The 53,682-nt window shown below is 63.7% G+C and carries 57 protein-coding genes, 2 tRNA genes and 2 riboswitches (2 of these 61 cut by a window edge); of the genes, 28 read left to right on the top strand and 31 right to left on the bottom strand.

The genetic code is table 11. From position 1 onward, the window contains the following. Positions 1 to 303: the 5' portion of a cupin domain-containing protein gene (locus ACTRWG_RS02100; protein WP_027235820.1), read on the bottom strand. The gene continues 141 nt to the left of window position 1, outside the view; 303 of the gene's 444 nt are visible here — the first part of the coding sequence; its start codon is at positions 301 to 303; the stop codon falls past the left edge of the window. A 125-nt stretch (positions 304 to 428) separates the two neighbouring features. On the opposite strand from ACTRWG_RS02100, the gene ACTRWG_RS02095 reads away from it, so the two are divergent. After that, positions 429 to 1,514: an AraC-like ligand-binding domain-containing protein gene (locus tag ACTRWG_RS02095; protein ID WP_167332322.1), complete on the top strand. Its 1,086-nt coding sequence runs from the start codon at positions 429 to 431 to the stop codon at positions 1,512 to 1,514. 140 nt (positions 1,515 to 1,654) lie between these two features. On the opposite strand, the gene ACTRWG_RS02090 is transcribed toward ACTRWG_RS02095, so the two are convergent. Continuing rightward, positions 1,655 to 1,731 (bottom strand) — tRNA-Arg (locus tag ACTRWG_RS02090). A gap of 146 nt (positions 1,732 to 1,877) precedes the next feature. Between ACTRWG_RS02090 and ACTRWG_RS02085 the strand changes: the two genes are divergently transcribed. Both ACTRWG_RS02085 and ACTRWG_RS02080 read left to right on the top strand, forming a co-directional pair. Continuing rightward, positions 1,878 to 2,903: a LacI family DNA-binding transcriptional regulator gene (locus ACTRWG_RS02085; protein WP_027235821.1), complete on the top strand. Its 1,026-nt coding sequence runs from the start codon at positions 1,878 to 1,880 to the stop codon at positions 2,901 to 2,903. Beyond that, on the top strand, positions 2,903 to 4,105 hold the full coding sequence (locus ACTRWG_RS02080) for a winged helix-turn-helix domain-containing protein (RefSeq protein ID WP_027235822.1): 1,203 nt from the start codon (positions 2,903 to 2,905) through the stop codon (positions 4,103 to 4,105). Before ACTRWG_RS02085 ends, ACTRWG_RS02080 begins: the two co-directional genes overlap by 1 nt. Positions 4,106 to 4,111: 6 nt before the next feature. Here ACTRWG_RS02080 and ACTRWG_RS02075 read toward each other — a convergent pair whose 3' ends face one another. The 6 genes from ACTRWG_RS02075 to ACTRWG_RS02050 form a co-directional block, all read right to left on the bottom strand. Further along, positions 4,112 to 4,540, bottom strand: a complete 429-nt coding sequence (locus ACTRWG_RS02075; protein WP_027235823.1) for an acyl-CoA thioesterase — start codon at positions 4,538 to 4,540, stop codon at positions 4,112 to 4,114. A gap of 167 nt (positions 4,541 to 4,707) precedes the next feature. Beyond that, positions 4,708 to 6,213 carry a TRAP transporter large permease gene (locus ACTRWG_RS02070; RefSeq protein WP_027235824.1) on the bottom strand — a complete coding sequence of 502 codons (1,506 nt, stop codon included), beginning with the start codon at positions 6,211 to 6,213 and terminating at the stop codon, positions 4,708 to 4,710. After that, entirely contained in the window at positions 6,210 to 6,791 is a 582-nt protein-coding gene (locus ACTRWG_RS02065) for a TRAP transporter small permease (RefSeq protein ID WP_027235825.1), read from the bottom strand. Before ACTRWG_RS02065 ends, ACTRWG_RS02070 begins: the two co-directional genes overlap by 4 nt. An 81-nt stretch (positions 6,792 to 6,872) precedes the next feature. Beyond that, positions 6,873 to 7,916, bottom strand: coding sequence for a TRAP transporter substrate-binding protein (locus tag ACTRWG_RS02060; protein ID WP_027235826.1), 1,044 nt, complete (start codon positions 7,914 to 7,916; stop codon positions 6,873 to 6,875). A 322-nt stretch (positions 7,917 to 8,238) separates the two neighbouring features. Further along, positions 8,239 to 8,937, bottom strand: coding sequence for a fumarylacetoacetate hydrolase family protein (locus ACTRWG_RS02055; RefSeq protein WP_462828884.1), 699 nt, complete (start codon positions 8,935 to 8,937; stop codon positions 8,239 to 8,241). 319 nt (positions 8,938 to 9,256) lie between these two features. Continuing rightward, a tRNA-Lys gene (locus ACTRWG_RS02050) sits at positions 9,257 to 9,332 on the bottom strand. Between the two features lie 187 nt (positions 9,333 to 9,519). Between ACTRWG_RS02050 and dapF the strand changes: the two genes are divergently transcribed. The 3 genes from dapF to ACTRWG_RS02035 all read left to right on the top strand — a co-directional run bounded on the left by dapF (position 9,520) and on the right by ACTRWG_RS02035 (position 12,248). Further along, positions 9,520 to 10,362 carry a diaminopimelate epimerase gene (dapF, locus tag ACTRWG_RS02045; RefSeq protein WP_462828883.1) on the top strand — a complete coding sequence of 281 codons (843 nt, stop codon included), beginning with the start codon at positions 9,520 to 9,522 and terminating at the stop codon, positions 10,360 to 10,362. Further along, on the top strand, positions 10,359 to 11,621 hold the full coding sequence (mtaB, locus tag ACTRWG_RS02040; protein ID WP_462828881.1) for a tRNA (N(6)-L-threonylcarbamoyladenosine(37)-C(2))-methylthiotransferase MtaB: 1,263 nt from the start codon (positions 10,359 to 10,361) through the stop codon (positions 11,619 to 11,621). Before dapF ends, mtaB begins: the two co-directional genes overlap by 4 nt. A 189-nt stretch (positions 11,622 to 11,810) precedes the next feature. Next, positions 11,811 to 12,248 carry a glyoxalase superfamily protein gene (locus ACTRWG_RS02035; RefSeq protein WP_462828880.1) on the top strand — a complete coding sequence of 146 codons (438 nt, stop codon included), beginning with the start codon at positions 11,811 to 11,813 and terminating at the stop codon, positions 12,246 to 12,248. A 90-nt stretch (positions 12,249 to 12,338) separates the two neighbouring features. On the opposite strand, the gene ACTRWG_RS02030 is transcribed toward ACTRWG_RS02035, so the two are convergent. From ACTRWG_RS02030 to ACTRWG_RS02015, 4 genes are all read right to left on the bottom strand, one after another. Continuing rightward, complete coding sequence (locus ACTRWG_RS02030; protein ID WP_027235831.1) at positions 12,339 to 13,127, bottom strand: cytochrome c1; 789 nt, start codon at positions 13,125 to 13,127, stop codon at positions 12,339 to 12,341. Positions 13,128 to 13,146: 19 nt separating this feature from the next. Further along, positions 13,147 to 14,481, bottom strand: a complete 1,335-nt coding sequence (gene petB, locus ACTRWG_RS02025) for a cytochrome b (protein WP_027235832.1) — start codon at positions 14,479 to 14,481, stop codon at positions 13,147 to 13,149. Positions 14,482 to 14,493: 12 nt separating this feature from the next. Then, positions 14,494 to 15,054: a ubiquinol-cytochrome c reductase iron-sulfur subunit gene (gene petA, locus ACTRWG_RS02020; protein ID WP_027235833.1), complete on the bottom strand. Its 561-nt coding sequence runs from the start codon at positions 15,052 to 15,054 to the stop codon at positions 14,494 to 14,496. A 212-nt stretch (positions 15,055 to 15,266) separates the two neighbouring features. Continuing rightward, on the bottom strand, positions 15,267 to 15,869 hold the full coding sequence (locus ACTRWG_RS02015) for a glutathione S-transferase (protein WP_027235834.1): 603 nt from the start codon (positions 15,867 to 15,869) through the stop codon (positions 15,267 to 15,269). 112 nt (positions 15,870 to 15,981) lie between these two features. On the opposite strand from ACTRWG_RS02015, the gene ACTRWG_RS02010 reads away from it, so the two are divergent. Together ACTRWG_RS02010 and ACTRWG_RS02005 are read left to right on the top strand one after the other, a co-directional pair. Next, positions 15,982 to 16,278 carry an antibiotic biosynthesis monooxygenase family protein gene (locus tag ACTRWG_RS02010; protein WP_027235835.1) on the top strand — a complete coding sequence of 99 codons (297 nt, stop codon included), beginning with the start codon at positions 15,982 to 15,984 and terminating at the stop codon, positions 16,276 to 16,278. Positions 16,279 to 16,329: 51 nt separating this feature from the next. Beyond that, positions 16,330 to 16,527: riboswitch (FMN riboswitch) on the top strand. Between the two features lie 90 nt (positions 16,528 to 16,617). After that, complete coding sequence (locus tag ACTRWG_RS02005; RefSeq protein WP_027235836.1) at positions 16,618 to 17,055, top strand: 6,7-dimethyl-8-ribityllumazine synthase; 438 nt, start codon at positions 16,618 to 16,620, stop codon at positions 17,053 to 17,055. Between the two features lie 45 nt (positions 17,056 to 17,100). Here the strand turns inward: ACTRWG_RS02005 and ACTRWG_RS02000 are convergent, their stop codons facing one another. The 3 genes from ACTRWG_RS02000 to thiB are packed head-to-tail and all read right to left on the bottom strand — an operon-like array spanning position 17,101 to position 20,289. Further along, on the bottom strand, positions 17,101 to 17,793 hold the full coding sequence (locus ACTRWG_RS02000) for a thiamine ABC transporter ATP-binding protein (protein WP_027235837.1): 693 nt from the start codon (positions 17,791 to 17,793) through the stop codon (positions 17,101 to 17,103). Continuing rightward, positions 17,780 to 19,336 carry a thiamine/thiamine pyrophosphate ABC transporter permease ThiP gene (locus ACTRWG_RS01995; protein WP_027235838.1) on the bottom strand — a complete coding sequence of 519 codons (1,557 nt, stop codon included), beginning with the start codon at positions 19,334 to 19,336 and terminating at the stop codon, positions 17,780 to 17,782. The genes ACTRWG_RS02000 and ACTRWG_RS01995 overlap by 14 nt, the downstream gene beginning before the upstream one ends. Beyond that, positions 19,312 to 20,289: a thiamine ABC transporter substrate binding subunit gene (gene thiB, locus ACTRWG_RS01990; RefSeq protein ID WP_027235839.1), complete on the bottom strand. Its 978-nt coding sequence runs from the start codon at positions 20,287 to 20,289 to the stop codon at positions 19,312 to 19,314. Before thiB ends, ACTRWG_RS01995 begins: the two co-directional genes overlap by 25 nt. Before the next feature lie 32 nt (positions 20,290 to 20,321). Then, positions 20,322 to 20,413, bottom strand: a riboswitch (TPP riboswitch). Positions 20,414 to 20,645: 232 nt separating this feature from the next. On the opposite strand from thiB, the gene aroC reads away from it, so the two are divergent. Continuing rightward, the gene (gene aroC / locus ACTRWG_RS01985) at positions 20,646 to 21,746 is read left to right on the top strand and encodes a chorismate synthase (RefSeq protein ID WP_027235840.1); all 1,101 of its coding nucleotides are present in this window, start codon (positions 20,646 to 20,648) and stop codon (positions 21,744 to 21,746) included. Positions 21,747 to 21,824: 78 nt separating this feature from the next. Here the strand turns inward: aroC and ACTRWG_RS01980 are convergent, their stop codons facing one another. After that, the gene (locus tag ACTRWG_RS01980; protein ID WP_027235841.1) at positions 21,825 to 22,241 is read right to left on the bottom strand and encodes a MerR family transcriptional regulator; all 417 of its coding nucleotides are present in this window, start codon (positions 22,239 to 22,241) and stop codon (positions 21,825 to 21,827) included. Between the two features lie 73 nt (positions 22,242 to 22,314). On the opposite strand from ACTRWG_RS01980, the gene ACTRWG_RS01975 reads away from it, so the two are divergent. Further along, positions 22,315 to 22,953, top strand: a complete 639-nt coding sequence (locus ACTRWG_RS01975) for a cation efflux transmembrane domain-containing protein (RefSeq protein ID WP_027235842.1) — start codon at positions 22,315 to 22,317, stop codon at positions 22,951 to 22,953. Positions 22,954 to 23,041: 88 nt separating this feature from the next. Here ACTRWG_RS01975 and ACTRWG_RS01970 read toward each other — a convergent pair whose 3' ends face one another. Continuing rightward, positions 23,042 to 24,544, bottom strand: a complete 1,503-nt coding sequence (locus ACTRWG_RS01970; protein WP_027235843.1) for a malonate--CoA ligase — start codon at positions 24,542 to 24,544, stop codon at positions 23,042 to 23,044. A gap of 95 nt (positions 24,545 to 24,639) precedes the next feature. Between ACTRWG_RS01970 and ACTRWG_RS01965 the strand changes: the two genes are divergently transcribed. After that, positions 24,640 to 25,575, top strand: coding sequence for a DMT family transporter (locus ACTRWG_RS01965; RefSeq protein WP_462828879.1), 936 nt, complete (start codon positions 24,640 to 24,642; stop codon positions 25,573 to 25,575). 6 nt (positions 25,576 to 25,581) lie between these two features. Here the strand turns inward: ACTRWG_RS01965 and ACTRWG_RS01960 are convergent, their stop codons facing one another. Continuing rightward, complete coding sequence (locus ACTRWG_RS01960; RefSeq protein ID WP_462828878.1) at positions 25,582 to 25,836, bottom strand: DUF6552 family protein; 255 nt, start codon at positions 25,834 to 25,836, stop codon at positions 25,582 to 25,584. Then, positions 25,826 to 26,530, bottom strand: coding sequence for an SDR family oxidoreductase (locus ACTRWG_RS01955; protein ID WP_462828877.1), 705 nt, complete (start codon positions 26,528 to 26,530; stop codon positions 25,826 to 25,828). The genes ACTRWG_RS01960 and ACTRWG_RS01955 overlap by 11 nt, the downstream gene beginning before the upstream one ends. Here ACTRWG_RS01955 and ACTRWG_RS01950 point away from each other — a divergent pair. After that, positions 26,456 to 27,463, top strand: a complete 1,008-nt coding sequence (locus ACTRWG_RS01950; protein WP_462828876.1) for a LysR substrate-binding domain-containing protein — start codon at positions 26,456 to 26,458, stop codon at positions 27,461 to 27,463. The two genes, ACTRWG_RS01955 and ACTRWG_RS01950, sit on opposite strands and share 75 nt — an antisense overlap. Positions 27,464 to 27,466: 3 nt before the next feature. On the opposite strand, the gene ACTRWG_RS01945 is transcribed toward ACTRWG_RS01950, so the two are convergent. The 4 genes from ACTRWG_RS01945 to ACTRWG_RS01930 form a co-directional block, all read right to left on the bottom strand. After that, the gene (locus ACTRWG_RS01945) at positions 27,467 to 27,838 is read right to left on the bottom strand and encodes an SPW repeat domain-containing protein (RefSeq protein WP_462828875.1); all 372 of its coding nucleotides are present in this window, start codon (positions 27,836 to 27,838) and stop codon (positions 27,467 to 27,469) included. 133 nt (positions 27,839 to 27,971) lie between these two features. After that, complete coding sequence (locus tag ACTRWG_RS01940) at positions 27,972 to 28,940, bottom strand: AraC family transcriptional regulator (RefSeq protein WP_260002498.1); 969 nt, start codon at positions 28,938 to 28,940, stop codon at positions 27,972 to 27,974. Positions 28,941 to 29,056: 116 nt separating this feature from the next. Further along, positions 29,057 to 29,527: an MgtC/SapB family protein gene (locus tag ACTRWG_RS01935; protein WP_027235849.1), complete on the bottom strand. Its 471-nt coding sequence runs from the start codon at positions 29,525 to 29,527 to the stop codon at positions 29,057 to 29,059. A gap of 207 nt (positions 29,528 to 29,734) precedes the next feature. Then, entirely contained in the window at positions 29,735 to 30,601 is an 867-nt protein-coding gene (locus ACTRWG_RS01930; RefSeq protein ID WP_027235850.1) for a branched-chain amino acid aminotransferase, read from the bottom strand. A 163-nt stretch (positions 30,602 to 30,764) separates the two neighbouring features. Between ACTRWG_RS01930 and ACTRWG_RS01925 the strand changes: the two genes are divergently transcribed. From ACTRWG_RS01925 to dxs, 6 genes are all read left to right on the top strand, one after another. Further along, a complete protein-coding gene (locus ACTRWG_RS01925; RefSeq protein ID WP_008554519.1) occupies positions 30,765 to 31,277 on the top strand; it encodes a MarR family winged helix-turn-helix transcriptional regulator in 513 nt (170 codons plus the stop codon). Beyond that, on the top strand, positions 31,274 to 31,975 hold the full coding sequence (locus ACTRWG_RS01920; protein ID WP_027235851.1) for a response regulator: 702 nt from the start codon (positions 31,274 to 31,276) through the stop codon (positions 31,973 to 31,975). The genes ACTRWG_RS01925 and ACTRWG_RS01920 overlap by 4 nt, the downstream gene beginning before the upstream one ends. Positions 31,976 to 32,105: 130 nt before the next feature. Next, positions 32,106 to 33,032 (top strand): histone deacetylase family protein, encoded by a 927-nt coding sequence (locus ACTRWG_RS01915; protein ID WP_435661537.1) that lies wholly within the window; start codon positions 32,106 to 32,108, stop codon positions 33,030 to 33,032. Beyond that, entirely contained in the window at positions 33,029 to 33,271 is a 243-nt protein-coding gene (locus ACTRWG_RS01910; protein WP_027235853.1) for an exodeoxyribonuclease VII small subunit, read from the top strand. The genes ACTRWG_RS01915 and ACTRWG_RS01910 overlap by 4 nt, the downstream gene beginning before the upstream one ends. Before the next feature lie 3 nt (positions 33,272 to 33,274). Then, entirely contained in the window at positions 33,275 to 34,159 is an 885-nt protein-coding gene (locus ACTRWG_RS01905) for a polyprenyl synthetase family protein (protein ID WP_027235854.1), read from the top strand. A 49-nt stretch (positions 34,160 to 34,208) separates the two neighbouring features. After that, complete coding sequence (gene dxs, locus ACTRWG_RS01900) at positions 34,209 to 36,137, top strand: 1-deoxy-D-xylulose-5-phosphate synthase (protein ID WP_462828874.1); 1,929 nt, start codon at positions 34,209 to 34,211, stop codon at positions 36,135 to 36,137. Positions 36,138 to 36,169: 32 nt separating this feature from the next. Here the strand turns inward: dxs and ACTRWG_RS01895 are convergent, their stop codons facing one another. Continuing rightward, complete coding sequence (locus ACTRWG_RS01895) at positions 36,170 to 37,039, bottom strand: SDR family oxidoreductase (protein ID WP_462828873.1); 870 nt, start codon at positions 37,037 to 37,039, stop codon at positions 36,170 to 36,172. A 73-nt stretch (positions 37,040 to 37,112) separates the two neighbouring features. Here ACTRWG_RS01895 and ACTRWG_RS01890 point away from each other — a divergent pair, with 73 nt between their 5' ends. Continuing rightward, positions 37,113 to 37,748: a class I SAM-dependent DNA methyltransferase gene (locus ACTRWG_RS01890; RefSeq protein ID WP_027235857.1), complete on the top strand. Its 636-nt coding sequence runs from the start codon at positions 37,113 to 37,115 to the stop codon at positions 37,746 to 37,748. Positions 37,749 to 37,977: 229 nt separating this feature from the next. Here ACTRWG_RS01890 and ACTRWG_RS01885 read toward each other — a convergent pair whose 3' ends face one another. From ACTRWG_RS01885 to ACTRWG_RS01870, 4 genes are read right to left on the bottom strand one after another with little or no spacing between them, the layout of a single operon-like run. Further along, positions 37,978 to 38,775 (bottom strand): carnitinyl-CoA dehydratase, encoded by a 798-nt coding sequence (locus ACTRWG_RS01885; protein ID WP_027235858.1) that lies wholly within the window; start codon positions 38,773 to 38,775, stop codon positions 37,978 to 37,980. Positions 38,776 to 38,825: 50 nt separating this feature from the next. Further along, positions 38,826 to 40,853 (bottom strand): acetate--CoA ligase family protein, encoded by a 2,028-nt coding sequence (locus tag ACTRWG_RS01880; RefSeq protein ID WP_027235859.1) that lies wholly within the window; start codon positions 40,851 to 40,853, stop codon positions 38,826 to 38,828. Between the two features lie 6 nt (positions 40,854 to 40,859). Then, on the bottom strand, positions 40,860 to 41,162 hold the full coding sequence (locus ACTRWG_RS01875) for an Rdx family protein (protein ID WP_027235860.1): 303 nt from the start codon (positions 41,160 to 41,162) through the stop codon (positions 40,860 to 40,862). 3 nt (positions 41,163 to 41,165) lie between these two features. Beyond that, positions 41,166 to 42,329 carry an acyl-CoA dehydrogenase family protein gene (locus tag ACTRWG_RS01870; RefSeq protein WP_027235861.1) on the bottom strand — a complete coding sequence of 388 codons (1,164 nt, stop codon included), beginning with the start codon at positions 42,327 to 42,329 and terminating at the stop codon, positions 41,166 to 41,168. 79 nt (positions 42,330 to 42,408) lie between these two features. Between ACTRWG_RS01870 and ACTRWG_RS01865 the strand changes: the two genes are divergently transcribed. Continuing rightward, positions 42,409 to 43,350, top strand: coding sequence for a GlxA family transcriptional regulator (locus ACTRWG_RS01865; RefSeq protein WP_027235862.1), 942 nt, complete (start codon positions 42,409 to 42,411; stop codon positions 43,348 to 43,350). On the opposite strand, the gene ACTRWG_RS01860 is transcribed toward ACTRWG_RS01865, so the two are convergent. Continuing rightward, positions 43,347 to 44,537, bottom strand: a complete 1,191-nt coding sequence (locus tag ACTRWG_RS01860; RefSeq protein ID WP_027235863.1) for a hypothetical protein — start codon at positions 44,535 to 44,537, stop codon at positions 43,347 to 43,349. The genes ACTRWG_RS01865 and ACTRWG_RS01860 overlap by 4 nt on opposite strands. Before the next feature lie 83 nt (positions 44,538 to 44,620). Further along, entirely contained in the window at positions 44,621 to 45,043 is a 423-nt protein-coding gene (locus ACTRWG_RS01855) for a glyoxalase (protein ID WP_027235864.1), read from the bottom strand. Positions 45,044 to 45,185: 142 nt separating this feature from the next. On the opposite strand from ACTRWG_RS01855, the gene ade reads away from it, so the two are divergent. The 8 genes from ade (at position 45,186) to msrA (ending at position 52,408) form a co-directional block, all read left to right on the top strand. Continuing rightward, complete coding sequence (gene ade / locus ACTRWG_RS01850) at positions 45,186 to 46,988, top strand: adenine deaminase (RefSeq protein ID WP_027235865.1); 1,803 nt, start codon at positions 45,186 to 45,188, stop codon at positions 46,986 to 46,988. Continuing rightward, positions 46,985 to 48,451 carry an AMP nucleosidase gene (locus tag ACTRWG_RS01845; protein WP_027235866.1) on the top strand — a complete coding sequence of 489 codons (1,467 nt, stop codon included), beginning with the start codon at positions 46,985 to 46,987 and terminating at the stop codon, positions 48,449 to 48,451. The genes ade and ACTRWG_RS01845 overlap by 4 nt, the downstream gene beginning before the upstream one ends. A gap of 140 nt (positions 48,452 to 48,591) precedes the next feature. Then, the gene (locus ACTRWG_RS01840) at positions 48,592 to 48,879 is read left to right on the top strand and encodes an HU family DNA-binding protein (RefSeq protein ID WP_008553440.1); all 288 of its coding nucleotides are present in this window, start codon (positions 48,592 to 48,594) and stop codon (positions 48,877 to 48,879) included. Between the two features lie 165 nt (positions 48,880 to 49,044). Beyond that, entirely contained in the window at positions 49,045 to 49,668 is a 624-nt protein-coding gene (locus tag ACTRWG_RS01835; RefSeq protein ID WP_462828872.1) for a LysE family translocator, read from the top strand. A 71-nt stretch (positions 49,669 to 49,739) separates the two neighbouring features. Beyond that, a complete protein-coding gene (locus ACTRWG_RS01830; protein WP_027235868.1) occupies positions 49,740 to 50,645 on the top strand; it encodes a DMT family transporter in 906 nt (301 codons plus the stop codon). Between the two features lie 110 nt (positions 50,646 to 50,755). After that, a complete protein-coding gene (locus ACTRWG_RS01825; RefSeq protein WP_027235869.1) occupies positions 50,756 to 51,319 on the top strand; it encodes a DUF4202 domain-containing protein in 564 nt (187 codons plus the stop codon). A 127-nt stretch (positions 51,320 to 51,446) separates the two neighbouring features. Further along, the gene (gene msrB / locus ACTRWG_RS01820; RefSeq protein WP_027235870.1) at positions 51,447 to 51,896 is read left to right on the top strand and encodes a peptide-methionine (R)-S-oxide reductase MsrB; all 450 of its coding nucleotides are present in this window, start codon (positions 51,447 to 51,449) and stop codon (positions 51,894 to 51,896) included. Next, positions 51,893 to 52,408: a peptide-methionine (S)-S-oxide reductase MsrA gene (gene msrA / locus ACTRWG_RS01815; RefSeq protein ID WP_027235871.1), complete on the top strand. Its 516-nt coding sequence runs from the start codon at positions 51,893 to 51,895 to the stop codon at positions 52,406 to 52,408. Before msrB ends, msrA begins: the two co-directional genes overlap by 4 nt. Before the next feature lie 148 nt (positions 52,409 to 52,556). On the opposite strand, the gene ACTRWG_RS01810 is transcribed toward msrA, so the two are convergent. Further along, positions 52,557 to 53,682, bottom strand: the 3' portion of a protein-coding gene (locus ACTRWG_RS01810) for a hydantoinase/oxoprolinase N-terminal domain-containing protein (protein ID WP_462828871.1). It continues 881 nt past the right edge of the window; 1,126 of the gene's 2,007 nt are visible here — the last part of the coding sequence; the start codon falls outside the window, past its right edge; the stop codon is at positions 52,557 to 52,559.

Below are 53,682 nucleotides of genomic sequence, written 5' to 3'. Positions count from 1 at the left end.
CTCAGCACCGGAGCGGTTGAAGATACCGTGCGCCACTCCCATCGGCATCCGCACCGTATCGCCCGGCCCGGCCTGATAAACGTCGCCGCCGAATTCCACCTCCAGCGTGCCCTCCAGCATGGTGATCCACTCATCCTGGGTGGGGTGCACGTGCGGCGGCACAAAGGTGCCGTCCGGAATGACCGCGTGCCATATGAAAGCGTTTTCGCTGTGCAGCTTGGGCGTATAGGTGTGCCCCACGACATTCCAGGACAAGCCCTCCAGCCCGTCCGTCACCTTGGTGATTCCCTGATCCAGAGCCATAGTTTCCTCCCTTATCGCTCAATCAAGAAGCCTAGGGGCAGCGGTGGAAAAGGATTATCCAGAATGCGCAAAATAGCGCAGACCCGCGCGATTGCCTGAGTAGGGAACCGTGCTAGGCTGCACGGATGACCAGGCAGCAGGCAGAATACAAGCGCGAGCCCTTGCGCGCGTGGCGGCAATTTCACAGCCGCGACATCGACGAGGCCCGCACCCTGGTCGCCCAGAAGTTCTGCGACCACCGCTTGCAGCCCGCCGGCAAAAGCTGCGGTTTCGGCACCCGCCACAACCATGTGCCCGGGCACAGCTTGTCCCTCAACTACCTGAGCTACGGCTCTGCCGTGCAGATAGACCCCGGCGAGCTGAATGATTTCTATCTCGTGCAGATGCCGCTGAACGGCACCGCCAAGGTCGCCAACGGTGCTGCAGCGGTGGACTCGGATACCCGCCACGCCACCGTGCTCAACCCGACACGGGCAACCCAGATGACCTGGCACGCCGACTGCCAGATGCTGCTTCTGCAAATCGACCGGGATGCACTGCACGGGTTTGCCGAGCGCGCCGCCGGGCTGCCGCTGTCCGAGCCGGTGGTCTTTGACACCGCGGCACCGGTCGGCACCGGGCCTCTGCAGGGCTGGGCAAGGCAATTTATCGCCTGTGCCCGCGCCACCGACGCCCGGGCCGGTTTCGGCCACTGGAGCGCAATGCAGCAGCAGCTGATTGAGGAGCAGCTGATACTTGGCCTGCTGACCCTCCAGCAAAGCAATATCCGCCATCTTCTGACCCCGCGCACGCCTCAAGGCAGCAGCCTGCAGATCCGCCGAGCACAGGACTATATCCATGCAAACGCCGCTGAGCCGCTGACCGTCTCAGCCATCGCCGCCGAGGCCGGCTGCAGCATCCGCACCCTGCAAGCAGGCTTTCGCCAGCATTTCGGCCTGACACCGGTGGAATACCTGCGCGATCTGCGGTTGGACTTGGCCCGGTACCTGCTGCTGTCCCGTCCCGCGGAAACACCGGTCAGCTCTATTGCTTATGACAGCGGCTTTTCCCACTTGGGCCGTTTTTCCCAGCTCTACCGCGCCCGCTTTGGCGAGCTGCCCAGCGCCACCCGCGCAGCCTCGGGCTATCCGGAACAATCTGACTGCCCCCTTCTTCCCCGGAACATCATGAATAATCAGGAAGCCGGATCCAGTTTCCGGTATGGGTCTTAGACGGAGTCAGAGCCATACAACTGCTACGAATTGCTGGCGGTTAAAGCCGGCGCAGGCATCGGCCCGAAAAACCGAGCATAACACTTGCTCCAGATATCAATGGCCTATCTGTACCAATCCATTGATAATGGGTGATATTTTGGCGACCCCGGCAGGATTCGAACCTGCAACCTGCCCCTTAGGAGGGGGCTGCTCTATCCAGTTGAGCCACGGGGCCGCGTATGTTTACGCGATAGCAAATCCGTCCTGCGATCACAATGGGATGGGCGGGGCCAGCAGCTGATTTGCCGCGCGCAGTTTCCATTGTGCAGCAGCAGATGTCTGCGCTAACCTGAATGCAGCAGTAATAAGAGGCTCAATAACGTGACAACGGACAGCAAGCGCCCGCTCACCCTTCGCGATGTATCAGAGGCGACCGGTGTTTCCGAAATGACTGTGAGCCGCGTGCTGCGCAACCGCGGGGATGTGTCGGAGAAGACGCGCACCAAAGTGCTGAGCGCCGCCAAGGAACTGGGCTATGTGCCCAACAAAATCGCGGGTGCGCTGGCCTCGAACCGGGTGAACCTGGTTGCGGTGATCATCCCGTCGCTGTCCAACATGGTGTTCCCCGAGGTGCTGACTGGCGTCAACAAGGTGCTGGAAAATACCGAGCTGCAGCCGGTTGTCGGCGTCACAGACTATCAGCCGGAAAAGGAGGAAAAGGTGCTGTACGAGATGCTCTCGTGGCGCCCCTCCGGCGTGATCATCGCGGGGCTTGAACATACCGAAGCCGCCCGTGCCATGCTGAACAGCGCCGGCATCCCAGTTGTTGAGATCATGGACACTGATGGCAAACCAGTGGACGCGATGGTCGGCATCTCCCACCGTCGTGCCGGCCGCGAAATGGCCAAGGCGATCCTCAAGGCAGGCTACCGCCATATCGGCTTCATGGGCACCAAGATGCCGCTCGACCACCGCGCGCGGAAGCGGTTTGAAGGCTTTACCGAAGCGTTGGCGAAAGAGGGCGTGGAGATCGAAGACCGCGAGTTTTATTCCGGCGGCTCGGCCTTGGCCAAGGGGCGCGAGATGACCCAGGCCATGCTGGAGCGCTCGCCGGAACTGGATTTTCTCTATTACTCCAACGACATGATCGGTGCAGGCGGCTTGCTGTACTTGCTGGATCAAGGCATCGACGTGCCGGGCCAGATCGGCCTCGCCGGTTTCAACGGCGTGGAGCTGTTGCAGGGCCTGCCGCGCAAGCTGGCCACCATGGATGCCTGCCGATTGGAAATCGGGCGCAAAGCGGCTGAGATTATCGCCGCACAGTTGGAAGACCCGGACGCAGAGATTGAATCCCACGTCACGCTGACCCCGACCATTTCTTATGGCGATACGCTGAAACGGCGCTGATGGCGCTTCAGCGGCTCAGCAACCACAGCGCGCGGCGGCTGTTCCTGGACCGCCACGCGCTGCTGGAGCAACCCGCTGGCCCGGCAAAAGGTTCGGATCTGCTGGAGCTGATTCAGCGGCTTGGTTTCGTGCAGCTCGACAGCATCAATACAGTGGCGCGCGCCCATGACGTGATCCTTTATTCACGTCGGCCGGGCTACAGGTCAATGAACCTCAAACGGCTATACGAACAGGACCGCGGGTTGTTTGAGCATTGGACCCATGACGCCGCGATGATCCCGATGGCGTTTTACCCGCACTGGCATCTGAGGTTTCAGCGCGACACTGAGCTCTTGCGCAAACGCTGGCGCAATTGGCGGCGCGACGGGTTTGAGGCGCAGTTTGAAACCGTGCTGAACCACGTCCGCGACTACGGGCCGGTCAGTTCTTCCGACCTCGGCAAGGACGAGAAAAAGGGCTCTGGCGGCTGGTGGGACTGGCACCCGTCCAAAACCGCGCTGGAATACCTCTGGCGCTCCGGCGCGCTGACAGTTGTGGGGCGCGACGGGTTTCAGAAACGCTATGACCTGACGGAGCGCGTGATCGAGGAGTCTCTGCGCCCCGGAGCCCGCTGCGATGAAGCGGCAACAGTCAACTGGCTCTGCTCCGCTGCATTGGACCGGCTGGGCTTTGCCACATCGGGAGAGCTCGCCGCCTTTTGGGACACTGCCTCCCCGGCGGAAGCCAAGGCCTGGTGCGCGGAGCAGCTGCGCCGTGGTGAGCTGGAGGAGATCGAAGTCGCGCAGGCGGATGGCAGGTTGCGCAAGGTGTTCACCCGACCTGGCACGGTGGAGGAATCTGCGGAGCTGGGGCCGGCGCCGGGCCGGATGCGCGTGCTCAGCCCCTTTGATCCGGCCCTGCGCGACCGCAAGCGGGCCGAGCGGCTGTTCGGGTTCCACTACCGGATCGAGGTCTTCACCCCCGCTCCCAAACGGCAATACGGCTACTATGTCTTCCCGCTGCTGGAGGGCGAACGCCTTGCGGGCCGCATCGACATGAAAGCGGACCGCGACGCAGACTGCCTGCGTGTGACCGCCGTCTGGCCGGAGAAGGGTGTGAAATGGGGTACGGCCCGCATCAGGCGGCTGGAGGCGGAGCTGGACCGCGTGGCGCGGTTTGCAGGTGTCAGCGCAGTGGCGTTCTCTGATGGCTGGCTGCGCTGACTGGCCTTACTCCGGCCGCAGCTGCGCTTCGATCACCTCCCGGTAGTCCTCGGGTGCGGCTTTGGCCGTGAATGTCTCAGGGGCGATGAAGACGCAGACGAATTTGCCTTCAAAGCACAGCACCCCGTCCTGCCGCGCATTGACCCGGAAGGTTACCGACTTGCTGCCCAAGGCAGCCGGCCAGACCTCGCACATCAGACGGTGCCGCGGCGTCACAGGGGACCGGAAGTCGATGCTCATATGCACAAATGGCGTTCCAGTGCCCCGGTCCAGTTCCATCTGATACCAGCCGTCACCGTCCAGGTGATGCTCCCACCAGGCGTCGATCGCTTCCAAGGCAAAGGCGGGCAGCCGCCCGGTATAGGCAATCCGCGCCGGGTCGCAATCGCCCCAGCCCACGCGGATTTCATGAGTGAATGTGTCTTGCCCTGCCATTTCCTGCCGCCCCGCGTAATTCCTCATTTGGATCCTACCGGCGCGAGTCCGCGGTATCAAACGGCACGGGCCGTCAGTACCGCTGCGTCACGAACCGGAGCGTTCGCGGCACAGGATCACATCCGGCAGCAAGCCCTCCCCCGCGCGAGGCGGGAGAGGGCGACGCATCACTGCATCAGCATCAGCGGCAGCAGCGTGATGATCGGGAAGGCCACCAGGATGACCACCCGGATCAGGTCAGAAGCCACAAAGAACATGACGGCCTTGTAGGTGTCGATCATCCGGGTCTTGCGGTCCATCGCATTGATGATGAACAGGTTCATGCCGACCGGAGGGGTGATCAGGCCAACCTCAACCACGATCAGCACCAGCACGCCGAACCAGATAGCGACATATTCCGCCTCGATCCGGTTCACACGGCCTTCGGTCACCCGGATGCCCAGTTCCTTCATCTGCTCACGGGTCAGTTCGGCACCTGTGGCAATGGCATCCTGTATCGAGGCAAGCATCTCTGCCCCCATCCCCTCAGGGATCCCGGCCTTCAGCACCTCCATTGCCGCATCCGCCTGCATCGCGGGCAGCGACAACAGGCCAAAGTCCATGGCAGAGATTACCGGGAAGAAGATCGGGATGGTCAGCAGGATCATCGACAGCGAATCCATCAGGCAGCCGAACACCAGATAGAAGGCGAGGATCAACGCCAGGACCATCCACGGGCTCAAACCCTGGCTCACGACGAAATCGGCCAGCTCCTGCGGCACCTTGGTCAACGCCAGAAAGCCGTTGTAAAAGCCCGCGCCCAGCACAATGAAGAAGATCATCGCAGTGGACCGCGCCGTTACCAAGAAGCTGTCCGCCAGTGTTTCACGGTTCAGCCCGCCATTGGTCCAGGCAATGAAGCCAGTGCCAAACGCCCCGACGGCCGCGCCCTCGGTCGGGGTAAACCAGCCCAGGTAAATGCCGCCGACAACCAGACCAAACACCAGCAGCACAGGCCAAACATTTAAAAGCGCTGCAAAACGGTCGCGCATCGGAACCGGCGGGCGGGTGCCCGCGCTTTCCGGGAACAGGCGCACATAGATGGAAATCGCAATCACATAGCCCAGTGCCGCCAGCAGGCCGGGAATGAAGGCCGACAGAAACAGCTTGGCGATATTCTGCTCGGTCAAAATGGCATAGATCACCAGCACCACCGAGGGCGGGATCAGGATGCCCAGCGTGCCGCCTGCCGCCAGTGTCGCGGTCGAGAACCCGCCGGCATAGCCGTATTGCTTCAACTCCGGCAGCGCGACCCGGCCCATGGTAGCCGCCGTCGCCAAGGAAGAGCCGCAGATCGCGCCAAAACCGGCGCAGGCGCCAATGGCCGCCATCGCAACTCCGCCCTTGCGGTGGCCCAGGAACCCTTCGGCCGCCTTGAACAGCGCGGTGGACATGCCGCCCAGCGTCGCAAAATGCCCCATCAGCAGGAACATCGGCACGATGGTCAGCGAATAGGAGGAGAAGGTGGTGTAGGTCTCGCTTTTCAGCCGCCCGAACGCGACCTGCGTGCCATCCGTCACCCAGATCAGCCCGCCAAGGCCGACCAGAAACATCGAAAGCCCAATCGGAACCCGCAGAAAGATCAGCAGCATCAGAACCGGGAAGGAGGCGATGCCAATTTCAAGAGCCGTCACTGTTCACCCTCCACGCCGTCCCAGATCAGGATCCGGCCGGTAAAAAATTCGATGGTGCGGATTGCACCCATGTAGATGCCCACGATGGCCGCCACGACCGCCGCCACCATGCTGATGGCGTAGGCCCACCAGATGGGAAACTCGAGCAGGAAGGAGGTCTCGCCATTGGAGTACTTACCTGCAAGCCCTGCCCCCAGCCGCCAGGCGATCAAAACCAGCACCGCGGCAAAAACAACTTCGGTAACCATTCGCAGAAACCGTTTCACGCTGCGCGGAAACGCATTGGCCACCACATCGACCGAGGCATGGCCCGCGGTGATCTGGCACAATGGCAGGAAGGCAAAGATGGCAAAGGCCACCCCTGCCTCGACCAGTTCAAAGTCGCCGTTGACCGGCCCGACCCAGCCCGTCATCCATTTTGAAAACCCCGGCGCAATCCGCTCCATCAAATCGCCATGGAAGAAACCGTTGAGCAGGCGCCCAGCGATCGAAACACATGTCAGAATGATCAGAAGAGTGAGGACCGCACCGCCCAGGTAGGCCATTGATTTGGCCAGCCGCATCATGAGCTTGTGCATGGTTCAGTTGCCTTGTTCCGGTATGCAAAGGGCCGCAGTGCCAATGCCGCGCGGCCCTTCACCTTTATCAATCAAACCGCTTTACTGGTACTGCGGCGTGTATTTCTCGATCAGCGCGCTGGCTTCTTCGATCAGGGCGGCGCCATCAATGCCCTTTTCCTTCATGTCAGCAATCCACTGGTCATAGATCGGCTGCGCGCGCTCGCGCCAGATTGCGGTCTGCTCTTCATCCAGGGTGATGACGTTGTTGCCCAGATCAAGCGCCATCTCGCGCGAGGGGCCGTCAGAGTCCGCCTGGGTGCCGCCGGCAAAGACTGAGAACTCCAGGCCGGAGTTGTCGTCGATGGCCTTTTTCAGGTCATCCGGCAGGCTCTCATACTTCTCTTTGTTCATCGCCAGAACAAAGGTGAGGGTATAAAGCGCCTTGCCGGTGAACTCGGTGTGGTTTTCCACCAGTTCCGGAACCTTCAGCGCCGCGGTCACTTCCCACGGAATGGTGGTGCCGTCGATCACACCCTTGGACAGGCCTTCCGGAATCGCCGGAACCGGCATCCCGACCGGAGTCGCGCCCAGCTCGGTCAGCAGCGCGTTGACCGAACGGCCGCCGCCGCGGATCTTCATGCCTTCCAGATCTTCCGGCGTTTCCACCGGATCGGCGGTGTGGATCATGCCCGGCCCATGCACCCAGGTGCCCAGGATCTTCACATCCTTGAACTCGGTGTCCTTCATGTGCTTGTCGAACATTTCCCAATAGGCATGCGACACGGCGCGTGCATTGGTCATCATGAACGGCAGCTCAAACACCTCGGTCGAGGGGTAGCGGCCCGGGGTGTAACCCACCACGGTCCAGACGATATCCGCAACGCCGTCGATGGCCTGGTCCATCAGTTCCGGCGGCTTGCCGCCCAGCTGCATAGACGGGAAGCGATCGACTTTGATGCGCCCGCCCGAGGATTCCTCGACGTTGTCCGCCCAGACGTCCAAAATCAGTTTCGGCACGTTCGCTTGCGCCGGCAGGAATTGGTGAAGCTTCAGCGTCACCTCCTGCGCAAATGCCGGTGCCGCGCAGAATGCTGCGACAGCTGCCGCGCCGACGGCGCCCAGTAGCTTTCTCCGAGTGGTCATATCGTCCTCCCTTTGACCTCATCCCTTTCTGGATGCCCGCCTTTGCAACTTTGCTGCGGAATCCAGCGATTATCTTTCCGTTTCTGCCGTCAGAGCCCCGTTAAAGGTTCGTTTAACGAACCGGCTGCACCCCTGCTATTAGGTGCGTTTGTAACCATCAACAGCAGATTATGCATTTTCCACTCATGAAATCCGTCTGATGACCGCTGCCCCAGGCGGATTTGCAGTCTGATATGTTACGAAGCCCCCACAATCACATTCAAATTGATACATATTGAACCCGGCGTAAGGCAACAACAATCAACCGCTCCCCCGCCTTGCGTCATTCGGCTGCAGTCAAGGACAGCTCCACCGGCGCCAGCCCGTCAATCCCGCCGCGCATCCGGCCGCCGCTCTGCACCGGTCCGACCCCGGCCGGCGTTCCGGTCAGAATCAGGTCCCCGGGCCGCAAGTGGTAAAACCCTGACAGGTGGCAGATGATCTCCTCCACAGACCAGATCATGTCATACAGGGTAGCATCCTGCCGGGTCTCCCCGTTCACCTCCAGCCAGATCCGCTGCTTTTCCGGGCCGCCCCAGTCCGCCGCCCGCGCCAGCGGCGCCAGGACCGTGCCGTTCTCCAGATCCTTGCCCAAATCCCAGGGCCGCTGTTTCTGCCGTTCGCGGATCTGCAGATCACGCCGGGTCATGTCCAGCGCACAGCCGTAACCAAAGACAGCCTCCCGGGCTTCCTCCGGTGACGCCCGGAACACCGGCGCCCCGATGGCCACGGCCAGTTCCATCTCATAATGGAAGTTCTCCGTGCCCGGCGGATAGGGCACCTCCGCACCTGACAGCACCGCATTGGCCGCCGCCTTGGTGAAATAAAACGGGGTCTCCCGGTCCACTTCGTTGCCCATCTCAGCAGCATGGGCCGCATAGTTGCGCCCGACGCAAAACACCCGCCCAACAGGATAACCCGCGGCCTCCCCGGCAACCGGAATCACCGGTGTTTCCGGCAGTGCAAACAGAACCTCACCCATCTGAGAATCCTTTTAGAATGGACGTCCACCTAGTCAGACCTCCAAACAACAGGCCTGTAAAGCCTGCATTCTTCTTCTAATGGATTGAAATACCTTATCCATGCGTCCCTCAGCGGCGCACGTACTGCGTCTCCACATGATGCCCAGGAACCTTACAGCAGGCCGGTCCCCAAAGAAGGAAGGACATGGCTGTATTCAACGCAGGATTACCGAAACTGGCCCCGGAGCCAGAACACGCCCAACCGCTCACCACAACGGTCGCGAGAATCCCCAAAGGGGATCAACATCTTAATTGTTTCAGCGGTATTTTTGGAGGAAGTGGTGAGCCGTGCAGGATTCGAACCTGCGACCCACTGATTAAAAGTCAGTTGCTCTACCAACTGAGCTAACGGCCCACTTCTTCGTCGCGGTCTAAGTGTTTTTCCCAGAAGGTTCAAGCACTTATTTCGCTTCGGAACTGCTTGGCAGCGTGTGTCTTGCTGTCCCGATAGGCGGCGTATCTAGGGGGAGTAGCGCGGACGGTCAACCCCTTTTTTCAACTTTTCTCACCGGAGGCTGGATTCATCTTTGCGCGGGGTCTATATGCCCGCCATGAGCACCTCCGCAGATACCGCACTCCCCTTCATCAAGATGCACGGGCTGGGCAACGACTTTGTCGTTGTCGACGCGCGCGCGAGTGACATTGCCATTACCCCAGCAATGGCCAAGGGAATCGCCCACCGCCAGTTCGGTGTCGGGTTCGACCAGCTGACCGTTATTTCGAACGGTCCGGGGGATGCGCATTTGACCTTCTACAATGCCGATGGCTCCACCTCCGGCGCCTGCGGCAATGCCACCCGCTGCATCGCCCGCCATTTGATCCTGGAAAGCGGCAAACCAGAGCTGCACCTGACCACGGACCGCGGCGACCTCTATGCCCGCGATGCCGGCAACGGGCTCACCTCCGTCAACATGGGCGCGCCGCAGCTGGACTGGCGGGACATTCCGCTTGCCGAGGAAGCCGACACGCTGGAACTGCCCATCGAGGGCGGCCCAACCGCCACCGGCATGGGCAACCCGCATTGCACCTTTTTCGTCGAAGACGCAGAGGTGATTCCGCTGGAGGAATTCGGCCCCCGCTATGAGCACCACCCGCTTTACCCGCAGCGCACCAATGTGCAGGTCGCCCAGGTGACCGGCCCCGACCGCATCCGCATGCGCGTGTGGGAGCGCGGTGTGGGCGTGACGCTGGCCTCGGGCTCTTCCTCCTGCGCCACCGCTGTTGCCGCCGCCCGCCGCGGGCTGACTGGCCGCAAGGTGCAGATCGACCTCGACGGCGGCACCCTGTGGATTGACTGGGCCGAGGACGGCGTCTGGATGACCGGCCCGACCATGCATGTGTTCGACGGCACCTTCACCCGCGAATTCCTGGAGTCGCTGGTATGAGCGTGCCCAAGTTCACCACCCTTGGCTGCCGTCTCAACGCCTATGAGACAGAGGCGATGAAGGAGCTGAGCCAGCAGGCAGGGCTGGAAAACGCCGTCGTGGTGAACACCTGCGCGGTGACCGCTGAGGCCGTGCGCAAGGCACGGCAGGAAATCCGCAAGCTGCGAAGGGAAAACCCGGAGGCGCCGATTATCGTGACAGGCTGCGCCGCCCAGACAGAGCCGGAGACCTTCGCCGCCATGGAAGAGGTCACCCGAGTCATCGGCAATACTGAGAAGATGCAACCGGAAACCTGGCAGCAGATCGCCAAGGGGCCGGATTTTATCGGCAACACGGAAAAGGTCCAGGTCGACGACATCATGTCGGTGACCGAGACGGCGGGCCATCTGATTGATGGCTTCGGCACCCGGTCGCGCGCTTATGTGCAGGTCCAGAACGGCTGCGATCACCGCTGCACCTTCTGCATCATCCCATACGGCCGTGGCAACTCCCGCTCCGTCCCTGCCGGTGTGGTGATCGACCAGATCAAGCGGCTGGTGGACAGGGGCTATAACGAGGTGGTCCTGACCGGTGTGGATCTCACCTCTTGGGGCGCCGACCTGCCCGCGCAGCCCCGTCTGGGCGACCTAGTGATGCGGATCCTCAAGCTGGTGCCGGACCTGCCGCGGCTGCGCATCTCCTCCATCGATTCGATCGAAGCGGACGAGAACCTGATGCAGGCGATCGCCACTGAGCCGCGGCTGATGCCGCATCTGCACCTGTCGCTGCAGCACGGGGACGACCTGATCCTCAAGCGCATGGCCCGGCGCCATTTGCGCGACGATGCCATCGCCTTTTGCGAGGAAGCCCGGCGCCTGCGTCCGGAGATGACCTTCGGCGCCGACATTATTGCTGGCTTTCCGACCGAGACTGACGCCCATTTCGAGAACTCGCTGAAACTGGTCACCGACTGCGGCCTGACCTGGCTGCACGTGTTCCCCTATTCCAAGCGTGAGGGCACCCCGGCTGCGAAAATCCCGAACCAGGTCAACGGCAACGTGATCAAGGAGCGCGCCGCCCGGCTGCGCGCGGCCGGCGATGCTCAAGTGGAACGCCACCTGGCAGCGCAGATAGGCAAGACCCACCGCGTCCTTATGGAAAACCCGCATATGGGCCGCACCGAGCAGTTCACAGAGGTGGCTTTTGCAACACCGCAGGAAGAAGGCCGGATCGTCACCACTGCAATCGCCGGAGTGGCAAACGGCCAGCTGGTGGCTTGAGCCTAGGGGTTTGCTTTCCTCCGCCTTTCCCGCTAAATCTCACAGCAAGGTCCCGGATACCTGCCGCTCGCGGCCTCTGGCCATGGTGAAATCCGGACAAGGCTTATCCTGACGCCTGGGTGCACGCCCGGACAGCAACGCGAGCCCTGTCTGCTACGGCATTTGCACCCTTTTGCGAAAGGTCAATCCATGCAGACTTCCTCTGCCCTGCCAACTGTACCGCAGCTCAAGGCCGAAGCACGCCTGCTGCGCAAGCATTCCGTGGCCCAGGGCCAGCCCATCAGCCACAGCACCGCCCTGGAACGGATCGCCCAGTATTACGGTTTCCGCGACTGGAACACCCTCTCTTCCCGCGCTTCCAACGCGCCGGAACTGCAAGTCGGCATGCGTGTCGAAGGCCGCTACCTGGGACAGCCGTTTACGGGGTATGTCCACGGGCTTGCCACCTGCGGCAGCAGCGGCCACCGGCGGATCACGCTGCAGTTCGACGCCCCCGTGGATGTGGTCCAATTCGACAGCTTCTCGTCGTGGCGCCACCGGGTGTCCGCGGTCATAGATGCCGGCGACCGCTCACCGCAAAAGACCTCCAACGGGCGCCCGCATCTGACCGTCAGCCCGCTGGCATAGACCGGCGGGCAACGTTCGCCTGCAACGAAAAACCCCCGCAAGCGCTACTTGCGGGGGATTCCAAAATTTATACTGTCAGCCAGCCAGGGGTCACTCTTTGCCCTTGACCGGCGCCCACAGCTTTTTGTTGGTCAGATACAGCAGCACCGACAGAACGGTCAGGAACAGCACGCCGACAAAGCCGGCCTGCTTGCGCGCCATCATCTTGGGCTCGGCGGTCCACATCAGGAAGGCCGCGACGTCCTGCGACATGGCTTCCACATCGTTGGCGTGGCCGTCAGCGAACTCCACCTGCTCATCGGACAGCGGCGGCGCCATCGAGATCCAGCCGCCCGGGAAGGCGGTGTTCTCATAGAAGATGGTGCCAGCCTCTTCCTTTTCCTCACCGGTGTATCCAGCCAGCAGCGAGGCGATGTATTCGGCACCGCCCATACCCTTGAACAGCTGGTTGATACCCAGGCCATAGGGGCCGTGGAAACCCGCACGCGCCTTGGCCATCATGCTGAGATCGGGGGCGCCGGCGTTGTTGTTTTCCGGGAAGTTGTCGACCGGCTTGGCCGGGCGGTCCTCATCCAGTTCCGGATCGTAGACGCTGAAGTTGTCAGCTGCGTAGGCCCGCACCTGGTCCTCCGGCATCTGCGGGCCGCCCTCGTCCGACAGGGTGCGGATCGGCACCAGCTTCAGCCCGTGGCAGGCTGCGCAGACTTCGGTGTAGATCTGCAGGCCGCGCTGCAGCTGGTTGCGGTCATAGGTGCCGAACGGCCCCTCGAACGAGAAGTCGTAGTCGGTGATGTGCTGCTCGCCGCCGCCTGCTGCGAAAGACGCAGCAGGGATCAGGGCCAGAGCGAAGGCGGCACCGGTTGCCAGTTTCTTGAACATTGCTAGGTGTTCCTTCTTCTTACTCGGCAGGAGTGGCTTCAGCGGAAGACTTCTTGCCGTAGTGGGCCTCGAAATCTTCTTCGATGGTCGCCGGTTGCGGCAGCGGCTTCTCGATCACGCCCAGCAGCGGCAGGATCACGAAGAAGTAACCGAACCAATAGGCCGATGCGATCAGCGAGAACGATGCATAGGGTTCTTCCGCCGGCATCGCGCCCAGCCACATCAGGGCAAAGAAGTCGATCACCAGCAGCGCGAACCACCACTTGAACATCGGGCGGTAGCGGCCCGAACGGACGCGCGAGGTGTCCAGCCAGGGCGCCAGGGCCATGGCCAGGATCGCGCCGAACATGGCGATCACGCCAAAGAACTTCGCATCCACGATGCCGCCGGTGATGAAGGAGGCAAACTGCACAACCCAGACCTCGGAGGTGAAGGCACGCAGGATCGCGTAGAACGGCAGGAAGTACCATTCCGGAACGATGTGCGCGGGCGTCACCAGCGGGTTGGCCTCGATGTAGTTGTCCGGGTGGCCCAGGTAGTTCGGCATGAAGCCGACGATCGCCCAGAAGATCACCAGCACCACGGCAAGGCCCAGGAAGTCCTTGATCACGAAGTACGGCCAGAACGGCAGGGTGTCTTTCTCGGCTTCGGCCTTGGAGCCTTTGCGCACGTCAACACCGGTGGGGTTGTTGTTGCCGGTGGTATGGAAAGCCCAGATGTGCACGATCACCAGGGCCGCAATCACGAACGGCAGCAGATAGTGCAGCGAGAAGAAGCGGTTCAGGGTGGCGTTGTCCACCGCCGGTCCGCCCAAGAGCCAGGTCTGGATCGGCTCGCCGATGAACGGGATCGCGCCGAACAGGCCGGTGATCACGGTGGCGCCCCAGAAGGACATCTGTCCCCACGGCAGCACGTAGCCCATGAAGGCGGTGCCCATCATCATCAGGTAGATCAGCATGCCGACAATCCAGGTGATCTCGCGGGGCGCCTTGTAGGAGCCATAGTACAGGCCGCGGAAGATGTGGATGTAGACGGCAACAAAGAAAAGCGAAGCGCCGTTCATGTGAAGGTAGCGCAGCATATGGCCGCCGTTCACGTTGCGCATGATATGCTCAACGGATGCAAAGGCCAGGTCGACATGCGGGGTGTAGTGCATCACCAGAACGATGCCGGTGACGATTTGCAGCGCCAGGCAGAAGGCCAGGACGATGCCCCAGATCCACCACCAGTTCAGGTTCTTGGGGGTGGGGATCATGATGGTGTCATAGATCAGGCCGACGATGGGCAGGCGGCTGTGCAGCCACTTCTCTGCGCCTGTCTTCGGCTCGTAATGGTCGTGGGGAATACCGGACATGAGCGCGTTTCCTTATCCCAGCTTGATGGTGTTGGCGTCGGTGAACTCGGCCAGCGGAATGTGCAGGTTCTCAGGCGCCGGGCCTTTGCGGATACGGCCGGCGGTGTCGTAGTGCGAACCGTGGCAGGGGCAGAACCAGCCGTTGAATTCGCCTGCGCCGTCACCCAGCGGCACACAGCCCAGGTGGGTGCAGACACCCATCATCACCAGCCATTCGCCGGTTTCGTCCAGGGTGCGGTTCACGTCAGCCGCGTCAGTGCCCGGCTTGTTGGCGTTCTCCGACCGCGGGTCGATCAGCTCGGTCAGCTCCACTTCGCGGGCCGCTTCGATCTCTTCCTGAGTACGACGGCGGATGAACACCGGCTTGCCCAAGAACATGACCGAGATCTGCGTGCCAACTTCCACGCCGCTGACATCGACCAGGATCGAGGACAGCGCTTTCACGTCGGCGGAGGGGTTCATCTGGTTGACCAGGGGCCATACTGCGGCACCCGCGGTCACTGCCCCGGCGCCGGCAGTGGCGTAGTAGAGGAAATCTCTCCGGGTTCCTTCGTGGTCTTCTGCGTGGGACACGAGGTTTTCTCCAATTCCAGCGCCCGTTTAGGGCAAACATGCGCATGCACCGCGATTGCTCGCAGTGACTCTGGCGCGTGTCTAGCGGGGAGAGAGCCGTTCGTCCAGCGGTCATGGGCGCGCAGAAAGCCGCAGACGGCAATTCTGTCACGCCTGGGCGACAGTGCCGCACCCATATCGTTGCGGCACCTGTCCGTTTCAAGGGGCCGGGGTCACGCCGCCGACGGTTTTGTCGCCTGCATCGACGGGCGCGATTCGAACTCCTCAAACCACTCCGCCAGCGCCTCGTTGCCCTGGCGCCAGTTTGTGTCCGGGTGGCGGAAGTTCACATAGGCCAAAGCACAAGCCACCGCGATCTGGCCGATATCCAGCGGCCCCCGCAGATGGCTCATCCAGCGCGCATTGAGTGCCGCACAGCCGCCCAGCACCTTGCCCTGCTGCGCATCCAGCCAGCCGTCCCACTGTTTTTCCTCCGGGCGGAGGCGTTTCTCGTAGGACATCAGCACGGCCGCATCCATGATTCCGTCTGCGGTCGCCTCCAGCACCTTGCTGTCCCAGCCGCGGTTGTACAGTTTGCCGCCGGCGCGCTCATCCAGATAGGCGCAGATCACCCGGCTATCATACAGCGCCGGCCCGTCATTGCGCTCCAGCGCCGGGATCTTGGCCAGCGGATTACTGGCCTTCACGTCCGGACTGGGGCTCAGGGGCGTCGTTGTGACATCCTGGATTTCGACATCCTGCAATTGCCCGGTTTCATGCAGAAGCACCAGAACCTTGCGGGCAAATGGGGATGCTTGGGAATAGGTGAGCCTCATGGGAAATCCTCCGCTGTTTGGCCGCAGCCTAATGCAAGCGCGCCTGAGGGGAAGGGCCAATCACCGCACTGTGTTAAACTGGGTCTGTGTAACAAGTGGCAGGAGACCCCCAATGATCATGAGAATATTCCAAGTCGTCACACGCCCCGGCAAGGAAGCCGAGTTCAGCAAGTTCTTCCATGAAACAGCGATCCCGCTGATGAAAGGCACCGACGGCATCGTCTCTGTCCTGCCCGGCGCGCCGCGCGCCGGGACCCCGCGGGAATTCAGCTTTGTCATGGTCTGGAAGGACCTGGCCTCACTCAAGGCGTTTGCAGGCGAGGATTACACCAGCCCGCACATCGACCCCGCCGAGGCTGAGCTGGTCGAGTCGCGCACCATCAAGCACTACGACTTGGTCGAGACCTGACCCCGCACCGCAATTCGCGCTTGCAGGAATCTCCGCCGCTTGCCACAGTCCCGGCGTTCTCAGGGCGGGGCGGAATTCCCCACCGGCGGTAAGCGGGCCAGTCCCGTAAGCCCGCGAGCGGCGTCTGTGTCCACAATCCGAAAAGTGGGAACCGGTTTTCGGGAAAATTGTGGAACAAGCATAGATGTGTCAGCAGATCTGGTGCGACTCCAGAGCCGACGGTCACAGTCCGGATGAAAGAGAACGTGCGTCAGGACCGCTTTGGGCTTTTCAGCCCTGCGTGCGCCTGCCGTTCGTGATCGCCTTGGGTGACGTGTCAGAGCCAAAGGAGATTACGAGATGACACACACCCGCTATGCCTTCATCAAGGCGCAATGGCATGCTGATATTGTTGACCGCGCGCTGGAGGGCTTTTTGCAGCTGATCCCGGCAGAGCAAGTCGACGTGTTCGATGTGCCCGGCGCTTTTGAGATGCCATTGCTGGCACAGGAGTTGGCCAAAACAGGGAAATACGCCGCCGTGGCCTGCGCCGCCTTTGTGGTGGATGGCGGCATCTACCGGCATGATTTTGTGGCTCAGGCCGTGGTCGACGGGCTGATGCGCGCCGGGATGGATACCGGGGTGCCGGTGCTGTCGGTCTCGCTGACCCCGCACCACTTCCAGGAAACCGATCACCACATCGCGATCTACCGCGAACATTTCGTGCAGAAGGGCCGCGAAGCCGCCAATGCCGCGCTGATGATCACCAAGACACGGGAGGCCGCTCTGGCCGCATAAACCACAGGCCAGCGCCTGCCGGGCCGCAACCGGCCCGGCCATGGCTCACCCCAAATACGCCTTCAAGGCCGGCGGCGGGTTGTCCAGCAGCTCCGCCGTGGCTTGCGGCGGATGCGCCTTGCCCTCCGCCACCAGCACCACCTGATCCGCAATCCGACGCGCATCATTCGGATCGTGGCTGACCATCAGCACCGTTGCGCCGCTTTCGCGGGCCAGCTCCGCCACCAGATCCAGCATCTCTGCCTTCAGCGCAGGTCCGAGCGCGGCAAAGGGCTCATCCAGCAGCAGGATATCACGCCCCTGCACCAGCACGCGCGCCAGCGCCACCCGGCTTTGCTGCCCGCCGGACAGCGCCGCAGGCTTACGCCCGCCCATGCCGCCCAGGCCAACCCGCTCCAGCGCGGCATCAACCCGGCTCCACTCCGCCGCGCTCAGCCTCAGGTTCGCATGCAGCCCCAAGCCCACGTTCTGTGCCACGGTCAGATGCGGAAACAGGTTGCCGTCCTGAAACAGCATCGCCACCGGCCGTTTACCCGGAGGCTGGCTGGTGAGGTCCGCACCATTCCACGCGATGCGCCCGCGGGTGACGGGCAGGAAACCGGCCACAGCCTCCACCAGCGTGGATTTCCCGGCGCCGGAGGGGCCAATCACCGCGACGCAGGCACCGGCTGCGATCTCCAGATCCGCCTCCACCGCGTAATCGCCGTTCATTATCCGGCAGTTCTCAAGCCTCAGCATGCCAGCGCCCTCCGCGGTCCAGAATCCAGAATACGCCCATCGACAGCAGCAGCAGCAGCAGTGCCGCGCCGGCCGCTGCCTCCATCCGGTAGGCCCCCATCAGCCGGTAGATCTGCAAGGGCAGCGTTGCGAAATCCGGATCGGCAAACAGCGCCACCACGCCGAGGTCGCCCATCGACAGGGCCGCCGCCAGACCGGCCGCAAACCCGGTCTGCGCCCGCATCCGCGGCAGGTAGACACGCCGGACAAAGGCCCATCCCTGCATGTCCAGCGACAGCGACAGGCGGCCGTACCGCCCCAGCACCTCCCGCGCACGGGGCACCAGGATGCGCATGGCAAAGGGCAGCGCCATCACCGCATTGACGAGCGCCGTCACCGGCAGCGCCAGCGCAAAAGGGTCCGCGATGGGATAGATCAGAATGAACAGCCCGGTGCCGATCACCAAGGGCGAGGCTGCAAGGCCCAAGATGCCCGACAGCTCGGTCATGCCGTTGCGGCCTGCCGCCACGGCAGCGGCCATCGGCAAGGCAAGTCCCAGCAGGATCACCGTGCTGAGAGCCGCAACCAGTATGGAGGTTCCGGCAGCCTGCCAGACACTGCTTTTCAGATCTGCCATCCCCGGCAGACCTGCCAGCGTAATTGCCGCCAGCGGCAGCAGCAGGAACGCCGCGGACAGGACAATCCAGAAAGCATCAGCGCTGCGCGCCAGCGCCCCTTGCCCGTCCCAGCGCCGCACCGCGCGGTCGAGACCGGAGCCAAAGCCCTCGCCCGCCGACACGCGCAACGCCACCAAAGCGGCGGCGGCGGTCAGCAGCAGTTGCAGGCCCGACAAAAGCGCCGCGCGGCCCAAGTCGAAATCGAATCGGAATGCCTGATAAATAGCGAGTTCAATGGTGGTGGCCCTTGGCCCACCGCCCAAGGTCAGCGCCACCGCAAAGCTGGACAGGCAGATGGCAAACACTACCGCCAGCGCGCCCGGCACCACCCGCCGCAGCATTGGGCCTTCCAGCAGCCGCCACATCGCCAGCGGCCCGGCATCCAGCTGCGCCGTCAGACGGAAGCGTTCGGCGGGGATCTCCTGCCAGCCCTGCAGGATCAGCCGGGTCGCCAGCGGCAGGTTGAAGAACACATGCGCCAGCACCACCCCGTGCAGCCCGTAGATCTGCACCGGCTCCAGCCCGAACAGACCCAGCAGGCTGCTCAGCCAGCCAGCCCGCCCAAAGACCGAAAGCAGGCCAAGAATCGCGACAATGACCGGAAGAATGAAGGGCGCCCCTAACAGCGCAATCAGCAGGCTCCGCCCCGGAAACCGCCGCCGCGCCAGCGCGCGGGCGACCGGGGCGGCAAGACCAACACTCAGAAGGGCCGACAGGCTTGCCTGGGTCAGAGTGAACCGCAGCGCGGCCCAGTCGCTGGCGCCAAACCCGGTGCCAGCCTCAGCCCTGAGCGCAACAGCCCCAAGGGTTCCAAGGATCAGCGCTGCCACCAGCAGGGCCGCGCTGATCCCGGGAAAGGCGCTTACTGGCTGAGCGCGTCCAGCCATTCGTCCAGCGCCGCATCGCGCACTTCCGCTGCCTCAGCTTCGCTCAGCAGCAGGGATTTTCCCGGTGCGATCAGGGTCTCAAAGCCTTCCGGCAGGCCTGCTGCCGGGGTGACCGCCGGATACATCCAGTTGGTGGTCGGGATGACCGACTGGAACGCATCGGACACCATGAAGGCCAGGAACTGGTCGGCCAGCTCCGGCTGGTCGGTGTTCGCCAGTTTACCGGCAACTTCCACCTGCATGTAGTGACCCTCATCAAAGGCTGCCGCCGCCTTGGAGCCGTCTTCCTCCGCAATCAGATGGTAGGCGGGCGAGGTGGTGTAGGAGAGAACCATGTCGGCCTCGCCTTCCAGGAACATGCCGTAGGCCTCGGACCAGCCCTTGGTCACGGTCACGACATTGTCGGACAGGCCCTTCCAGATCTCCGGCGCCTCGTCGCCATAGGCGGCCTTGACCCACAAGAGCAGACCCAGCCCGGGGGTCGAGGACCGCGGGTCCTGAATAACGATCCTCTTGTCGCTGGCCGCCAGCGCCTTGAAATCCGCAGGCGCTGCGGCATCGGCGTTATGAACAAAGGCGAAGTAGCCCCAGTCATACGGCACAAATGTCGCGTCGTTCCAGTCTACCGGCATTGCATAGTCGGCGCTGACCGAATGCTCGGCAAACAGGCCGGTTTCCTTGGCCGCAGCGGTCAGGTTGGTGTCGAGACCCAGCACCACGTCGGCGTCGGAACGCGCGCCCTCCAGCTTGATCCGCGCCAGGAGCGCGGCACCGTCGCCTGCGCTTACCAGTTTCAGGTCGCAGCCGCAGACCTCTTCAAAGGCCTTCTCCACTGCCGGGCCGGGGCCCCAGTCGGAAACAAAGCTGTCATAAGTATAAACAGTGAGTTCGGGCGTTTCGGCAAAGGCTGCCGAGGCGCCAAGCAGTCCCGCTGCAAATGCAAGATGTTTCATGCCATCCTCCTTTGCGGCTTTGGGCAAGGGTGGAGGCTGTCCAGTACCTTCCCTCCGCCGGTGTGATCCGGTTCAGGTTCAACGGGTGTCATCTCAGCGCTCGCGCGCACCCCGAGGTGGCGCGGACATTAGGCCCCAGCCGCAGCAATGACAAGCCAAAGCCCCGCCAGGACCTAAGGCTTGGTGAAACTGGACCGCTGCCAGCACCGGCCCCTTGTTCATCTGGCTGAAAATATCCCGGGGGAGCCGCCCCAGGCGGCGGGGGCAGCGCCCCCTCTCGCCTTTGCCGCAGAGGAATCCGCTTGAGGCACAGCCCCCTGCCCGCTAAGCACGTCCCGCAAAGGAGACCGCGCCTCATGTCGATGAACAGCTTTGGACACCTCTTCCGCGTCACCACCTGGGGCGAGAGCCACGGGCCCGCGCTTGGCGCCACCGTCGACGGCTGCCCGCCGAATGTGCCGCTGGAGCCGGAAATGCTGCAGCAGTGGCTCGACAAGCGCCGCCCAGGCCAGAACAAGAACACCACCCAGCGCAATGAGCCGGACGCGGTGAAGATCCTGTCCGGCGTGTTCGACGGCATGTCCACCGGCACGCCGATCCAGCTGATGATCGAAAACACCGATCAGCGCTCCAAGGATTACGGAGAGATTTCCCAGACCTTCCGTCCGGGCCATGCCGACATCACCTATTTCCAGAAATACGGCAACCGCGACTACCGCGGCGGCGGCCGCTCCTCTGCCCGCGAAACGGCAGCGCGGGTGGCAGCCGGCGGTGTTGCACGTGAAGCAATCAAGGCGCTGGTGCCGGGGCTGGAGATCAAGGGCTACATGACCCGAATGGGCGAGCTGGAGATCGACCGCAGCCGCTTTGACTGGGGCGCGATTGACCAGAACGATTTCTGGATCCCCGACGCAGGCGCGGTGCAGGAGTGGGAAGACTACCTGCAGCGCCTGCGTAAAGACCACGACTCGGTGGGCGCCGTAGTTGAGGTCGTCGCCCGCGGCGTTCCCGCCGGCATCGGCGCGCCGGTTTATGGCAAGCTGGACACCGATCTGGCCGCCGCGATGATGTCGATCAACGCCGTGAAGGGCGTGGAAATCGGCGAGGGCATGAATGCCGCACGCCTCAAAGGTTCGGAAAACGCTGATGAGATCTTCATGGGTGAAAACGGCCCCGAGTACTCTTCCAACCACGCCGGCGGCATCCTGGGCGGGATCTCCACCGGGCAGGACGTGGTGGTGCGCTTTGCGGTGAAGCCGACCTCCTCGATTCTTACCCCGCGCAAGTCGATCCGCAAGGACGGCTCCGCCACCGAGGTGATCACCAAGGGCCGCCACGACCCCTGCGTCGGCATCCGCGCGGTGCCGGTAGCCGAGGCGATGATGGCCTGCGTGGTTTTGGACCATCTGTTGCTGCACCGCGGCCAGATCGGTGAAAACCAGGGCCGGATTGGCTAGATTTTAGGCTCTAAAAGGGACGATTTTGCGTTTTCCAAGGGCGAAGTTTGCAGCTGCATGCTTCGCCTTTTTTGCCGCTCAACCGTGCTCGCCCGCGCATTGGCTGTGGTCGCCGAGCGCGGTCAGCACCTTGCAGCAGCCGCCGTTGCCGCCATCGCACAGGTGGCTGATCCGTTCCAGCTCGGTCGCCAGTTGCTCCAGCTTGCGGATCCGGTCGCGGACATTGGCCAGCTGGCTGCGGGCAATCCGGTCGGCTTCGGCGCAGTCATCGCCCAGATGCCCGTCCAGGCCCATCAACGCCTTGATGTCCTCCAGCGAAAAGCCGAGGTCGCGAGCGTGCTTGATAAAGCCCAGCGCGTCCATGCCATCCTGCCCGTAGCGGCGCTGGTTGCCGGCATTGCGGCCCGGCTGCGGCAGCAGGCCGACCTCCTCGTAATAGCGGATCGTGGGCACCTTCACCCCAGTGGCCTTGGACAGCTGACCGATGGAAAACATGGCAGAAACCTCTTGAAGCTCTAGTGACTAGAGGCCCTACATTGATCCCGAATCAGGAATGAGGACAAGAGCAATGGCAGGCTGCTGCAATCATGAGGCCCGGTTTGACGGGGTATCGGCGGACTATAAACGCAGGCTTTGGCTGGTGATCGCCATCAATGCCGGCATGTTCGCGGTGGAAATGGGGGCGGGCCAGCTGTCCGGCAGCCAGGCCTTGAAGGCGGACGCGTTGGACTTTCTGGGCGATGCGCTGACCTATGGCATTTCGCTGGCGGTGATCGGCGCCACCCTGCGCACCCGGGCACTGGCGGCCCTGGGCAAGGGCATCAGCCTGCTGCTGATGGGCGCATGGGTGTTTGGCTCCACGGTCTATCAGGTGTTCTATGTGGGCGTGCCGCAGGCGCAGATCATGGGGGTTATCGGCTTTATGGCGCTGGCGGCCAACCTGATTTCGGTCATGCTGCTGGCCCGCTACAAGGACGGCGACGCCAATGTGCGCTCTGTCTGGTTGTGCTCGCGCAATGACGCCATCGGCAATGTGGCGGTGATGATCGCGGCGCTTGGCGTCTGGGGCACCGCAACCGGCTGGCCGGACCTCATTGTGGCCGGCATCATGGGCGGTCTGTTCCTGAACTCCGCCTTCCAGATCCTGGTGCAGGCGGTGCGGGAATGGCGCGAAGAAGAGGCGCACGCAGAAGCGCATCAGCACTAGGGCAGAGACCGTCCGCGGGCGGAAGCGAAGCGCCCGCCCGTGGGGACGGACGGTCGCTGCCCGGGCCGTCGGCCCGGGTGGGTGAAAACTAGCAGAAAAGCCCTGCGTATTCCTTGCGCAGGGCTTTCTTCTGCACCTTGCCCATGGTGTTGCGCGGCAGCGCGTCCAGCAGGATGATCTCCTTGGGCTGTTTGAACTTGGCCAGCTGGCCAGAGAGCGCGGCCGTTATCGCCTCAACGCTGGTGCCCTCGCCCTCCGGCACAACCACGGCCACCACGCCCTCGCCGAAATCGGAATGCGGCACGCCGATGACGGCGCTTTCCAGAACACCGGGCAGGTCGTCGATCAGGCTCTCGACCTCCTTGGGGTAGACATTGAAGCCGCCGGTGATGATCAGATCCTTCTCGCGCCCGACAATGGTGACATAGCCGTCGGCGTCGATCCTTGCCATGTCGCCGGTGATAAACCAGCCGTCTGGACGCAGCTCCTCCGCCGTCTTTTCCGGCATCTGCCAATAGCCCTGAAACACATTCGGCCCGCGCACCTCCAGCACGCCGATCTCCCCAGCCGCCACCTCGGCGCCGTCCCTCATGACCCGCGCCTCCACCCCCGGCAGCGGGAAGCCTACGGTGCCCGCGCGGCGCTCGCCCTCATAAGGGTTCGAGGTGCTCATGTTGGTTTCGGTCATCCCGTAGCGTTCCAGGATGCGGTGGCCGGTGCGGGCCTCCCATTGCTCATGTGTGTCCACCAGCAAGGGCGCAGAGCCGGAGATGAACAGACGCATTTTTGCAGCGCGCTCGCGCGTCAGCCGCGCATCCGTCAGCAGGCGGGTATAGAATGTTGGCACCCCCATCAGCGCCGTGGCCGAAGGCATCGCCTCAAGGATGGCATCGGCGTCAAAGCCGGGCAAGAAAACCACCTGGGCGCCTGAGAGCAGCGCCACATTGGTCGCCACAAACAGCCCGTGGGTGTGGAAGATCGGCAGCGCGTGGATCAGCACGTCGTCCTTGGTGAACCGCCAGGTGTCGCGCAGGGTCAGCGAGTTGGAGGCCAGGTTCGCATGGCTCAGCATCGCCCCCTTTGAGCGGCCGGTTGTGCCGGAGGTATAAAGGATCGCCGCAAGATCATCCGCCTGCCGGGCCACCGGATCAAAGCCGCCCTGCCCGTCCGCCAGATCACGCAAGGTGCCCTGCCCGGCCGCATCCAGTGTCAGAACCTCCGCCGCGCCCGAGATTGCGCTGATCTCCTCCAGCCGCGCAGGATCGCAGACCACGACCCGGGGCGTCGCGTCGCCAACGAAATAAACGACCTCAGGCCCGGTGTAGGCGGTGTTCAAGGGCAGGAAAATGCCGCCGGCCATAACTGTGCCGAGGTAAAGCTCAATCGCCCGAATGGTTTTCTGGACCTGCACTGCCACCCGGTCGCCCGGCTGAACCCCCTGGGCCGCCAGCGCCGCCGCCATCCGTTCCGCGCCAGCAAACAGCGCGCCAAAGGTCACCGTGCTCCCGTCCGGCAGGCGGGCAAAAACATCGTATTCACGCCCCAGAGAGGACTCGCGCAGCTGGCGGATCAGGTGATTGGCGTCATACATAAGCGGGCTCCTGTCTAAACCGGCGCCATTTGCGCCCGGCGTTGGAGCGAAATCAAGCCATTGATCTTTGCGGCGCTTGAGCGCAGGGTCGCGGCATGGCGAAATCGTTAACATCGCATCGGCCTGTGCTGGCGGTCCTGCTGAAAGTCACCGCGATTGCGCTGTTCACTGCGCTGTCCGGGATCATCAAGGCCACCTCGGAGACCGTTCCGGCGGGCGAGGCCGTCTTCTTCCGCTCCTTCTTTGCAATTCCGGTCATCGTTGCCTGGCTCATCGCGCGCGGAGAGCTGCGGCACGGTTTGATCACCAAAAAACCGATGTTTCACGTGTGGCGCGGGCTGGTCGGCACCTCGGCGATGGGGATGACCTTCATGGGGCTGGCGCTGCTGCCGCTGCCGGAGGTCACCGCCATCGGCTATGCCACCCCGATCTTCACGCTGATCCTGGCAGCGCTGTTCCTGGGCGAGACCATCCGCATGGTCCGGATCTCCGCCGTGGCCATCGGTCTGTTGGGCGTGCTGATCATGATCTGGCCGCGGCTTGGCGGCGATCTGGAGGATGGCGCCATGCTGGGGGTGCTGCTGGTGGTCGGCGCCACCGTCGCCCGCGGCTTTGTGCAGATCCACATCCGCCGCATGGTGCAGTCGGAGCATACCGCGGCCATCGTATTCTACTTCTCGCTGACCGCTTCGGGCCTGGCACTGCTGACCGCCCCCTTCGGCTGGGTGATGCCGGATGCGCAAACCACTGCGCTGCTGGTCAGCGCCGGGCTGGTCGGCGGGGTGGCGCAGATCCTGGTCACCTCCTCTTACCGCTTTGCCCCGGCCTCTATGCTGGCGCCCTATGACTACGCGTCGATGATCTTTGCCATCATCATCGGATATATCTGGTTCGACGAATGGCCGACGCTGGTAATGCTGGCCGGTGCTGCGCTGGTGATCGCCGGCAATGTGCTGGTGATCTGGCGCGAGCACCGGCTCGGTCTGCGGCGCGGCACGGCCAAGCCGCTGATCGATCCAAAGGGCGGCTAAAAGGCTCTAACTTGACCAAAAGCCCGCAATCATCGCGCCCAGCGCCACGATGTGGATCAGCATGACCGCCCGGTCATTCCACAGCACGCCGACCAGGAACCAGCCTGTGAGACCGGCAAGGAACAAGTAGATGTTCCACGGGTGCAGACCCCAGGCGGTGGCAGAATAGCCAAGAATCTGCACGATGGACGCGACCCATTTCAACACAAAGGCCGGGTTCAATGCGCTTGTTCTTGGCAGAGCTTGAATGTCAGACGGCACGGGTCAGCCCCCCATCCACGCGGATGTTCTGCCCGGTGGTGTAGGCGGCATCGTCCGAGGCCAGATAGGCGATCAGCGCTGACACCTCGCGCGCAGCGCCATAGCGGCCCATCGGAATCCGGGCCTTGCGGTCTTCGGTCTCCGGCAGACTGTCGATGAAGCCCGGCAGCACGTTGTTCATCCGCACGCCCTGGCTTGCGAACTTGTCGGCAAACAGCTTGGTAAAGCTCGCAAGCCCTGCCCGGAACACGCCTGAGGTCGGGAACAGCGGATCCGGTTCGAACACCGCGAAGGTGGAGATGTTGATGATTGACCCCTTGCCCTGGGCCGCCATGATGGGTGCCACCAGGCGCGAAGGGCGGATCACGTTCATCAGGTAGTATTCCATTCCCAGATGCCAGTCGGCGTCGCTGATCTCCATGATATCGCCCTTGGGCCCGTGGCCCGCCGAGTTGACCAGCACGTCGATCCGGCCCCAGCGCTCCATCGCCTTGTCCACCAGCGCCTGCAGGTCGGATTGCTCCAGGTTGGAACCAGTGTGGCCCACCCCGCCCAGCTCCTGCGCCAGCATCTCGCCCTTGCCGGAGGAGGAGAGGATGGCAACCTCATACCCCTGCTCATGAAGGTGGCGGGCGGCATCCGCGCCCATGCCGCTGCCCGCGGCGGTGAAAAGTGCAACCTTGGTCATGTCCATACTCCTTTGCTTGCCCCCAGGATGGCGGTTAAAGGCACGCTTGACCAATCATGTCTCATCGCGCCAGACTGTAGCAGAACTACTGGCTGGAAACTGATGCGCCTGCCCAACCTAAATGCCCTGCGAATGTTCGATGCCGCCGCCCGCCACCTGAACTTCGGCCGCGCGGCAGAGGAACTGCACCTGACCCAAGGCGCAGTTGCGCAACAGGTGCGGCGGCTGGAGGCGGATCTGGGGCACAAGCTGTTCTACCGCCATGCCCGCGGGCTGACACTGACAGACACCGGGCGCAGCTTCCACGCGCCGGTGCAACAGGCGTTGTCGCTGATCCGCGACGCGACAGACAAGCTGGCTCCGGCGGTGCAGCGGGTGACGCTGTCGGTCCCGCCTTCCTTTGCCGCCAAATGGCTGGTGCCGCGGCTGCCGGAGTTCGAGGCCCGCAACCCCGGCATCGACCTGCGGGTGGTCGCGGAGGAAAACCTGACCGATTTCAAGCGGGACGGCATCGACATTGCCATCCGCCAGGGCAGCAAACCGCAGGAGAGCAGTTTGAACTCTGCCCTCCTGTCGCTGTTGGATCTGGTGGCGGTGGCCCGGCCGGATTCGGCTCTAATACAGGAAGAACCGCTGGAACTTGCCGATCTTGCCCATCACACGCTGATCCAGGACGGGCACCGGCACTGGGACCTGCTGCTGCGCCAGGAGGGTCTCACGGCCAAGGGGCGGATCCTGCAATTCAACCAGACTGCGCTGGCGATGGATGCTGCGGTGAACGGCCAGGGCATCGCACTGGTGCCGCGGATATTTCTGGGAGGACAGCCGCTGGAGATCCTATGGCAGGCGCCACGGCTGGGCGATCAAGGGTTCTACGTGCTGTGGCCCAGCGCACAGGGCCGGGCCAAGACAGTGGTGGACTGGCTCTTGCGCCAATAGCGATCAGGCAGAGGCTGCCGCGGTCCCTTCCGGTGCGCTGAGCGAGATCACCGCAACCACCGCAGCCCCGTTCAGCAGATAGAAGGCCGCATCCAGCCCGGCAAAGCCGAAGAGAAAAGGTGCTGCCAGGAAGAGGAGGCCGACAATCAGGTCAACGGTCAGATGCAGCCTGTAGGGCAGCACCCGGACCAGGCCGAGATGGTGGTCGGTCAGCACCGTCAGCACAAAGGCGGCAATGCCGGTCACCACGGACAGCCACAGCGCCAGCGGGTTGCTTTCGCCAAGGCCCAGCAGAAACGGCAGCCCCATCAGGGCGGCAGCAACCGGATAGTCAAGATAGGCATGAATGGTACGGGTCACAAAGCGAAGAGGCATGGGTCAGGTCCTTGCTACTGAGGTTTCTTGGCCGCGCAGCCCGCGGCTCTGACCCCAGATTGGACCGGCCACCCCGTACGGTGAATTTCAGCTCCTCCCGGGAATCTTGCAGATCGTTCAATCTTCGGACGCTTCAACCAGGCCAGGCTGCTGCATGGTGCTGCCGGTAGGCCGCGGGCGACATGCCCACCTGCTTGCGGAACACACGGGAAAACGCTGCCTCGGAGGCATAACCCGCAATCTCCGCCGCATCAGCCACGTTCAGCCCCTGCTCTGCCAGCCCCTGACAGGCGATCTGCATCCGCCAGCTGGTGAGGTACTGCATCGGCGTCACTTCCATCTTGGCAGCAAACTCCTGGGCAAAGGCAGTGCGCGACATGCCCGCCTCCCGCGCCAGGCCTTCAACGCTCCACTCCTTGGCAGGCGCCTGATGGAACGCCGTCAGCGCCCGCGAGATGCGCGGATCAGCAAACCCCGCCAGCGCCGGCCCGCTGGGGCTCTGATGTTCCAGATAGGCCCGGATCGCCTGAGCGAACAGCACCTCGGACAGTTTCAGCGCTATCAGGTCGCCGCCGATGCGGGCACCCTGCACTTCGGAGCCGATCATCCGCAAGGTCGCTTCGATCCAGGCCCCGGCAGCCTCGCCGTAGTTTTCGATCACGATATGGGGCGGCAACCGGTCGATCAGCATATGCCCGGCGCCGCGCCGCCCCGGCATGGCGGCAAAGGAAAAGTGGCCGCAGATCAGCTGGGTGTCCCGCACCTCCTGCGCACCGCCATAGACCAGCACCCCGCCGCCGTCATAGCCCGCATCCTCCAGCACCTGCTCCAGCGGCAGCGCCTCCAGCGGCTGCACCTCGTTGCACAACAGCATATGCGCCGCGCCATGCGGGACCAGCACCAGATCGCCCTGTTTCAGCCGCAGCGTCTCACCGCTCGCAGGCACATGCACATTCAGCTCCCCTCGCTGAACGAAGTGAAACCGCGCGACGTTTTCATACTCCGGCACCTGAATCCCGAACGGCGGGGTAAAGGAGGTGCGAAAGTACAGCGTTCCCTTGAGGGACAGCCGGGTGAGGATATCGCTAAGCAGGTCCAACATGCCTTGCATGTTAGGCGTCTGGCACTCGCCGTCCATGCCGTCGGACGATCTGCAAGGGAATTTGAACGGTCAGCCAGCCGAACATTTCGTTCTGGACGCTTGCCTGCTGGCGGCCGTCAATCGCTTATATCCGGGCGGTCGTTGCGGCCCCGGCTGCTCATCACCCGGCTCATGGCCAGGATGCCAGCAGCTATCAGCGCCAGCAGCACTGCGTGCACATAATACCCCAGACCTGAGGCCATGCCGACGCCCCCGGCCACCCACAGGCTGGCGGCCGTCGCCATGCCTCCGACCCGCTCATCCCCCTGGATGATCGCCCCGGCGCCAAGAAAGCCGATCGCCCCGACAAGCCCCTGCATGATACGGGTCGGATCAGCCCCCAATTCAAGCGCCTGCGCCTCCATCGACATTTCCATGGTGATCAGCGTGAAACCTGCGGCCCCAAGCGAAACAATCATGTAGGTCCGCATGCCCACCTTGCGGTGCCGCAGCTCCCGGTCCAGCCCCAGAAGCGCCCCGGCAGCAGCGGCGCAGAGCAGGCGCAGGCCCAGTTCAAGATAACTCACATAGGCAATGCTCAGGTCCATCGCGTTCCTGTTCCTTCTTATCGGGCACAGCATGCCACTGCCCCGGAATGACTTTTCAGCAATATGGCTGACTATGGCACAGTCCCGGATAAAGTGCAGGAAATTGGAACGGGCCGCTATGTCCTGTGACATGCGGCCTGGCACTGCAGCCGCAAAGAAAAACCCCCGCCACACGGGCGGGGGTTTCCGATCAGACCTGCTCTGCGCTTAGGCGCGGACCAGCTTTTCGTAGTCCTCGGCGATCTCACGGGTCAGGGCGCCGACTTCAAACGTGTAAGGACCAATCTCGCCGACCGGGGTGACCTCGGCCGCGGTGCCAGTCAGCCAGCACTGCTCAAAGCCTTCCATCTCTTCCGGCATGATGTGGCGCTCATGCACGGTAACGCCCTTGTCCTTCAGCATCTGGATCACGGTCTGCCGGGTGAGACCATTCAGGAAGCAATCCGGCAGCGGCGTATGCACCTCGCCATCCTTCACGAAGAAGATGTTGGCGCCTGTCGCCTCTGCTACATAGCCGCGGTAGTCCATGAACAGCGCATCCGAGCAACCCTTGGCCTCCGCCTTGTGCTTGGAAATGGTGCAGATCATGTAGAGGCCCGCCGCCTTGGCATGCACCGGGATGGTTTCCGGGCTGGGCCGCTTCCACTCCGCGATGTCCAGCTTGGCGCCTTGCATCTTGGCATCGCCGTAGTAGGCGCCCCAGCCCCAGACCGCGATGGCCATCCGCACCGGGTTGCGGGCCGAGGCGACCCCCATATCCTCGCCCGCGCCGCGCCACACCAGCGCCCGCACATAGGCGTCCTGCAGACCGGAGGCCTTCAGCGTTTCTTCCTTGGCCGCCTCGATCTCGTCAACAGTGTAGGGCATCGGCATGTCCAGCGCCTTGGCCGAGGCGACCAGCCGCTCGGAATGCTCCCGGCTCTTGAAGATCTTGCCGTTGTAGGCGCGCTCGCCCTCGAACACAGAGGACGCATAATGCATCGCATGGGTCAGGATATGCACCTTGGCATCCCGCCAGTCGACCAGCTCCCCATCCATCCAGATCACACCGTCGCGGTCGTCATAACCTGCCATGCCGCACCCTCCTGAAACTCTGCGGTGATTTACAATAATTGCGCAACTTATGGCCGTCCCGGACACAATGTTGCGCCAAAGCTGAGATTCGATACATCTTCACTCTTGGAATGTCAACAACACTGACATAAACTGGCCGGCAAGACAAATGAGGGGGCACCGAATGCCTGAAGGCCGGACAGGGCAGGGATACAGCGGCGAAAGCCTGCTGTTTCTGACAGATGAGCAGCTTCGCCAAGGGATTGAGGCGATGTTCTTTGCCTACCGCGGCTTTACCGCCGATCCGGACCGGATCCTTGCGGAATTGTCCTATGGCCGGGCGCACCACCGGGCGATTCATTTCATAAACCGCTCGCCCGGCACCACTGTGAACAATCTTCTCAGCATTCTGGGGGTGACCAAACAGTCGCTGAACCGGGTGCTGCGGACCCTGATCGGCGACGGCCTGGTCGAAAGCAAGGTGGGCGAGCTGGATAAACGCGAACGCCACCTGTACCTGACCGAACAGGGCGCGGCGCTGGAAGCCACCCTGTCGGACGCCCAGCGCGCCCGGATGCGCGCCGCCTACAAGGACGCAGGCCCTGAGGCGGTGCAAGGCTTTAAGAAGGTGCTTGAGGCGATGATGGACGCCGACATGCGCCGCGCCTATGCCAAACTGCGGGAAACGGGCGCATGAGCATGAATGACGCCCATCTTCTGATCGTGGACGATGATGAGCGCATCCGCGAGCTGCTGAAGAAATTCCTGATGCGTTCGGGTTTCCTGGTCACTGCGGCGCGTGACGCGGCGCATGCCCGGCGCGTTCTGGCGGGGCTTGATTTCGACCTGATCATTATGGACGTGATGATGCCGGGGGAAGACGGCATCTCGCTGACCAAGTCGCTGCGCGAGAGCATGGCAACCCCGATCCTGCTGCTGACCGCCAAGGGCGAGACCGATGACCGGATCGCCGGGCTGGAGGCCGGGGCGGATGACTACCTGCCGAAACCATTCGAGCCCAAAGAGCTCCTGCTTCGGGTGAACGCCATCCTGCGGCGGATGCCGGACACCACCACGCAGGACAGCGCCCCCAAGGTGCTGCATCTGGGAGCAATCCGATATGACATCGAGCGCGGCGAGATGTGGCAGGGCGACGAACTGATCCGCCTCACCGGCACCGAAAGCCAGCTGATGAAGATCTTCTCCGCCCAGCCCGGCGAGCCGGTCTCCCGCACCAAGCTGGTCGAGGACCTGGGCCGCGACCGCGGCCAGGCGCAGGAGCGCGCAGTGGACGTGCAGATCACCCGGCTGCGCCGCAAGATCGAGCCGAACCCGAAACAGCCGCAATACCTGCAAACGGTGCGCGGCGCGGGCTATATGCTGGCACCGGATTAACGTATTTCCGGCTCCTTCTTCTGGCCCAAAGTATCCCGGGGTCCGGGGCAGCGCCCCGGGTTTCCCCTTGCAGCCACAGCCGCCTGCCCCCTAGGGTCGCGCCAAGCCCGGCCGCAGGAGGACACGCACCATGACCACCGCCCTGATCACCCACGCGGATTGCCTCAACCACGTCACACCGGAAGGCCACCCGGAACGGGTGGCGCGGCTGGAGCACATCCTGCACGCGCTGGAACCCTTGGACCTGAAACGGGTCACCGCACCGATGGCTGCCGAGGACGACATCCTGCGCGTCCACCCGGCCTCCTACCTCTCTGACCTGCGCAAGGCTTCGCCAGCGGAGGGCTGGGCGCAGATTGACGGCGACACCTTTATGTCCCCCGGCTCTTTGGACGCCGCGTTCCGGGCTGCCGGCGCGGTTGTGCGCGGTGTCGATATGGTTCTGGGCGGCGAGGTGCAGAACGCCTTTGCGGCGGTGCGCCCGCCGGGACACCACGCCGAAACGGACACCGCTATGGGCTTCTGCCTGTTCGGCAATGCGGCGCTGGCCGCCAAACACGCGCTGGACCATCACGGGCTCAGCCGTGTCGCTGTGGTGGATTTTGACGTGCACCACGGCAACGGCACCCAGGACCTGTTGTGGGACGAGCCGCGCGCGCTGCTGATCACCAGCCAGCAGATGCCGCTCTGGCCCGGCTCCGGCCGCCCGGACGAGGATGGCGCCCATGGCCAGATCCTCAACATGCCGCTGGCGCCGGACTCCGGCCGGGCCGAGATGCAGGCGGCCTATGAGGGTCAGGCCTTTCCCCGCCTGCGCGCCTTCAAGCCGGAGCTGATCATTATCTCGGCGGGCTTTGACGCCCATCAGGACGATCCGCTCGCAAGCCTCAACTGGGCAACGGAAGATTTCGCCTGGATCACGGCGGAGCTGTGCAAACTTGCCAGTGAGCTGTGCCAGGGCCGTATCGTCTCGACTTTGGAAGGCGGATATGATCTGAACGCGCTCGCCGCGGCAACGCGCGCGCATGTGGAAGAATTGACAAAGGCACCGGCATGACTGAGACCCCCGTAGAGCAGATGAGCTTTGAACAGGCGATGCGTGAGCTGGAAGGCGTGGTGGACCAGCTGGAACGCGGCGACGTGGCGCTGGATGCCTCCATCGCGCTCTATGAACGCGGCGCCGCGCTGAAGAAACGCTGCGAGGATGAGCTGAAACGTGCCGAAGAGAAGGTCGCCGCCATCACACTGGACGCCAACGGCACCCCCAAGGGCACCCAGCCGCTGGACGCCGGCTGAACCATGAGCACCGCCGCAGACATCCAAACGCGCCCCTTTGCGGAGGCGCTGAAAGACGCACAGGCCCGCATCACCGCGCATATGGAGATGCGGCTGGCGGGCAGCGACGAGTTGCACGCCGCAATGCGCTACGCCATCACCGGCGGCAAGATGCTGCGCGGCTTCCTGGTGCTGGAAAGCGCCCGTCTGCACGGTGTACCGGCAGAGGCCGCCGTCGAGGCCGCGCTCGCCATCGAGTGCATCCACGCCTATTCGCTGGTGCATGACGACCTGCCCTGCATGGACGACGACGACCTGCGCCGCGGCCAGCCCACCCTGCACCGCAAATGGGATGAGGCGATGGCGGTGCTCGCGGGCGACAGCCTGCAGACGTTTGCCTTTGAATTGCTGGCAGACCCCAAGGTGGGACCCCACGCGCTGACCCTGATCCGCGGACTGGCGCAATCCTCTGGCAAAGACGGGATGGTGTCGGGCCAGATGCTCGATATTGCGGCGGAAACTGCCGGCGCACCGCTGACGCTGGAACAGATCACCAAGCTGCAAGGCCGCAAAACCGGCTGCCTGATCGAATGGTCCGCCACAGCCGGCGCAGTTATGGCCGGGGCTGATCCGGCACCGCTGCGGCAATACGCTTGCGCCCTTGGCCTTGCCTTCCAGATCGCAGACGACATCTTGGACGTCGAAGGGGATGCCGCAAAGGTGGGCAAAGCCGTACGCAAGGACGCAGAAGCCGGCAAAGCAACCTTTGTTTCGCTGCTGGGACTGGCAGAGGCAAAAGCCCGCGCACAGTCCCTGTGTGACGAGGCCTGCGCTGCGCTGTCACTATTTGGCGAGGATGCTGCAACCTTGAAGGAAGCCGCGCGTTTCGTTATTGCGCGCGACAGCTAACCCCGCGCGCCACGCCCCGCCCCTGCCCGGCGCAGCCCAAGGAGACACCATGCCCGACCGGCCCAAGACCCCGCTTCTGGACCAGATTACGCGCCCCGCGGATCTGAAGGGGCTGACGGATGCACAACTGGTGCAGGTCGCCCACGAGCTGCGGCAGGAAACCATCTCTGCGGTCTCGGTCACTGGCGGCCATCTGGGCGCGGGCCTGGGTGTGGTGGAACTGACCACCGCCCTGCACGCCGTGTTCGACACGCCGCGGGACAAGGTGATCTGGGACGTCTCCCACCAGTGTTACCCGCACAAGATCCTCACGGGGCGCCGCGACCGCATCCGCACCCTGCGGATGAAAGACGGCCTCAGCGGTTTCACCAAGCGCTCCGAGTCGCCCTTTGACCCGTTTGGCGCCGCTCACAGCTCGACCTCGATCAGCGCCGCACTGGGGTTTGCCGTCGCCCGCGATCTGGGCGGGGTAATCCCCGAGGGCAACGGCGACGCCATCGCGGTGATCGGCGACGGTTCGATGTCCGCCGGCATGGCGTTTGAGGCGATGAACAACGCAGGCCACCTGGGTAAGCGGCTGTTCGTGATCCTGAATGACAACGAGATGTCGATTGCACCGCCGGTCGGCGCGCTGTCCTCCTATCTTTCCCGCCTCTACGCGGGCGAGCCGTTTCAGGAGCTGAAGGCCGCCGCCAAAGGCGCAGTCTCGCTGCTGCCAGAACCGTTCCGTGAGGGCGCCAAGCGCGCCAAGGACATGCTCAAGGGCATGGCCGTCGGCGGCACCATGTTCGAAGCGCTTGGCTTCTCCTATCTCGGCCCGATTGACGGCCACGACATGGACCAGCTGCTGCCGGTGCTGCGGACAGTCAAGGCGCGCGCCACCGGCCCGATCCTGATCCATGTGCTCACCAAGAAGGGCAAGGGCTACGGCCCGGCTGAACGCGCCCGCGACAAGGGCCACGCCACCGCCAAATTCGATATGGTGACCGGCGAGCAGAAAAAGGCGCCCTCCAACGCGCCTTCCTACACTTCGGTTTTCGGCAATGAACTGGTGAAGCACGCCGCCAAGGATGACAAGATCTGCGCGGTCACTGCCGCGATGCCCGACGGAACCGGCTTGAACCTGATGGCCGAACGCTACCCGTCGCGCTGCTTCGACGTCGGTATTGCCGAACAGCACGGCGTGACTTTTGCCGCCGCGCTGGCCGCGGGCGGCATGAAGCCGTTCTGTGCGATGTACTCCACCTTCCTGCAGCGCGGCTATGACCAAGTGGTGCATGACGTCGCGATCCAGCGCCTGCCCGTGCGCTTTGCCATCGACCGTGCAGGCCTGGTCGGAGCCGACGGCGCCACCCACGCCGGCAGCTTCGACATCGGTTTCATGTCCAACCTGCCGGGCATGGTGGTGATGGCCGCCGCCGACGAGGCTGAGCTGGTTCACATGGTCGCCACTGCCGCCGCTCATAACGACGGGCCCATCGCCTTCCGCTACCCGCGCGGGGAGGGCGAAGGCGTCGAGATGCCGGAAACCCCGGAGGTGCTGGAAATCGGCAAAGGCCGGATGATCCAGGACGGCAAGCGCGTGGCGCTGCTGTCCTTCGGCACCCGCCTGGGCGAGGTCAAAAAGGCCGCAGAATCGCTCGCGGCCAAGGGCATAACCCCGACCATTGCCGACGCCCGCTTTGCCAAGCCGCTGGACCGCGACCTGATCCTGCAGCTGGCTGCGGACCACGAAGCGCTGATCACCATCGAGGAAGGCGCGGTCGGCGGTTTCGGCTCCCACGTCGCACAGCTCCTGGCCGAGGAAGGCGTGTTCGACAGCGGCCTCAAGTACCGCTCCATGGTGCTGCCCGACACATTCATCGACCAGGCCAGCCCGGCGGATATGTACGATGTGGCCGCCATGAACGCACCACAGATCGAGGCCAAGGTGCTGGACGTGCTGGGTGTCGCAACCATTGCGGAGAAGCGGGCTTAATTCGCTTTGGCGCGGCCGCAGGGCCGGTGATCTTACACCCCCGGCGGCTCCGCTGGCGGCACAAAGCTCTCCATGTCCTCCGCTTCCAGCACCGCGCGCAGCCCTTCGCGGTATGTGGGATAGAGGAGTTCCACCCCGAGTTCGTCCTTTATACGCCGGTTTCTGACCCGCTTGTTCTCTCCATAGAAACTGCGCGCCATCGGCGTCATGCCAGCCTCGTCAAAGGGCACCTCGGCCGGCATTGGCAGGCCCAGCAGCTCCGCGGCATGGCCCAGCACATCCTGCGGCGGGGCCGGGTCGTCGTCGCAGACGTTGTAGAAGCCCCCCGGGCGCGGCTGGGCGATGGAGGCTGCCAGCACCTGGGCGATGTCTTCGACATGAATACGCGAAAACACCTGCCCCGGCTTGATGATCCGCCGCGCCTTGCCCGCCATCAGCTTGGCAAAGGGGCCGCGGCCGGGACCATAGATGCCGGCCAGACGGAAGATGTGCAGCGGCAGGCCGGGGATGGCCTGCCATTGCGCCTCCGCCAAGGCGCGCCAGTCGCCGCGCTGGCTGGAGGGCGTCACAGGCGTGTCCTCATCCACCCAGGCGCCGTCGTGGTGGCCATAGACGGCTGTGGTGGACAGGTAGCCGACCCACTCCAGAACCGGGGCGGCGGCAATCCGGTCCCCCATGGCTGCCAGCACCGGATCGCCCTCCGCATCGGGCCCGATCGAATTCAGGATATGCGTCACCCCGTCCAGCGGCACGTCCTGGCCGGGCCAGGTGATCATCTCCACGCCATCGGCCGCCACCGGCTCACGCGAGGTGCCGATGACCCGCCAGCCCGACGCCAGGAGACGCGGGGCAAGCGCCCGGGCGGTATAGCCAAATCCAAGACAAAGCAGCGTTTTTCTCATGTCTCCTAGATGCGTTGGCCGCGCCTGCTGCGCAAGGGTTGATTCGAATCCTCCGCGCGGCTTTGATGGCCCGATGAAAAAGCAGACACCCGGATTGTCCGATGCCTACGCGCTGAGCACGCCTGAAGACTCACGGCGGCTCTATGCGGATTGGGCCGGCACCTACGATCAGGAATTCGCCGCTGATCAGGACTACCTGCTGCCCGGACTGACGGCCAAGGCATTTGCCGCTGCCGGAGGGACCGGTCCGGTGCTTGATGCTGGCGCCGGCACGGGTCTCTGCGGCGAGGCGCTTCGGGAGCTTGGGGTTGAACCTGTCGACGCCACCGACATCAGCGCTGCCATGCTGGCCGAGGCGCTGCGCAAGGACGCCTACCGCGACGTGATCGAAGCCAACCTGCTGGAGGGCATTCCGGTGCCGCGCGGCTCTTACCGCGGGGTCGTGTCATCCGGCACCTTCACCCACGGCCACCTTGGCCCCGAGGTACTGCCCGCCCTGCTGCGAGTGGCCGCACCCGGTGCTTGGTTTGCCTTGTCGGTGAATGCAAAGTTCTATGAAAAGGGAGGGTTTGCGGACGCCTTCGACCGGCTGCTGCGCGGTCAGTGGATCAAAGGCCTGACCCTGCCCGAGCTGCGCATCTACGGCCCGCGCTCCACCGGTGCGCACAAGGACGACACCGCGCTGATTGCACTGTTCCAGAAGGTGTAGGCCCTCCTGTTCTTCCGGGGTCAAGGAAAGCCGAAGGCCGCCATACGGCAGCATGGGCATAGCTCCTTGAGGCGGAATGAACAGGAAACACAGTCGATCAGGCTGCTTGATGAGCACGACTGCTCCTCTAGAACTTCTCGGTGAAACGAAAACGCCGCGCAAAGCGCGGCGCCCGGCCCAACTGTACAGGGGCATCTTCAGATGTCCCGCGGCAGGCGGGAGTTTTGCGTTACCGTCCCTTCCAGACCGGATCGCGCTTCTCGGCAAAAGCGCGGGCGCCTTCCAGGTTGTCCTCGGAGCCATAGAGCACGTCCACGGTCTTGAGCTGGCGCTGCGTGATCCGGTTCATCGCATCCTGGAACTTGCTGTCCTCGGCATCGCGCACGATCTCCTTGATCGCCGCATAGACCAGCGGCGGGCCGGAGGCGAGCAGCCGGGCCAGTTCCCAGGCACGGTCCATAAGCTGATCCGCAGGAACGATCTCATTCACCAGACCCCAGCGATTGGCTTCTTCGGCATCAAACCAGCGCCCGGTCAGCAAGAGTTCCATTGCGATATGGTAGGGGATGCGCTTGGGCAGCTTCACGCTGGCCGCATCTGCCACAGTTCCCGAGCGGATTTCCGGCAGCGCGAAACTGGCGTGATCGGCTGCGATGATCATATCCGCCGACAGCGCCAGCTCAAGCCCGCCGCCGCAAGCGATGCCGTTCACGGCTGCAATCACCGGCTTGTTCATATCGCGCAGTTCCTGCAGCCCGCCAAAGCCGCCAACGCCGTAATCGCCATCCACCGCATCGCCGTCAGCCGCCGCCTTGAGGTCCCAGCCGGGGCAAAAGAACTTTTCACCGCCGCCGGTCAGAATTGACACCCGCAGGTCCGGATCATCGCGGAACTCGCGGAACACCTCGCCCATCACCCGGCTGGTTTGCAGATCAATGGCATTGGCCTTGGGCCGGTCCAGCGTCACTTCCAGAATGGCGCCGTCGCGGCGGGTTTTTACAGGGCCGCTCTCGGGGTTGTCGCTCATCTCATCTCCTCCTGGCATCTGTCATGCCGTTCTGTTTCAGGCCGCGGCCTTCAGTATTTCCGGCGCATCAGCGCGTCCGCTGCCACCGCATCCGTCGGCGTGCACAAGAGCGGGTTGATCTCGATCTCCTCCAGCCCCAGCGCGTTCTCCATCACATAGGTTTCAACTGCGCGGATCGCGCGCAGGATTGCCTCAAGGTCCGCCGCCGGGGCGCCGCGGTAGCCGTCCAGCAGCTTCGCGATGCGCAGCGACTGCAGTGCCGCTTCGATTTCCGCATCCGAGGCCGGCAGCAGGAAAGAGGCGCTGTCCTCCAGCAGCTCGGTCAAGGTCCCGCCCGCCGCCAGGGTCATGACAAAGCCATGCGCCGGATCCTTGACCACGCCGATCAACAATTCCGCCACCGCACCGGTCACCATTTCCTCAACAAGAAAACGCCCGGCCGGCATGTTGAAGGCGGCATCGCTCACCTCCTGACCCGAATTCAGGTTCAGGACCACTGCTCCCGCTTCGGTCTTATGCGCCACACCCTCGCCTTTCAGCACCACCGGGAAGCCGACATCCACCGCAACCGCTCGGGCATTGGTGGCAGAAGCGGCCCGTTTGGACCGCGGAGTGCGCAACCCATAGCTGGCAAGCTGCCATTTGGCTTCGGCTTCCGGAACCAGATCCGGCTCCACCACCGGCGTTGGCAGCAGCAGGGGCGCAGGCGCTTCCGGCAGCGGCAGGCTGGCTGCCTCGCAAGCGGCGATGGCTTCGCTGAGGCCGCAGAAAGGCACAACGCCCGCCTCCATTAGCCGGGCCGCCACGTCCTCTGGTAGCAGCTCTGGCAAGGTCGCAACCAAGCCGACGTTGGCGCCGGTCCGCTCACGCGAACCAATGGCGGCCTGAATGGTGCATTCCCAGTCCGAGGCATCACAGCGGTCGCCGCGCGGGAAGTCCACAATCAGCATGGTCATTGCCAGCTGCAGATCCATCATTGCCGAGAACGCCTGGGTCATCGCCTCCGTGTCGCGCCAGATATAGGTGTGGTAGTCGAGCGGATTGGCCAGCGCCACCATCGGACCAAGTGCGTCGCGCAGGTCCTCTTTCTGCCTCTCGTTCAGCGGCGGAAACTCCACCTTCCGCGCATGGCCAGTGTCTGCGGCCAGGCTGGCCTCCCCGCCGGAGCAGCTGATGGTTGCGATGCGGTTCGACGGCAAGCGCCCCGCCACATGCAACAGCTTCAGCGTCTCCAGGAAGGACGGCAGGTCATCCAGACGCGGAATGCCAAGGCGTGAGAGCAAAGCCCCGGCCCCCGCGTCTCCGCCCGCAAGCGAGGCGGTATGAGAAACAGTAGCGGCCTGGGCCTCGGCCGACTTACCGACCTTCAGCGCAATGACCGGCTTGCCCAGTTCGCGGGCCCGGGCGGCCAGCGCCTCGAACGCGCGCAGATCGCCAAAGCCTTCGATATGCAGGCCCAGCGCGGTCACGCGGTTGTCCTCCAGCAGCGCCTCGCCAATCGCGGCAATGCCGGACTGTGCCTGGTTTCCGGCAGTGACCACATAGGCCAGCGGCAGCCCGCGCTTCTGCATGGTAAGGTTGATGGCGATGTTGGAGCTTTGGGTGACCAGTGCCACGCCCTTGTCTGCCCGCGATCCGCCGTGCTGGTCCGGCCACAAGAGCGCGCCGTCCAGATAGTTGATGAAGCCATAGCAATTTGGACCAAGGAAGGGCATCTCCCCTGCCGCTTCCAACAGCTGCGCCTGAAGATCAGCCCCTTCGGCGTCCTCAGCCGCGGCTTCCAGGAACCCGGAGGCAAAGCACACCGCCCCGCCGGCACCGCGCGCCGACAGCACCTGCACCACTTCGATAGTGGCAAAGCGGTTCACCCCGATGAACGCCGCGTCCGGCGCCTCCGGCAGGCTGTCCGCATCCTTGAAGGTTGGCAGGCCCGCAACCTCTTCGACCTTAGGGTGGACGGGCCAGATGGTGCCCTCAAACCCCATCTTCTGGCATTGCTCGATCACCAGACGGCACCATGCACCGCCGCCAATCACAGCAATGGTTTTCGGGCGGAAAAGCCTGTTTAGAGACTGCATTTGATCTTATTCACCGGTCTTGCCGCGGTCCAGATGGCCGAGGTCTTGTTCAGGATTGATCCGGTGGCGCACGCGGGTCTTCAGCTCTTTCACATCAGGAAAGCCGCCGTCCCGTTTGCGTTCCCAGACTAGCTCCTTATCAACATGGATCTCAAAGATCCCGCCCAAATCTCCGGGAACCAGAGTCACCCCGCCCAATTGGTCCTGGAAGGTCTGCAGCAGCTCCTGCGCCATCCAGCCCGCCCGCAGCAGCCAGTTGCAGCCGATGCAATAGGTAATGGTCACAACAGGTTTCCCGGACCGGGTCATGGATCAGCCTCCGACGGCGCGCAGCATCTCGCGGCTGATGATGTGCCGCTGAATTTCACTGGTGCCTTCCCAGATACGCTCCACCCGCGCGTCGCGCCAGATGCGTTCCAGCGGCAGCTCATCCATCAGGCCCATGCCGCCGTGGATCTGGATTGCCTCGTCGGCAACAAAGGCCAGCATCTCGGTTGCCTTCAGCTTGGCCATCGACATGTCGCTTTCGGTGACGGTGCCCTGGTCGAACTTCCATCCGGCTTCCCAGGTCAAGAGGTTCGCCGCCTTCAGCTCCAGCGCCATATCGGCGAGCTTGAAGGAGACGCCCTGGAACTTGCCGATCTGCTGGCCGAACTGCTTGCGCTCGGCGGCGTATTCGATCGAGTGCTGCAGCGCCCGTTCCGCCCGGCCCAGGCAGGTGGCGGCCACTTGCAGCCGGGTGGCGCCCAGCCAGGTGTTGGCGACCTCAAACCCCTTGTCGACCTCACCTAGAATGGCAGAGGACGGCAGGCGGCAGTCGTCGAATTCCAGCACCGCGTTGGTGTAACCGCGGTGGCTGACGTTGCCGTAACCGTCACGCACTTCGAAACCGGGCGTGCCTTTGTCGACGAAGAAGGCAGTGATCTTCTTCTTCGGCCCGCGCGGCGTGTCCTCGACCCCGGTTGCCATAAAGCAGATCGCAAAATCAGCAATATCGGCGTGACTGATGAAATGTTTGGTGCCGTTCAGGATCCAGTCATCGCCGTCCTGGCGCGCGGTTGCCTTCATGCCGCGCAGGTCCGATCCCGCATCCGGCTCGGTCATCGCCAGACAGTCCCATTTTTCGCCCTTCATGCAGGGGAAAAGGTATTTTTCCTTCTGCTCCTCGGTGCCTGCCAGCAGGATGTTCGAGGGCCGCGCAACACCGGTCCAGTGCAGCGCATAGTTGGCGCGGCCCAGTTCCTTTTCGTACATCAGCCAGGTCAGCGTATCGAGGCCTGCGCCGCCCGCCTCCTCGGGCATGTTGGCAGCATAAAGCCCCGCTTCCATTGCCTTTTTCTGAATATCTCGGATCACATCCATGTCCAGATGGCCGGTGCGCTCGATCTCCGCCTCATGCGGATACAGCTCCTTCTCCACAAAGGCGCGGGTGGTTTCGACGATCATTGACTGTTCTTCGGTCATCCCGAACTGCATGGCGGTCTTCCTTAGCAAATGTGTTGCGGATCAGATTACGCCGCTTGCCCGCGCCCATCATGCAAGGTTAGAAATTATCATGCGAAGTTGGACAAAAGATGCCGCTGCAGTGCAGCAATTGGATGTGCTGCTGTTTGATGCTTTCTCGGCCCATTGCCTGGCCAACACGGTGGAGCCGCTGCGGGCCGCCAATACGTTCGCCGGGCGGCAGGTCTATGCCTGGCGGTTCCTGACGCTGGACGGCGGGCCGGCTGTGTCCTCCTCAGGCATGGAGGTGCGGGCGCATGGAAAACTGGGCGACTGCAGCGGCGATTTGCTGATTGCGATGCCGTCCTACGATTTCCTGCGCCATGCCACCGTGGCCACCGCGCGGGCGCTGAAGTCCGCCGCCCGCCGCTACACGGTGCTCGCGGGATTTGACACCGGCGCCTGGCTGCTGGCGCAGGCCGGCCTGCTGGACGGGCGGCGGGCAACGATCCACTGGGAAGAGCTCAGCCGCTTTACCGAGGCTTTTCCCGAAGTGCAGACGGAACGTGTCCGCCAGGTCTGGGATGGCGACCGCGTCACCTGCACCGGTGCGCTGGCGGCCTTTGACACCATGATGGAGCTGATCGGAGACCAGCACGGCGCCGCGCTGAGACTGGAGGTAGCGGCGCTGTTCATGGCGCCCGAGGCAACCGAAACCCAGGACCCGATCCTGGTGCGCGGCAAATCGGTTGCCCGTGCGGTGGCGGTGATGCAGGCCAATCTGGAATCGCCCCTGCCGATCGCTGCCGTGGCGCGGAAAGCGGGCCGCAGCCAGAAGGATCTGGAGACACGGATGAAGGCTGAACTTGGGGCAACGCCGCAGGCGGTTTACCGGCGGCTGCGGCTGATTCAGGCCAGAAAGCTGGTGTTAGAGACAGTTTTGAGTGTCTCTGAGATTGCCCTGCGCTGCGGCTACGACGACCCCAGTGCGCTGACCCGGGCCTTCAAGGCGGAGTTTGGAAATACCCCGCGCAGCTTGCGCAGCAGCGGCTAGGCCTGCTTGGCTGCCATCCACTGGTTCAGCCGCCACAGCCCCCAGGCCAGCGGGATCGCCGCCAGGCCGCCGATCACATAGGCCAGCGGTTCATCGGCGAAGGACTCGAACATCTGCGTGTAGGCATGGATCGCGGCAAAGGTCAGCGCCGCATTGAACAGCCCGCGCTGATGCCGCTGCGCCGCCCAGAAGATCACCGCGGCCAGCACCACCGCCCAAAGCACCGAATAGACTTGCTCAGAGATGAACAGTGCGCTGTTGCGGAAGGCATCGCGGGCGGCGGCATAGGCCTCCCAGTCCTCGTACCCATCGCTGTAACGGCCCGGCCCCCAAACAGTTTCGCCCACCACGTCCCCCCACAACGAGCCGACCAGCGCACAAAGGTTCGCGACCACAAACCCCAGGATCGCCAGGATGCGCAGGTGCCGGGCGTTGCGTTCTGCCAGCCGGGACGCCCCCCAGACGCACAGCACTATCAGCACCACCATCTGCAGGATCGTCAGCGTCGATTCCGGCGAATAGAACACATAGGCGGCGTGGAAATAGCTGGTGCCGGTTTCCAGCATCTGGGCAAAGGGCGCAATCGCCAGCGCGGTGACAAAGCGCACATCCACCTGCCAGCCTGCCAGGGCCAGCGCCGCCGCATAATAAAGCAGCGCCAGGTTCCGCAGCGGCGAGCCGATGCCGTATTGCTGCAGCAGCAGTTCGATGCCCGCCAGATGCATTGCCAGCCCCATCAGCAGGATCGCGCCCAGCACAAACCCCGTGGACCAGGCCCCGTGCCGCCAGCGCCAGGTGCAGATCAGCGCCACCAGCGCGCCGGCGGGCAGCATTACCCAGCCGGCGATGTCCTCGAATTTGTCGACCAGTTCAATCCCGGCACCGCCCATCAGCATGCCGGCGCCGATCAGGGTGGCGGAATTGCCGAACATCCGCAGCATCTCGCCGCCGCGCGCCAGCACCGCAAGCCCGCCGCCCAGCATCAGCACGCCGGTCACCGCCACTGCCAGCGGGTCCGCCAGCCAGAAGATGAAGCCGGCTGTGGCCGCGATGATCCCGAAACACAGGATCGCATTCACCGCCAGCGACACCATCACCTCTCGCGAGCGGGCCTCGATGCTGCGGGCCTGATCCGGGGTCAGCACCCCCTCCTCGACCAGGGCGGTTGTATCGGCAATGGCGTGCATCAGCGGTCCCTCGCAGCATCCAAATGGGTCCGCCCAGCATGGACCGGCCGGCGTCGCGGCGAAAGGGGAGGAATTCCCGCAGCTTACCCCTTGGGGCGGCTTGGGACCCAGGCGTATCCGTTATCACACAGGATATAGGCCTCCCGCAGGCCGTGCGGCTTGTCCGTTGGCGCCTGCAGAACGGCGAACCCTGCTGCCGCCGCCAAGGCCACGGCCTGATCCGGGTCGGTTTCGTAAAGACGGATCTCGATCCCGGCCCCGCGCGGCGGGTTTTCCGGCAGCAGCCCCAGCAGCGGGTTTTCCGCATAGGTGCCGTCGCTGTGCAGCTGAAACACCTGACCGCCATAGGTGACGATGGCAAAATCCTGCGTCACCTGATGGCCCTTCATAGCGAAAACAGTCTCTAAAAAGGACTTTTCAGCCGGAACATCCCGTACCAGGAGGTTGATCCCGATCCCGCGCAGGGAGCGGCCGAAACTGTCCGCATCTGTTGTCTCATAATCCATGGGGCCCAGTCTTTTCCGGAACCCGCCAAGCGGCAATGCCAAATGCGTCAGTCTTCGGCGCCTATTCACCGTCCGTATGAAGCTTTGATGGCAAAGCCGGCAATCCGCTTGCCTTCCCGCCCGCAATCGGAACAATTGGACTATGTCAGAAAACATTTTTCCGAACTGGCCCGACTACGCCCCGCAATTGATCGACGTAGCAGCCGGCCGTGCGCCAGCCGATACCGTGATCCGGCAGGGCATTTGGGTCAACGTCCACACCCGCGAGCAGCTGCCCGGCCATGACATTGCCATCAAGGCAGGCCGCATCGCCTATGTCGGGCCGGACGCCTCTTATTGCACCGGGCCGGAGACGCAGATCATCGAGGCCAATGGCCGCTATATGGTCCCGGGCCTGTGCGACGCGCATATGCATATCGAATCCGGCATGCTGACGCCCGCAGAATTTGCCCGCGCGGTGATCCCGCATGGCACCACCTCGATGTTCACCGACCCGCATGAGATCGCAAATGTGCTGGGGCTGGACGGTGTGCGCTATATGCATGACGAGGCGCTGATGCAGCCGGTCAACATTTTTACTCAGATGCCGTCCTGCGCGCCCTCCGCGCCGGGGCTGGAAACCACCGGCTATGAAATCTCCGCCGAGGACGTCGAAGAGGCGATGAACTGGCCCGGCATCATCGGCCTCGGTGAAATGATGAATTTCCCCGGCGTCGCCAATGCTGACCCCAAGATGCTGGCCGAAATCGCCGCTACCCAGCGTGCGGGCAAAACCGTGGGCGGCCACTATGCCTCCCCTGACCTTGGCCCCGATTTTGCCGCCTATGTGGCTGGCGGCCCGGCGGATGATCATGAGGGCACCTGCGAGGCTGACGCCATTGCCCGGGTGCGCCAGGGGATGCGGTCGATGATGCGGCTTGGCTCGGCTTGGTACGACGTCGAAAGCCAGATCACCGCGGTTACCGAAAAGGGGCTGGACCCGCGCAACTTCATTCTCTGCACCGATGACTGCCATTCGGGCACACTGGTCAATGACGGCCACATGAACCGGGTGGTGCGCCACGCGATTGCCTGCGGCTGCGATCCGGTGGTTGCCCTGCAGATGGCGACGATAAACACCGCCACCCATTTCGGACTGGAGCGCGAAATCGGCTCCATCACTCCCGGCCGCCGTGCCGATGTGATCCTGACCTCCAGCCTGACGGATCTGCCCATCGAAGTGGTAGTGGCCCGCGGCCAGATCGTCGCGGAATCAGGCTCTATCAGGGTCGAATGCCCGCATTACGACTGGCCCGCCAGCGCCCGCGGCACTGTGCATCTTGGACATGAGCTGACAGCCAAGGACTTTGAGCTGGCCGCCCCTGAGGGCGCCAATGCGGTGACTGCCAATGTGATCGGCGTGGTCGAGAACCAGGCCCCGACCAAGGCACTTCGCGCGGAGCTGCCGGTTGTGGACGGGCTCGTCGAGGGCAGCGGCGATGTCTGCCAGATCGCCCTGGTCGAGCGCCACCGCGCCACCGGCGGTGTCACCAACGCTTTTGTCTCGGGCTTCGGCTACCAGGGCAAAATGGCGATGGCCTCCACGGTGGCGCATGACAGCCACCACATGATTGTGGTCGGCACCGACCGCGAACAGATGGCGTTGGCCGCCAACCGGCTTGCCGAAGCAGGCGGCGGCATTACCCTCTTTAAAGATGGTGAGGAGCTTGCCCTGGTTGAACTGCCGATTGCAGGCCTGATGTCCGACAGCCCGGCCACCGAGGTCGCCGCCAAGGCGCAGGAGATGGTTGAGGCGATGCAGGCCTGCGGCTGCGACCTGAACAACGCCTATATGCAGCACTCACTGCTGGCGCTGGTGGTGATCCCGGAACTCAGGATTTCCGACCTGGGGCTTGTCGATGTCCGCACATTCCAGAAAATCCCGGTGATCGAGCCTGCACAATGATAACAACAAAACACCCCGGCCACCCGCCGGACGAAAGCTTCAACGACGCAACCGAGGCCGTGGACCGGCTGGAACTGCTCTACCGGCAGGCCACTGGCTTCATCTGCGAGGAATTCTCCCGGGCGATGGCTGACGGCGCGCCGGACAACCAGCGCATCCGCGCCTTTTACCCGGAAATCCGCTTCTCCACCCTGACCTTCGCCCAAGTGGACAGCCGGCTCAGCTTTGGCCATGTCTCCGCACCTGGCACCTATGCCACCACGGTCACGCGGCCGGACTTGTTCCGCAATTACCTGATCCAGCAGATTGGCCTGCTGATCCGCAATCACGGCCAGCCGGTGACCATTAGTGTCTCTGATACACCGATCCCGGTGCATTTCGCGGTCGCCTCGCGCCCGGATCTGACGGTGCCCCAGGACGGCGCCGCCGGTTTCACCCTGCGCGACGTGTTTGACGTGCCGGATCTGTCGACCACCAATGACGACATCGTCAACGGCACATACCAGCCCGCCAATGGCACCGGCCCGCTGGCGCTGTTCACCGCCCAGCGCATCGACTACTCGCTGGCCCGTCTGAGCCACTATACCGCCACCAGTGCCGAACATTTCCAGAACCACGTTCTGTTCACCAACTACCAGTTCTACGTGGCCGAATTCGAGGCCTACGCCCGCGCCCAGTTGGCGGATCCCAATTCCGGCTACACCAGTTTTGTCAGCACCGGCGATCACGAGATCACCGATCCATCGGCAAAGATTCCGGAAATCGCCAAGCTGCCTCAGATGCCGACATATCACCTGAAGCGGGAGGACGGGAACGGCATCACTCTGGTCAACATCGGCGTCGGCCCCTCCAACGCCAAGACCGCCACCGACCACATCGCGGTGCTGCGCCCGCATGCCTGGCTGATGGTCGGCCATTGCGCGGGGCTGCGGAACACCCAGGCACTGGGGGACTTCGTCCTCGCCCATGGCTACCTGCGCGAAGACCACGTTCTGGACGATGACCTGCCGGTCTGGACCCCGATCCCGGCGCTGGCGGAAATCCAGGTCGCGCTGGAGGAAGCCGTGGCGGAAATCACCGAATACGAGGGCTTCGACCTCAAGCGGATTATGCGCACCGGCACCGTCGCCACCATTGACAACCGCAACTGGGAACTGCGCGACCAGTCCGGCCCGGTGCAGCGCTTGTCCCAATCCCGCGCCATCGCGCTGGACATGGAAAGCGCCACCATCGCCGCCAACGGCTACCGCTTCCGGGTACCCTACGGCACGCTGCTCTGCGTCTCTGACAAGCCGCTGCATGGCGAACTGAAGCTGCCGGGCATGGCGTCGGACTTTTACCGCACTCAGGTTGCACGCCACCTGCAAATCGGAATAAGAGCTATGGAGCGTTTGCGCGGTATGCCTTTGGAGCGTCTGCACAGCCGGAAATTGCGTTCGTTCGACGAAACCGCCTTCCTTTAAGGCTGATTTTCGCTGTTTTCCGGGAAAAAATGCCTGTTTTGCCTTATGCGGAGCACACAAGAAGTTGTGTTACCATACAACATAACGATAATGTCTCGCGATGAGGCCCCACAGTTCGGGCAGCTTTAAGGAGACGAAGAATGTCCAAACCGATGACCAAAACCCAGCTTGTAGCCGCACTGGCCGAGGAAATGGGCAGTGACAAGAAAACTGCAGGTTCTGCGCTGGAAGCGGTCTGCTCGCTGATCACCCGCGAAGTGTCGGGCGGCGGTGCCGTGACCCTGCCGGGCGTCGGCAAGATCTACTGCCGTGAGCGCCCCGAGCGTGAAGTGCGCAACCCGGCCACTGGTGAGAAATTCACCAAGGAAGCCGACAAGGTGGTCAAGATGACCATCGCAAAAGCGCTGAAAGACAGCGTAAACGGCTGATCCCGGACATCGTCCGGACGGTTTCAGGGCTGCCCCCGCGGGCGGCCCTTTTCTTTTGCACGGGCCGGCCGCTCCAACGGAAGGTTCGTCCGCCGCCGCCGCGTTGCCGCTTGCCAGTACCGCCCGCCGGACGCATCCTCATGGCGGCGGCCGAAGTAGGGCTTCATGGAAAACGTCAATCTGGTGCTGATCCTGGCAGCCGCGTTTCTGGGCGCCGTCAGCCCTGGCCCGGCGACGGTGACCATTGCCGGCACCTCCATGAAGCATGGCCGCAAGCCCGGGCTGGCGCTGGCTGCCGGGGTGTGCCCCGGTTCCCTGATCTGGTCGGTCTCCGCTGCCTTTGGACTTGGCGCGGTGATGCTGGCCAATGCCTGGATGTTCGAAGCGGTCCGCTACATCGGCGCCGGTTATCTGATGTATCTCGCGATCCGCTCCACCCGGTCGGCCTTGCGCCCCGGCGCACCTGCATTACGCGCCTCTGCTGTGCCAACGCTGCGAAGCGCCTATGGCAAGGGGTTGGCGCTGCACCTGACCAATCCCAAGGCTGTGCTGTTCTTCGGCTCGCTCTATGCCATCGGCCTGCCGCCCGGCACGCCCGTGTCGGCGCTGCTGGTTGTGATGGCGGCCATCGCGGTGCAAAGCACCCTGATCTTCCACGGTTACGCGCTGCTGTTCTCCAGCCAGGCGGCCAGCCGCGTCTACCTTCGCTTGCGCCGCGGGTTCGAGGCGGCCTTCGCCGCCGCCTTTGGCGCCGCCAGCTGGCAGATCCTAGCGGCCCGGTTCAGCTGATCCCGGTCCCGCCCGGCTTGATCTCCACTCTCAATTCCCCGAAGGTCCGCCACGGGAGAAAGGAATTCACGATGGATGCGCGCGCTATTGCCATGGGGCTGGCCTTTGCCCTGATGTGGTCCTCGGCCTTCACCTCCGCCCGGATCATTGTCCAGGACGCCTCGCCGCTGTTCTCCCTGGCGGTCCGCTTTCTGATCTCCGGGCTGATCGGCGTCGCCATTGCCCGCGCCATGGGGCAGACCTGGCGGCTGACGCCGGGCCAGTGGCGCGCCACGGTGATCTTCGGCATCTGCCAGAACGCGCTGTACCTCGGCCTGAACTTCGTCGCCATGCAGTGGATCGAGGCCTCGCTGGCCGCCATCATCGCTTCCACCATGCCGCTGCTCGTGGCGCTGGCTGGCTGGGCGCTGTTCGGCGAGCGGCTGCGGCCCCTTGGCTATGCCGGGCTGGCCGCAGGCATCCTGGGTGTTGCGCTGATCATGGGCACACGGCTCAGCGCCGGTGTCGACCTGCTGGGCGTTGGCCTTTGCGTCATCGGCGTGCTGGCGCTGACCGCCGCAACCCTGGCCTTGCGCGGCGCCACCTCGGGCGGCAATTTCATGATGGTTGTGGGGCTGCAAATGCTGATCGGCTCTGCTGTCCTGTTCGTGGCCGCGCCGCTGACAGAGGACATTTTTGTCACCCCCACCTGGCGCCTGGCCGCTGCCTTTACCTACACCACCATCGTGCCGGGGCTGATGGCCACCTTCATCTGGGTGCTGCTGCTGAACCGCATCGGCGCGGTGCGCGCCGCGACCTTTCACTTCCTGAACCCGGTGTTCGGCGTTGCCGTCGCCAGCATGCTGCTGGGAGAAAAACTAGGGCCGCTCGACCTGCTCGGTGTCGCCATCGTCACCGGCGGCATTCTGGCCGTCCAGCTCGCACGGCAGGCGGACCGGCCAAAAGCGGGGCTCTCCCGCGCGGCAAAGCCGGGCTGACGTCCGTCCCTGCCCCTTGGGCCCGGCGCCGCTGACGCGGCGCAGCCCGTTGCAACCCCGCGTGCTTACGGCTTAACCTGCCCCCCAAGACCCCAACAGGAGGACGCGGCATGAGCGCGCAACTGACCCGGGTGCTGGAGGCGATCGACGCCGCCAACGCCCAGGACCCCAACCTGGAAGACGGCCAGCCCGCCGCGCTGCTCTATGGCCAGCGGATGAGCCAGGAGCAGGAACGCCTGTTCCCGGACGCCTCCGAGGTGCTGCAGATCGCCGCCCGCGGCCAGCACGTGGAACGCTGGAAGCTGGCCCGCGATGCCTTCCCCGAAGGCCGGGCCGGCTATCTCGCCTGGCGCAAGGCAGAGGCTGTGCATCACGCCGATGTGGTCACCACCCTGATGCAGGACGCAGGCTATGGCGCCGAAGATACGGAGGCCGCCGCCAAGATGCTGCGCAAGGAGGGCATAAAGCGTGACGACCAGGTGCAGGCGCTGGAGGACATCATCTGCTTTGTCTTCCTCAAGTGGTATTTTGCCCCCTTCGCCGCCAAGCATCCGGCGGACAAAGTGCAGCGCATCGTCGAAAAGACCGCCCGCAAGATGTCGGCAGACGCCCGCGCCCGGGTGCTGCGGGAGTTCGACCTGCCCGGCGACCTGGCCGGCGCCTTCGCCGCCTGACCGCACCCCTTCCCCCGCGGCCGGCCTTCCACAGCACACGGCTTTGCGAGCCGCCTGTAACAGGGCTTTGCATTTGCCCATCCAGACCCCATGTTCTGCACCAAACGCGAACAGGCGGGAGGACATCATGACCAAATACTTCAAGAACCCGGACGCCATTGCCGCCCTCTCCGAGGAAGAGTTCTATGTGACCCAGAATGCGGGCACCGAACGCCCCGGAACCGGCAAGCTGCTGAACAACAAGCAGCCGGGCATCTACGTCGACATCGTTTCAGGCGAGCCGCTGTTTGCCTCCTCTGACAAGTATGAATCGGGCTGCGGCTGGCCCAGCTTCACCAAGCCGATCGAACCCGCCCATATCCAGGAACTGGAGGACCGCAGCCTCGGCATGATCCGCACCGAGGTCCGCTCCACCCATGGCGACAGCCACCTGGGCCATGTCTTTCCCGACGGCCCGATGGACCGCGGCGGCCTGCGCTATTGCATCAACTCCGCCTCCCTGCGCTTTGTGCATCTGGACGACATGGAGGCCGAGGGCTATGGCGCCTACATCAACCAAGTGGAGGTCGTGAAATGAGCACCACCGAACGCGCCGTCCTGGCAGGCGGTTGTTTCTGGGGCATGCAGGAACTGATCCGCAAACGCCCCGGCGTCATCAGCACCCGCGTCGGCTACACCGGCGGCGACTTGCCCAATGCCACCTACAAGAACCACGGCACCCATGCCGAAGGGATCGAGATCATCTTCGACCCCGCCGTCACCTCCTACCGGGAGCTCTTGGAATTCTTCTTCCAGATCCACGATCCGACCACCCTGAACCGGCAGGGCAATGACATCGGCATGAGCTACCGCTCCGCGATCTACTACGTCGACGATACCCAGAAAGCGGTGGCCGAGGACACCATCGCCGACGTCGACGCCTCCGGCATCTGGCCCGGCAAGGTGGTGACCGAGGTCGAACCCGCGGGCGATTTCTGGGAGGCGGAGCCCGAGCATCAGGATTATCTGCAGCGTCAGCCCACCGGCTACACCTGCCATTTCCCGCGCCCCGACTGGGTGCTGCCCAAACGCGGCGCCGCCGCGGAATAGGCTCTATCCGGTCGCTTTCAGCCCCGCCGCACATTGGCGGGGCTTTTCACCTGTCAAATCTGCAGCAAGCATCCGTGTTTCATCTGGCCGAAAATATCCCCGCCGGAGGCAGCGGGTTTTCCGCGAAAACCCGCTAGTGAAACTGAAGCTAGGCGTGCGCCACACGCGGCCGGCCGCTGGCCTCCACCGTCAATGTGCCTTCAACGAACACGTCCCGCGATTCCACTTGCGCCGTGCGGATATCCCGCTCCACATGCACGTGAATATCCTCTGCACCGGCCTCCTCCGCTGCGCCGCGCGCCTCCGCAGCCAAGGCTGTTTCCAGCGCCGCAAGCGCGTCATCTGCGGCCGGAAAATCCTCCGGGCCGGTCTCCAGGTGCACCCGGTACTTGCCTTCGGACGGAGAAGTCACGGTGCCGCTGCGCCGCATGGTGACACGCCCCACCACCGCGCCAATGGCATTGGCCACGCCCGCATGTTCCGGCAGGATCATATTGCAATGAAGCCGCTCCCCCACCGCCGGATAATAGCTGGGGGCAGAGGCGCCCAGCCCCACCACATCCACATTCATCGAGGCATCGAGCGCTAGCAACCCGCGGTGCCGACTCAGCCCCTTTTGCAGCAGAACATGCCGCGCCAGATCCTGTTCCGGCAGGCCAAAGCTCTCGGCTTCCTCGGCAAAAGCAGACTCTAACAAGGTCAAAGCGGTCTGTTCGGTCAGTTGATCAATAATCATCTGCGCCAGTGTTCCCGCATCCTTTGCCACCATGTCGCCGCTGCCCACCCGGCGGCGGGCAAACAGCGTCAGCGCTTTCTCCGCCGCCTCGCGGTCCCAGGCATCGACCCGGCCCAGCACATGGCTGGCATCCGAGGGCGTCACGCTGCTGACCTGCACCAGTCCGCGGTCCACCAGCCGGCCTAGCGAGCCATGCTCCATCCGTGTACGCAGGATCTGGCCCAGCGGGTGCACCTGCATCCCGATCCGCGCCAGCAGCCCGGCCTCCCGCTCGCTCAGGCCCGCTACAGGCACCCCCGGCACCGCCCGTACAAAGCGCCCGTCAAACTCGCCCACAGTGGAGTTGCGCAGCTGTTCGTCCAGCGCTGCGTGCACCACCTCCGGCGCATCCGTGGCAATCAGCGAGACCGGCACCACCCGGCGCGGCCCCAGGGTCAGCCCGCCTGACAGGCCGCTGGTGTTCAGATGCACCTGGCTGTCGCCTCCCAGGCCGGTGGTGCGCATCGCCACGGCCTCGACCATAGTGCGGAACTCACCG

The organism is Leisingera sp. G5_S3_59_S7 (genome assembly GCF_054968485.1).
This window is presented reverse-complemented; position numbering and strand designations above follow the sequence as displayed.

What these genes read in the sequence shown, in the direction of transcription:
- ACTRWG_RS02095 (WP_167332322.1), top strand. Translation starts at nt 429, where the DNA reads ATGACCAGGCAGCAGGCAGAATACAAGCGCGAGCCCTTGCGCGCGTGG.
- ACTRWG_RS02080 (WP_027235822.1), top strand. Translation starts at nt 2,903, where the DNA reads ATGGCGCTTCAGCGGCTCAGCAACCACAGCGCGCGGCGGCTGTTCCTG.
- ACTRWG_RS02075 (WP_027235823.1), bottom strand. Translation starts at nt 4,540, where the DNA reads ATGGCAGGGCAAGACACATTCACTCATGAAATCCGCGTGGGCTGGGGC.
- ACTRWG_RS02065 (WP_027235825.1), bottom strand. Translation starts at nt 6,791, where the DNA reads ATGCACAAGCTCATGATGCGGCTGGCCAAATCAATGGCCTACCTGGGC.
- ACTRWG_RS02060 (WP_027235826.1), bottom strand. Translation starts at nt 7,916, where the DNA reads ATGACCACTCGGAGAAAGCTACTGGGCGCCGTCGGCGCGGCAGCTGTC.
- ACTRWG_RS02055 (WP_462828884.1), bottom strand. Translation starts at nt 8,937, where the DNA reads ATGGGTGAGGTTCTGTTTGCACTGCCGGAAACACCGGTGATTCCGGTT.
- dapF (WP_462828883.1), top strand. Translation starts at nt 9,520, where the DNA reads ATGCCCGCCATGAGCACCTCCGCAGATACCGCACTCCCCTTCATCAAG.
- mtaB (WP_462828881.1), top strand. Translation starts at nt 10,359, where the DNA reads ATGAGCGTGCCCAAGTTCACCACCCTTGGCTGCCGTCTCAACGCCTAT.
- ACTRWG_RS02035 (WP_462828880.1), top strand. Translation starts at nt 11,811, where the DNA reads ATGCAGACTTCCTCTGCCCTGCCAACTGTACCGCAGCTCAAGGCCGAA.
- ACTRWG_RS02030 (WP_027235831.1), bottom strand. Translation starts at nt 13,127, where the DNA reads ATGTTCAAGAAACTGGCAACCGGTGCCGCCTTCGCTCTGGCCCTGATC.
- petB (WP_027235832.1), bottom strand. Translation starts at nt 14,481, where the DNA reads ATGTCCGGTATTCCCCACGACCATTACGAGCCGAAGACAGGCGCAGAG.
- ACTRWG_RS02015 (WP_027235834.1), bottom strand. Translation starts at nt 15,869, where the DNA reads ATGAGGCTCACCTATTCCCAAGCATCCCCATTTGCCCGCAAGGTTCTG.
- ACTRWG_RS02010 (WP_027235835.1), top strand. Translation starts at nt 15,982, where the DNA reads ATGATCATGAGAATATTCCAAGTCGTCACACGCCCCGGCAAGGAAGCC.
- ACTRWG_RS02005 (WP_027235836.1), top strand. Translation starts at nt 16,618, where the DNA reads ATGACACACACCCGCTATGCCTTCATCAAGGCGCAATGGCATGCTGAT.
- ACTRWG_RS02000 (WP_027235837.1), bottom strand. Translation starts at nt 17,793, where the DNA reads ATGCTGAGGCTTGAGAACTGCCGGATAATGAACGGCGATTACGCGGTG.
- ACTRWG_RS01995 (WP_027235838.1), bottom strand. Translation starts at nt 19,336, where the DNA reads ATGGCTGGACGCGCTCAGCCAGTAAGCGCCTTTCCCGGGATCAGCGCG.
- thiB (WP_027235839.1), bottom strand. Translation starts at nt 20,289, where the DNA reads ATGAAACATCTTGCATTTGCAGCGGGACTGCTTGGCGCCTCGGCAGCC.
- aroC (WP_027235840.1), top strand. Translation starts at nt 20,646, where the DNA reads ATGTCGATGAACAGCTTTGGACACCTCTTCCGCGTCACCACCTGGGGC.
- ACTRWG_RS01980 (WP_027235841.1), bottom strand. Translation starts at nt 22,241, where the DNA reads ATGTTTTCCATCGGTCAGCTGTCCAAGGCCACTGGGGTGAAGGTGCCC.
- ACTRWG_RS01975 (WP_027235842.1), top strand. Translation starts at nt 22,315, where the DNA reads ATGGCAGGCTGCTGCAATCATGAGGCCCGGTTTGACGGGGTATCGGCG.
- ACTRWG_RS01970 (WP_027235843.1), bottom strand. Translation starts at nt 24,544, where the DNA reads ATGTATGACGCCAATCACCTGATCCGCCAGCTGCGCGAGTCCTCTCTG.
- ACTRWG_RS01965 (WP_462828879.1), top strand. Translation starts at nt 24,640, where the DNA reads ATGGCGAAATCGTTAACATCGCATCGGCCTGTGCTGGCGGTCCTGCTG.
- ACTRWG_RS01950 (WP_462828876.1), top strand. Translation starts at nt 26,456, where the DNA reads ATGAAGGTGGCGGGCGGCATCCGCGCCCATGCCGCTGCCCGCGGCGGT.
- ACTRWG_RS01955 (WP_462828877.1), bottom strand. Translation starts at nt 26,530, where the DNA reads ATGGACATGACCAAGGTTGCACTTTTCACCGCCGCGGGCAGCGGCATG.
- ACTRWG_RS01945 (WP_462828875.1), bottom strand. Translation starts at nt 27,838, where the DNA reads ATGCCTCTTCGCTTTGTGACCCGTACCATTCATGCCTATCTTGACTAT.
- ACTRWG_RS01940 (WP_260002498.1), bottom strand. Translation starts at nt 28,940, where the DNA reads ATGTTGGACCTGCTTAGCGATATCCTCACCCGGCTGTCCCTCAAGGGA.
- ACTRWG_RS01935 (WP_027235849.1), bottom strand. Translation starts at nt 29,527, where the DNA reads ATGGACCTGAGCATTGCCTATGTGAGTTATCTTGAACTGGGCCTGCGC.
- ACTRWG_RS01930 (WP_027235850.1), bottom strand. Translation starts at nt 30,601, where the DNA reads ATGGCAGGTTATGACGACCGCGACGGTGTGATCTGGATGGATGGGGAG.
- ACTRWG_RS01925 (WP_008554519.1), top strand. Translation starts at nt 30,765, where the DNA reads ATGCCTGAAGGCCGGACAGGGCAGGGATACAGCGGCGAAAGCCTGCTG.
- ACTRWG_RS01920 (WP_027235851.1), top strand. Translation starts at nt 31,274, where the DNA reads ATGAGCATGAATGACGCCCATCTTCTGATCGTGGACGATGATGAGCGC.
- ACTRWG_RS01915 (WP_435661537.1), top strand. Translation starts at nt 32,106, where the DNA reads ATGACCACCGCCCTGATCACCCACGCGGATTGCCTCAACCACGTCACA.
- ACTRWG_RS01910 (WP_027235853.1), top strand. Translation starts at nt 33,029, where the DNA reads ATGACTGAGACCCCCGTAGAGCAGATGAGCTTTGAACAGGCGATGCGT.
- ACTRWG_RS01905 (WP_027235854.1), top strand. Translation starts at nt 33,275, where the DNA reads ATGAGCACCGCCGCAGACATCCAAACGCGCCCCTTTGCGGAGGCGCTG.
- dxs (WP_462828874.1), top strand. Translation starts at nt 34,209, where the DNA reads ATGCCCGACCGGCCCAAGACCCCGCTTCTGGACCAGATTACGCGCCCC.
- ACTRWG_RS01895 (WP_462828873.1), bottom strand. Translation starts at nt 37,039, where the DNA reads ATGAGAAAAACGCTGCTTTGTCTTGGATTTGGCTATACCGCCCGGGCG.
- ACTRWG_RS01890 (WP_027235857.1), top strand. Translation starts at nt 37,113, where the DNA reads ATGAAAAAGCAGACACCCGGATTGTCCGATGCCTACGCGCTGAGCACG.
- ACTRWG_RS01885 (WP_027235858.1), bottom strand. Translation starts at nt 38,775, where the DNA reads ATGAGCGACAACCCCGAGAGCGGCCCTGTAAAAACCCGCCGCGACGGC.
- ACTRWG_RS01880 (WP_027235859.1), bottom strand. Translation starts at nt 40,853, where the DNA reads ATGCAGTCTCTAAACAGGCTTTTCCGCCCGAAAACCATTGCTGTGATT.
- ACTRWG_RS01875 (WP_027235860.1), bottom strand. Translation starts at nt 41,162, where the DNA reads ATGACCCGGTCCGGGAAACCTGTTGTGACCATTACCTATTGCATCGGC.
- ACTRWG_RS01870 (WP_027235861.1), bottom strand. Translation starts at nt 42,329, where the DNA reads ATGCAGTTCGGGATGACCGAAGAACAGTCAATGATCGTCGAAACCACC.
- ACTRWG_RS01865 (WP_027235862.1), top strand. Translation starts at nt 42,409, where the DNA reads ATGCGAAGTTGGACAAAAGATGCCGCTGCAGTGCAGCAATTGGATGTG.
- ACTRWG_RS01860 (WP_027235863.1), bottom strand. Translation starts at nt 44,537, where the DNA reads ATGCACGCCATTGCCGATACAACCGCCCTGGTCGAGGAGGGGGTGCTG.
- ACTRWG_RS01855 (WP_027235864.1), bottom strand. Translation starts at nt 45,043, where the DNA reads ATGGATTATGAGACAACAGATGCGGACAGTTTCGGCCGCTCCCTGCGC.
- ade (WP_027235865.1), top strand. Translation starts at nt 45,186, where the DNA reads ATGTCAGAAAACATTTTTCCGAACTGGCCCGACTACGCCCCGCAATTG.
- ACTRWG_RS01845 (WP_027235866.1), top strand. Translation starts at nt 46,985, where the DNA reads ATGATAACAACAAAACACCCCGGCCACCCGCCGGACGAAAGCTTCAAC.
- ACTRWG_RS01840 (WP_008553440.1), top strand. Translation starts at nt 48,592, where the DNA reads ATGTCCAAACCGATGACCAAAACCCAGCTTGTAGCCGCACTGGCCGAG.
- ACTRWG_RS01835 (WP_462828872.1), top strand. Translation starts at nt 49,045, where the DNA reads ATGGAAAACGTCAATCTGGTGCTGATCCTGGCAGCCGCGTTTCTGGGC.
- ACTRWG_RS01830 (WP_027235868.1), top strand. Translation starts at nt 49,740, where the DNA reads ATGGATGCGCGCGCTATTGCCATGGGGCTGGCCTTTGCCCTGATGTGG.
- ACTRWG_RS01825 (WP_027235869.1), top strand. Translation starts at nt 50,756, where the DNA reads ATGAGCGCGCAACTGACCCGGGTGCTGGAGGCGATCGACGCCGCCAAC.
- msrB (WP_027235870.1), top strand. Translation starts at nt 51,447, where the DNA reads ATGACCAAATACTTCAAGAACCCGGACGCCATTGCCGCCCTCTCCGAG.
- msrA (WP_027235871.1), top strand. Translation starts at nt 51,893, where the DNA reads ATGAGCACCACCGAACGCGCCGTCCTGGCAGGCGGTTGTTTCTGGGGC.